Genomic DNA, 56,145 nt, shown 5'->3' with positions numbered 1-56,145 from the left:
CTCGTCACCGTCCCCGTCGTCGCCGGACGAAGGAGAGAAACCGAAAGGCAAGTCATTCATACCTCTACGGTACCGGCGCATGCGCCCGGATCCTCCTGCGAATCCATCCGCTCTCGGCGAACGGTCACCCTCTACGCTGGGCCTGGTGAAAATGCAGTCCCTCAGAGTTGCCCCGGAATACCGGCGGGTCACCACGTTGCTGGTGGCGTTGGCGTTCCTGGTTGCGTTCGTCTTGCTGGGAACGCTGGTGAAGGTGCCCTACGTGGCACTGGGACCGGGTCCGACGGTCAACACGCTGGGCCAGCTGAAAGACGGATCGAACGGCGAGATGATCGATGTCGTCGCGATCGGTGGGACGCAGACCGACCCGACGACAGGCAACCTCAATTTGACCACCGTCTCGGTGACCGACAACCTGACGCTGTTCCAGGCGATGGGATTCTGGTTCTCCGGTGACGATGAGCTGCAGCCGCGCGACCGGGTCTACCCGCCGGGCAAGTCCAACGACGAGGTGGACGCAGAGAACAAGCAGCAGATGACCGGCTCGGAGAACTCCGCGACGCTTGCCGCACTGAACTATCTGGGGCGGCCGGTGGAACAGGTGGTCGGTGGTGTCGACGACAACGGACCGTCGGCGGGCAAGCTCGAACCCGGCGACGACATCGTCGCGGTCGACGGCGTGGCCGTCGACGACCCGAACGCCCTGCGGGCCGAGCTCGGCCGGTTCGCCCCCGGCACCGAGGTGACGCTCGACGTCCTACGCGATGGGAATCCGGTCACGGTGCGGGTGACCCTGGGTGCCAATCCCGACGACAAGTCGAAGGGAATCCTCGGCATCACGCTCGCCGAGGAGAACGGCGACCCCGGGCTCGACGTGGATTTCAACGTCGGTGACATCGGCGGACCGTCGGCCGGGTTGATGCTGACGTTGGCCGTGATCGACAAGTTGAGCCCCGGAGAACTCACCGGCGGCGACTTCATCGCCGGCACCGGGACGATCACCCCGGATGGGGACGTGGGCGAGATCGGCGGCATCACGCACAAGATGCGGGCTGCGAAAGATGCGGGGGCCGAAGCGTTTCTGGTTCCGTCCGGCAATTGTGCCGAAGCGAAATCGGACACACCGGACGGTCTGACCCTGGTCAAGGTCGACACATTGCAGAACGCCGTGGACGGCTTGAAGGATCTCGAAGCGGGTCGCACGCCACCGGGCTGCTGACCGACGCGCCAGCTCCGACGACTGCTCCTCCGACTATTCCTCCGGCGGGGTGTTCTCCAGTGTCCCGGCGAGCGCGGCCAGGAGACTGGGCGCCAACTCGGGATGTTGCAGCAATTCGATCGGGGCGTCGGGATCATCTTCTGTGCCCGGAGCAAGCTGCAGGAGGCTCAATGCCCGTCCGTCACGCAGTACCGCTGCGGCCAGACGCGCCCCGCGACTCTCCGGATGCGCTTCGGCGGCGCTGCGCGCAGCGTGGTCGGCAGCGTCGGGATCGGAGAGCAGCGGGCCCAGCGCCTCGTCCAGATCGCTCTCGGCCTCCGGTGGCAACACGATGATCTCTTGGACCAGGGCGCACCCTTCGACTTCCGGTGGCCAGCTGGTGGTGGCCAGCACATGCTCGAGTTCGGCCATGCCACTGTCGGGCGACACGGGCAGCGGGGCCTGTTCGATGAGCGTGAGCTCGGACGTGTCGTGGTCGTCGACCCAGTCCGGTTGGGTGTCTGCCAGCAACGCGGTGGGCACGAGCGCGAACAGCTGCGGCGGCTGACCCCACCCCGCGGCGTCGACAAACTCCACGACTTCTCGGATCGCGCTTCCCAGTGCGTCGGGGGAGAGGACGGGCGGCTGCGGATCGGTCACCGGACAATAGTGACATCTACGGCTCCGTATGCGGCGAATGATCCGGTCGAACACACCTGTCAGCGGCCCCCGGACCCACGTTTCCACCCGCCGGTGAGCAACGCCATACACGCACAAGACGGTTCACAGCTGCGATCGGTACTGTTCTAAGTAATGCGGAGTAGAGGGGCCGATACCGGCCGCTCTCTCGGCTTTCAACGCTCAGCGAGGCAGCGGGGCGCCGCAAAGTAAAGTGTTGGTCAAGACCGGGTGCGGTGCCCCCGGCATAAAAGTTGGAGTAGAACACGTGGGAATCCGGGGTCCGGCAGCAATGCCGACGTTGTCGCGGCGAAGCAAGGCGCTCATAGCCACTGCCGTCATCGTTCTGGTGGTGTTGCTGGTGGGGCCGAGGCTCATCACCATCTACACCGACTGGTTGTGGTTCAAGGACATCGGCTACAGCTCGGTCTTCAGCAAGATCATCTGGACGCGCATCGCGCTGTTCGGTATCTGCGGCGCCCTCGCCGGGCTGATCATCTTCGGTGCGTTGTGGCTCGCCTATCGCAGCCGGCCGGTGTTCGTTCCGACGAGTGGGCCAGGCGATCCGATCGCGCGCTACCGCACCGTGGTGATGAGCCGGATCCGGTGGTTCGCCATCATCCCGACGTTGCTGGTCGGCCTTCTCGCAGGCCTGGTTGCGCAAGGCTCGTGGTCCACCGTGCAGATGTTCCTCAACGGTGAGAGTTTCGGTACCAAGGATCCGGAGTTCGGCCTCGATGTCGGCTTCTACGCCTTCGACCTGCCGTTCTACCGCTTTGTGCTGAACTACCTGTTCGTCGTTGTGGTGATCGCGTTTGTCGTCAGCTTGGTGACCCACTACATCTTCGGCGGGATCCGTCTCGCCGGGCGCGGCGGAACGCTGACCAACGCGGCGCGTATCCAGCTGGCGGTCATCGCCGGTACGTTCTTGTTGCTCAAGGCCGTTGCGTATTGGCTCGACCGGTACACGCTGCTGAGCAGCACCCGTAAGCAGGAGATCTTCAACGGCGCCAGCTACACCGACATCAACGCGGTGCTGCCGTCGAAGTTGATCCTCATGGCGATCGCCATCATCTGTGCGTTGGCGTTCTTCGCCGGCGTGGTTCTTCGCGACCTTCGTATCCCTGCCCTCGCCACCGCCATGATGTTGTTGTCTGCGTTGGTGATCGGCGTGGGCTGGCCCGCAGCCATGGAGCAGTTCTCGGTGAAGCCCAACGCGGCCGAGAAGGAAGCCGAGTTCATCAACCGGAACATCGAGGCCACCAAGGCGGCCTACGGAATCGGTGACGACAGGGTGAAAACCCAGGCGAACTGGACCGGCGAACCGGCCAATGCCAACCAGGTCGACGCCGACGCACCGACCCTGTCGAACATCCGGCTCCTCGATCCCAACATCGTCTCGCCGGCCTTCGCTCAGCTCAAGAGGCAGCAGAACTTCTACGGGTTCCCCTCCCAACTTGCCCTCGACCGTTACACGGTCGACGGCGAAATGCGTGACTTCGTGGTCGCAGCAAGGGAACTCGACCCCACCAGGTTCGAGGCGAACCAGCAGAACTGGCTGAACAAGCACACCGTCTACACCCACGGCAACGGTTTCATCGCCGCTCCCGCGAACACGGTGAACGAAGCCGTCTCCAGTGAGAGCGACGTCAACGGTGGCGGTGAGCCCGTCTTCAACGTCAGTGATCTGAGTAATTATCAGACCGACGACTACAAGGCGAACGCGCCCATCAAGGTGACGCAGCCGCGTATCTACTTCGGTGAACTGATCTCCAAAGTGAATCCCGACTACGCGATCGTCGGCAACACCGGTGAGCCGCGGGAGTTCGACACCGCGGACACACCCAAGTACACCTACCAGGGCGACGCCGGCGTGCCGTTGTCCAACTGGTTCAACCGATTTGCCTACGCGGTGAAGTACACCGAGCGCAACCTGCTGCTCTCGGGGGCCATCAACGAAGAGTCGAAAATCATCTACAACCGTGATCCTCGTGACCGAGTCAAGAAGGCCGCACCCTGGCTGACCGTCGACTCGAAGACCTATCCGGCCGTGATGTCCGACGGCTCGGTCAAGTGGATCGTCGACGGGTACACCACTCTCGACGCATTCCCTTACGCGCAGAAGACGTCGCTCGAAGATGCGACCACCGATGCGCAGCAGCTCAATCAGGGCCAGACCGGACGCACTCAGGTCAACCGGCAGGTCTCGTACGTCCGCAACTCGGTGAAGGCCACCGTGGACGCCTACTCGGGCGAGGTCACGCTCTACCAGTTCGACGACAAGGACCCCGTCCTGAAGACCTGGATGAAGGTGTTCCCTGATTCGGTGAAGTCGCGCGCGGAGTTCGACAACGCGGAGAACGCAGACCTGCGTGACCACGTGCGCTACCCGGAGGATCTGTTCAAGATCCAGCGTCAGCTGCTGACTAAGTACCACGTGACCAACCCGCAGACGTTCTTCCAGGGAGACGCCTTCTGGTCGGTGCCTGCCGATCCGACGGACAGCGCTGCGGTCACCCGGGGGCTCGATCAGCCGCCGTACTACTTCGTCGCCTCCGATCCTGAGACCAAGAGGTCCTCGTTCCAGTTGACGTCGGTGTTCAACGTCCTGAAGCAGGAGTTCTTGGCGGCGTACGTGACCGTGTCCTCCGACCCGGAGAACTACGGTCAGATCACCATCAAGAATCTCCCACCGAACACGCAGCGTGAAGGTCCCAAACAGGTCTTCAGTGCGATGGAGACCGACACCCGCGTGGCAGAGAGCCGCAAGAACCTCGAGAACACCGCGGACGTCACCTTCGGCAACCTGCTGACGTTGCCGGTCGGTGACAACGGGGTGCTGAACGTGGTGCCGATGTACGCGCAGGCGAAGTCGACAGCGGGTACGTTCCCGCGTCTGGTCCGTGTGATCGTGCGGTACGACGACAGCAGCGGCCAGCCGCCTCGGGTGGGTTATGCGCCCACCGTCGCGGCAGCGCTCGCGGGTGTCGGGATCGATCCGTCGTCCGTGACGCAGATCCCGGGGGCTGAGAGCGCGCCGGTGGTTCAGCCGGGTACTCCACCGCAGCAGGGGCAGACCCCGACGCCGCCGCCGGCCGACGGTCAGGCCGCGGTACCGCCGTCACCCCAGCGAGACGCGATCGTCAAGCGGATGGACGATGCGCTGACCGCCATGCAGCAGGCCCTCTCGGCGGGTAACTTCACCGCCTACGGTCAGGCACAGACGGATCTGCAGGCTGCGGTGCGCGATTACGAGAATCTGCCGACGGGCTAGCATTTGCCCAGTTCAGAAGCGTGACCGGCGTTACAGGCGGGCGATTTGCACTTCGCAGGTGCCCGCCTGTAACGTTGTGTTCACCGCCGCGGGGTGGAGCAGCTCGGTAGCTCGCTGGGCTCATAACCCAGAGGTCGCAGGTTCAAATCCTGTCCCCGCTACGAAGACAAGAACCCGCGTTCTGCATCACGCAGAACGCGGGTTCTTGCTATGTCAGGGGTGGTGTTCCAGTCGGTGGCGAAGGGCCCTCGATCAGGATGGGTCTTCGTGGGTGACCGCCTTGTAGCCACGCGCACCGGCCCGATCGACCGCAGCTTTGACGAGGCCGAAGATCAGGCCCTGCAGTGCAGCGGCGACCAGGACTTCGGTGTTGCTCCTCTGGAGGTCTTTGGGATCAGGTGCCTTGGCATCATTGCCCAGACGCTTCCAGACCTGACCGAATGCGGCTGACGCCGCAACACCACCAAGCACGCTTGTAGCTATCGACAGCGGCTTGTAGGCGGCTTTGGACACGGCGCTCATACGATCTCCCTCTTCTTCGAACGGCGACGACGCACAACAACGAGCAGGACGAGCAGCACTGCCCCGATCGCGCCGGAGGTCGCCAGGACCTGCTGGTTGTCTTTGGCTTTGATCTGCGCGGTGTGGGCGGTGTCTGCGGCAGCCGTTTTGACGCGGGTGGGGACATCGAACTTCTGCGCCAACGCGTCCACAGTCTGGGCCAGTTCGGCGCGCTGTTCCTCGACCGGAGGCACATCGGTGGGCGCAGTGGTTCCGGGTTCGGGTGTTGCGCCCGATGACGTCGGTTCGCTCATCAGAGATGCTCCCTCACGGTGTTGATGTCTCTCTGGATGCTGTGCACGGTTGCCTGCGGCGCCGGCGGCACGGCCTTCTTGGCACGAGACGCGCCGATTGCGGCAGCGATGGCTCCGATGACGACCAGCACGGCCGCGACGATGAGTGCGGCGAGCCATGGGTCCACCGCGGTGGCCAACCCCAGGACGGCCGCTGCGATGAGTGTTCCGAATCCGAACAGCAGTAACAGGGCACCTGCTCCGGAGATGCCGACGCCGATGCCGAGCTTTGTACCTTTTGTCTTCACCTCATCGAGTGCGTTCCGGACTTCTGTTTTGACGAGGGTGGAGGTCTGCTCGGAGAGGCGTTCGATCAACTGGACGGTCGAGAGATCTGTCGGTGGGGGCTGATTCATCGTTCCTCCTTTGACTGCGGGCTGCGACGCAGTGATCAGCTCAGCCGACCTACCGAGCCGCGAGTCACGGACAGGCGGTGATTACCCAGCGCAACATGTGAGCAAACCGGACAACAAAAGACGATGTGACCCTTCAGAGTGCCGCGGCGGCGGGCTTTTTCATCTTGCGCACCGTTTTTCCGTCGGCGTATTCGCCCAGCGCGGTCATCACCCAGCCGGATGGTTCACGAACCATCTTGCACATCAGGACCCCGGTGGTGGGTCCTGAGTCGGAGAGTTCGAATCGGACCATCTCCTGGCCGCTCCCGTGGTCGACGAGCCGGCAGAAGGCCCGTCCGACGTCGGTGAATCGCTGGCCCGAGAAGGAGTTCACGGTGAACACCAGGCCGGTGACCGAATGGGGCAAGCGCCCCAGGTCCACGGAGATCACCTCGTCGTCGCCCTCACCTGCGCCGGTCAGGTTGTCACCCGAATGTGCCACCGCGCCATCGAGAATCGACAATTTCAAGAACCAGCAGGTCGCCACGACCTTGCGGTTCGCATCGAACGCGATGCACGACGCGTCGAGATCGATCCGGCCCTTGCCCGCGACCGGATCCCACCCGAGTCCCATCCGGACCTTGCTCAGCAGGGGCTTGCCGAACTTCGTCAGCACCACCGACTGGCGTTTTTCGAGGACCACGTGACCTTTGTCGAGGTTCGGCCGATGGTTCGCCGAGTCGGTGGGGGTAGTCGTCTGGACGGCGGGAACCGCTACCGGCTCCACCGTCGGCGCAGTCTCGGCCGGGTCGTCCACGCTGATGCCGAAATCTGTTGCGATCCCGGCCAATCCGTCTGCGTAGCCTTGCCCGACCGCACGCAGCTTCCATCCGCCGCCGCGTCGATAGACCTCGAAGACGATCAGGGCGGTCTCGCGGGAGAGGTTTGGCGGGTCGAACGTGGCGAGCACGTCACCGTTCGCCGCATCGATGACGCGTGCATGTGGATTCGTCCCGGCGAACGTGGTGGCCGGGGGATCGAGACTGGCCGTGATGACCACCTTGTCGATGGCCGACGGGATGGCGGCCAGGGTGATGCAGACGGCATCGGGACCATGGGCGGTACCGGGCATGTGACGTAGCCCCGGCCCGACGGGCGCGTTGAAGAAGATCAGGTCGGCGTCGCTGCGCACCTTGCCCGACGGGGTCACCAACAGCGCCGACACGTCCAGTTGCCGCCCGCTCACGCCTACCTCGACGCGGACTTCGGCGGCCTGCAACGCGGTGTTCGCGCCCGTAGTCATCGGGATGCTCATGTCGCGGTCCGCCCTTGTTCGACGCGTGGCCTGTGGGCCCGGGAAAGGACTGTCGCCACGAAGCTACCGAAGTCCGGCGATCGGTGTGGGTGTGTTGTCGATTCGATACCTCCGGCCAGATACGCCACGGCCCGTCGGGGCGGATCGGGTGCCGGTTATTGTCCTTCGAGCACAACCACTCACCTCTTCACAGAACACGGAGGGCTCCTGTGCCCGAGCTCGATGGTGCTGCCACTGCACTGGTGCTTATCTCGACCGCGATGGTTCTTCTGATGACTCCGGCGCTGGCGCTGTTCTACGGCGGCATGGTGCGCAGCTTCAGCGTGCTGAACATGATGATGATGAGCTTCATCGCCATCCCGCTGGTCGCGGTCGCGTGGCTGGTCGCCGGCTACAGCCTTGCGTTTTCCGACGACGCGGGGTTCGGCCTCATCGGTGGCGTGGATTCGTTCGGGCTGGCCGGGATCGGGCCGGAGTCGTTGCACGGGTCCATCCCGACCCTGTTGTTCGTGACGTTTCAGCTGACGTTCGCTGTGATCACCGCGGCATTGATCAGTGGGGCCATCGCCGACCGTGCCCGCTTCGTCGCCTGGATCGTGTTCGTACCGATCTGGACACTGCTGGTCTATGCGCCTGTGGCGCACTGGGTCTGGGGTCCGGGCGGCTGGATCGCCGAGCTCGGGGCGCTCGACTTCGCGGGCGGTCTGGTGGTGGAGGTGACCTCGGGTGCCTCGGCGCTGGCACTCGCCCTCGTCCTGGGGCCCCGCCTCGGATTCCGCCACGACACGATGCGCCCGCACAATCTGCCCTTTGTGCTGCTCGGCGCGGGACTGTTGTGGTTCGGATGGTTCGGCTTCAATGCAGGCTCTGCGCTCGCGGCCGACGGCATGGCGGCAGCAGTCCTGCTCAACACCTTGATCGCGGGCGGCCTGGGAATGGTCGGCTGGCTTGTGGTCGAGACCAATCGTGATGGGCACCCGACCAGTTTTGGCGCCGCGTCGGGCATTGTCGCCGGGCTGGTGGCGATCACACCGTCGTGTGGATCGGTGGGGCCGCTCGGCGCGGCCGTTGTCGGCCTCGCAGCCGGAATCGTGTGTGCCTACGTCGTGTTGTGGAAGTTCAAGTTCGGCTACGACGATTCACTGGATGTCGTCGGCGTGCACTTCACCGGTGGTGTGGTCGGCACCTTCCTCATCGGACTCTTCGCGACTTCGATGATGACGTCCGATGCCGAAGGACTTTTCTACGGCGGCGGACTGGCTCTGCTGGGTAAACAAGTGATCGCCATCTTTGCAGTAGCTCTTTACACATTCCTGATGTCATTCGGAATCGGGAAGGTCATCGATTGGACCATCGGGTTCAGGGTGTCGGCGAAAGATGAACGAGAAGGGGTCGACTTCTCCGAGCACGCCGAGACTGCCTACGCCGACCTCGAACGCTGATCGCCACCTCTGGGGATGGGATCAACACAAATGGCTAATCGGCCAATGTCAATCAGCCGAATCGGGTATTCCGTAATTCGGTCGATATGATCGTCACGTTCAGAAATTGCCGTTCGACGTTGCTGCGATGAACCTTCGGGCGAACGGTCGCCGCCTTTATGTCTGGGCGAGTGCGCATGGGCGGTCCACGTCCCGCCATTGTTAGTCTGAGTTGTGCGTCTGACTCCATTCGCGCTCATCAAAGTGTACGTCAGCCGCAGTTGCGTTGGTCTAATTGACGCCTTGCCTATTATTGGAATCAGGCACTATTCAATTGATGTGGTCGGGTAATGCCGTGGAAAGAATGCGCTGACTGCTTTCAAGAAATTGAAGATAAAAATCGCATTCCGCGAAACTTTCTGGTTCCTTACTTTCATACTCGGGGCAAGCGGGTCGGACTGGCTGGCCCTTTTGTGTAGGCGAGGTTCAATTATGAGTTTGACGGTCACAAAACGTAATCGCCGCAAGATCCGAGCGATTCTTGCGGCGGGTTTGGTGCTCGGTGTGGGAGCAGCGGTGACACTTGCGGCCTGGAGTGATTCCGTCTGGGGCCAGAGCGAGTTCGCCACCGACAAATGGAACGTTCAGGGCAGTTTCAACGGTGGCACCAGCTGGGGTGAGTTCGCAACGGGGCCGACGGCCGGCACGTTTACATTCCCGCTGGCCGATGCCACGAGCCTCACGCCCGGTGAATCGGTCAAAGCCCCGGTGTCGCTGCGGGTCGGGCCGGCGGTATCGGCACTGAATGCGTCGGTGACCCTCGCTCCGTCGGGCAACACATCTGCGTTGGCCGGCGAACTCGAACTCACCGTCACCGAGGCCGCCAGCTGCAGCGTCGCGGGTACCACGCCCTCAGGCTGGCCCGCAGGTGGAAGCGTCGCAACGGCGGGCGGAAGCACCCCGATCATCCTCAACGGCGACATGACCCCGCGGCACTTCTGTTTCACTGTGACGTTGCCGGCTGACGCGGCGCTGCTCGATACGTCGACAACAGGGCAGGTTCTCTGGGAGTTCAAGGCAACCAGCGTCGAACCATAGGCATCTGCCGGCCGCCGGGCCAGTGGTTCATTGCAGAGCCCCGGCGGTCCGGTAGCCCTGATGTCGTGCGCGTCCGCGTCGTGAAGTCCGGAAATCTATAGGAGTCATTGATGTTTCATGCTGATCCGGTCGACCACGCCGAACCATCGTCAGCGCCGAGACGGCGATCCGCGCTGTCGGTCGTCAGCAGTGTGATCATGAACCTGCTCGCGGTGGGCGGGCTCGCGTGCATCGTGATGGTTGTTCTGGCCGTGGTGTTCAACGTCTCGCTCATCATGTTCAAGACCGGGTCGATGGCGCCGTCCATCCCGGCGGGATCGCTGGCCGTCGTGCAGACGGTGCCGGCGGCGTCTGTGGAAGTGGGCGACGTGGTCACCGTCAAACGGCCGGGTCAGTTGCCGATCACGCACCGGGTGATCAAGACCTCGCCGGGCGCCGACGGCACAACGATGCTCGAAATGCGTGGTGATGCCAATTCATTCGACGACCCGGGTGGCTATCAGGTGAAGGAGGTACGCAAGGTCCTATGGTCGGTACCGGGTCTTGCCAAGGGCGTCATCTGGCTGTCGAATCCGTTTGTCTTACTGGCGATCACCATTGGCGCTGCGTTGCTGGTGCTGTGGGCCTTCTGGCCGCGAAAGAACGAGGACGACGTCGATCCCGATGATGGCGTTTCCGGCGCCCGGATCTCAGTGCCCGAACGTGGTGCGGGCGCCCAGTCGCGGATCGAGGCCTGAACAGTGGGTGGCCATCACGGCAAGGCGCTCACCGACAGAGGTGCTGGGCAGCGGCACCGCCGACGTCTCATCGGGGTGGCGGCACTGGCAATCCTGGCCGTCGTCGGCGCGTCCGCACTGACCGGGGCGTTCGCCGACCGGACTCTGGCCGCCTGGGGAGACAAAGTCTGGGGGGCAAGCACATTCGGTGTCGACCCGGCATACGTACCCACAGGGTGGGCACGGGCATCAGCGGGAGCGGGCACCATCGAGCGCCCCAGCCGTTCACCGCTGAGCACGGTTGCTACATTGTCGGGTGGCTCGGTGACCCGTGCTGCTCCCCAACAGGGGAGTTCGACGTCGTCGAGCACATCGAACGGTGGATTGCCGTGGCCGGGCAGTGTGGACTTCAGCCTGACCTCCTCGCAGTGTGCGCGCCACGCTGCCGGGGCACAGTGTGGATCTCCGCCGGCCGACGCCATTTCGAGCGCAGCCACCAGGACATCGAATCTGAACTTCAAATACGAAGGCGACGGTTTACTTGGGGTGAGCTTGTTGGGGGTCAGCAGTCCCGTTGGATTGTCGACTTCTTGTCGACCGGGTCAGCTACTGGCTCCGACCCCCAGCGGGCGGGTGACATTTCTTTACAACGGATTGTTCGTGCGCGAAGTTTCCGTTCCGACTGTCGCCAACGGGCCGCCCAGCTACGGGGTAGGAACGGTACGGGAGATGTGGATCTGGTGGAAGGTCGACCAGACTGCGACCTCCATCCGGTCTGAGCTGATCATGACGTGGACCCAGCCACGCGTGCTCGCGACGCTGACTCCGGAAGTGAATCTGCGCAACGTTGTCCTCGCCCGCGCCGAATGCGGCACCGCAGGTCAGCCCCCGCCGCTGAGCGCCCCGTCGGCGCTGAGTTCGCGCCAGGCGGCGCAGGCCACGTGTCCGGCCGTTGTGCCTGCCGGGGGCGAGGAAATAGCCGCTCCCACCACGACGACAGGCACCCCGACCACCACGCCGGCCCCGCCCGCTGTGGACGCTGACCAGGACGCGCCAGTAGATGACGCGCCAGTAGATGACGGGACAGCCGACTGCGGTGGTACTGACCCCGCAACTTCTACTGCTGATCCGAGCCCGGCCGGTACGCCGATCAACACGCCATCACCTGACGAAACAGGCTCGACCACAACCACGTCCGACACTGCTGAGGCCATGCCGGTGAGACCGCCGCCGGAAGGTCCGGTCGATACCGCAGAACCCTCACCACCGCTGATGGTCCCGGTCGGGCCCACCACACCCTCACCCGGGGAAGAGTTCGCCCTTGTCGGCACGGATGGTGCTGACTTGGGCGCAGCGCGTATCGACGAGGTGCTTGTTGACCAGAGCTGCAACACTTCTCCCGCGGTGACCGTGGCGGTGCGCATGACGGTGACCCCGTCAACGCAAACCGGTGACTACGCGCTGGATGGTATGGAGTCGTCTCAGTTCAGTCAGGGCAACGGTTCTGGCACGTCGGTTTCGAGCTGGGGTCAGCCGTGTGGATCTCTCGGGCAAACGCTTTCCTCTTTGACTCCAGGCCAAACCTCCGCCGGCTGGGTGATCTTCGCGGTCCCCGATCCTGTCGCGCCCGTGCTGTGGCGACCGAACGGCACAGCTGGATGGGTGATATCGCTGCCGGTCCTGGCGGCGTCGCCGTCCGAGGCCCCGTCCCCGCCACCCACATCAGAGTTGCCTACCTCACCGTCGGCCTCGCCGCCGTCGGCGTCTCCGGACTCTGAGCAGAGCGAGGGGAGCGACAAGGAGATACCGGGATCAACCGAGCCGGATGAGTGACTCGAGACGTGAATCGTCTGTGACGCAAGCTAATCGAACAGCGACACTCACGGCAGTTCGGCGAGCATTCGATCTACCGCTCGCGTTGTGCCGTCGCCGGAGGCAAGACGGTCACCGATCGCCTGCGCCGATGTGGAATAGCCGGGCTCGTCGAGGATCCGCGACAACGCCGAGGCGATACGAGCGGCCGACGCCTTTTTCCGCAGGACGATTCCCGCACCCGCTCTGGCCACCGATCGACCCACCATCGGCTGGTCCAACAGTGGGTGCATCGGCATCACGATGAGTGGAAGTCCGTGGGCAAGGGCCTGGAACGTTGTCGAGTGTCCACCGTGACCGATGACCGCGACGCACTCCGGCAGGACGTCGGCATGCGGGACGAACTCATGGAGCTCGGCGTTGGCGGGCACGCGCAACCGGGACGGGTCGATGGCGGGCCCGGTGGTGGCAATCAGCCGGATGGGCAGGGTGGCCGAAGCGTCAAGGATGTTCTGCATGGTCTGCTGCTGGGCCGGGAAATAGGTGGTGCTCAAGCTGGCCAACACCGTTGGGGGAGTGCGCGGGGTGAGGGGTCTGGCGGCCGGTTCGGCGGGCCCGGCCCAGAAGATGTTGCCTGCTGCGCCGTGTCGGCGGCCGGCAGGATCGAGTGCCTGGTCGGAGATCACCACCTGCAGATCCGTGGAACCCCAGATCCGACGTGAACTCAAGCCGCGCAGCCGGGCGACCACTCCGATGGGGCCGCGGCGCCACGGCCCGTCGAGATAGGCGTAGTAGGCGTGGAACAGGGCGATGGTCGGCTGCGGCTGAGCGTTCAGCGCGGACATCACCGGCAACAGCATGCAATCGACAACCACCAGGTCGGCCGCACGTGAGGCAGTGACGGCGTCATCAACCAGAGTCCGGGCGGTGAAGAGCGCGAGGTAGCCCCACAGCGTGGACGCGGTGCTCTTGTGTCGGCTGGACGACCACGACGGCGCGTTCGAGTACGCAATGAACTCGAACTCGGCGGCCTCGACCTTGCGCCTCTGCTGTGCGTGGCCGAGAACGGTCACGTGGTGACCCCGCCGGGCGAACTCCCGCCCGAGCGTGATGACCGGCGGAAAGTTCCCTCCCGCGTCGAAGGTGACAAACAGAATCCGGGCGGGCTGGGTCGGCGTCGGCACGGCCTGAGCTTATGCAGCCGCGAGTATCGCCGACACCATTCGCGATACCCGGCGCTGCGCTGTGCTCCTCGACAACGTGCGGTCACGGCACAGCAGCTTCCAGGTGTACACATCGGTCGCCACCACCAGCATGTCGATGAGCTCGGTCCGTGCCGCAGCGGACCGGTCGGCCAGCTGTGGGGCGAAGACGGTACTCACCCACGCGCGGTGGGCCTGACGTTCGGATTCGGTGAGCTGGGCGGCGCGGCGGTCCCACCCCTCCTGACCCAGGAGCATGATCACCGCGTCCCCATGGGCGTCGAAGTGGTCGAACAGCACCTCCAGAGCGGCCCGGACGTCGCCCGGGGGACTGGATCGATGTGATCGGAGTTGTTCGGCGACGAACTCTGTGACGGCATCGAGCAGACCATCACGGCTACCGAATTGGCGCAGGACGGTCTGCACACTCACGCCCGCCCGCGCGGCGACCTCAGGGAGCACAATCGTTGCGAACGGCTTCTCACCGGCGAGTGCGACGGTGGCCTCCAGTGCCCGCCGCCGGGTCAGACCGGCGGACTCGGCACGCGAACGCATGACGTAGTTTCGCGTCGTTTTCATCGGATCCGACGCTAACCGTCGAGTCATTTCGTGTCAACGTGCGCTACCTCGAAATGAGGTCCTCACATGAATCTCGCCCGGACCGCGGGTGCGGTCCGGGCGAGATCGGTTCAAGCTGGGGTCAGCTGTAGAGGTACTGCCCGCAAACGGGCCAAGCGCCGACACCCTGCGAGGCGAGCACGTTCTCGGCCACTCGGATCTGCTCCTCACGGCTTGCGTCCGACGCAACGCCGACGCCGCCATTGGCCTCCCAGGTCGACTGGCTGAACTGGAGTCCGCCGTAGTAGCCGTTGCCGGTGTTGATGGCCCAGTTCCCGCCGCTCTCGCATTGTGCGACGGCGTCCCAGTTGTGGGCACCTTCGGCCGAGGCAGTTGCTGCGAACGCACCCATCGGTGCGAGCGTCAGGGCTCCGGCGATCGCCGTGCGGGCGGCAAGCTTGCGCATGTTGGTCATGGTTCCTCCTCTGCCGCTTGCCCAGACTTCAGGCGAGCGGGATCGTTGTTTCCAGGACTTTCGTGTTGCCGTCTTCTACGACACGTTCAGCGACGCTACGTACTCGAAGGGTTGAGGTCACGTCGGGGTGTTGGGTACAAACGTACGGTTCGGGCACTTGATGTTTCGTCGTCAATGCTGGTCAGATCGGTGTTCTCGAGGCGTTGCAGGCCGGGGATGCAATCGAGAAAATGTGATCGTCGCCACGGGTCAAATGTGATGTGGCACATGCTCCGGGCGGGCGGATCACGCCTCAAACCGCGCCCGAGGCAACAAAAAACCCCGTCCGTACCCCTCGATGCGGACGGGGTCCTTCGTCCATCAGATCACTTGAGTTCTGCGCTCGTCTTCCCGAGAACTCGACGTGCGATGATCAGGTTCTGGATCTGCTGGGTTCCCTCGAAGATATCGAGGATCTTCGAATCGCGGGCCCATTTCTCCAAAAGGGAGCGTTCCGAATAACCAAGGCTGCCCGCCAGTTCGACGGCCTTGGTGGTCACGTCGGTGACCGTGCGCCCAGCCTTCGCCTTCGACATCGAAGCCTCTTTGGAGTTCGGCTCCTTGTTGTCGGCCATCCACGCTGCCCGCAGTGAATGCAGGTATGCGGCTTCGAAATCCGATTCCATCCGGATGAACTCTGCTGCAGCGGCGTGCTGGTTGTTGGCCGGCTTGTCGTAGTCGATGTCCACGCCTGCTTCTTCGAGCAGTGCTCGGAGCTCCTCGAGCGCCGCCCGCGTCAGACCGACCGCCATTCCCGCAACCATCGGGCGGGTGTTGTCGAAGGTCTGCATGACCCCGCCGAAACCCTTCTTGGTGTCGACTTCTGGTGAGCCCAAGAGGTTTTCGGCCGGGACGCGGCAGTTCTCGAAACGGATCGCGGCAGTGTCGGAAGCCTTGATGCCGAGCTTGTGCTCGAGACGTTCGATCGTCACACCTTCGTGTTCACGGGGAACGACAAAGCTCTTGATCGCCGCACGGCCGGCGCTCTTGTCCACGGTGGCCCAGACGACAATGTGGTCGGCGCGGGATCCGGCTGTCACATAGATCTTTTCGCCGTTGATGATGTAGTCGTCGCCGTCCCGGGTCGCGGTGGTCGAGACCGCGGCAGAGTCGGAGCCGAAGCTGGGTTCGGTGATGGCCATCGCTGCCCATACCTTGCCGAACTTCTGGAGCTGCTCTTCGGAGGCGACGGCCGCGATGGCGGCGTTGCCCAACCCCTGATAGGGGATCGACAGCATCAGACCGACGTCGCCCCACGAGGTTTCCATCGTGTTGAGCACCGACTGCATGTTGCCGCCGTTGACGATTGCGCCAGCGGGGAGTTCTTTCTTGTTCTTCTGCTGGCTACGTCCGCCGTCGGCGCCGGCTCCGGCGGCTCCCGCTTCATTGAGCCCGTCGTACAGACTCGCCAGGGTGTCGAGCTCGACCGGGTAGTCGTGTTCGCGGAGGTCGTACTTACGTGAGATGGGCCGGAAGATCTGCGCCGCAGCCTGATGGGCCTGGTCGACCGTCTGATGCAGCTTCCGGGGAAGTTCGAGATTGATTGCCATGGCTTGATGTCTTTCTGTGCAAGTGTGTCGGGTCGGATGGGGGAGCGGTCGTCAGATGACGACGATGCCCTCGCCGATGGCCGCACCGCGCAGATCGCGGAACCAGCGCTCGACCGGATGTTCCTTGGTGAAGCCGTGTCCGCCGAGCAATTGCACTCCGTCCGAACCGATCTGCATACCCTTGTCCGCGGTGAGCTTGCGGGCCAGCGCCGCTTCTCGGGCGAAAGACAGTCCCTGCTCGGCGCGAGCAGCTCCACGCAGGGTGACAAGCCGGATCGAATCGAGCTCGGTCGCCATGTTAGCGACCATGAATGCCACGGCCTGACGGTTGGAGATCGGCTCCCCGAACGCCTCTCGCTCGTTGACATACGGGATGACGTAGTCGAGGACGGCATGGGCTGTACCGACTGCCAGCGAAGACCAACCGAGCCGGGCCAGCCGGACCACGTCGCGGTAGTCGGCGAAGGCGCTGTCGCCTTCTTCTTCACCGAGCAATGCGGTGGCCGGCACGGTCACGTCGGTGAGCAGCAGTCGGCCGATGCCGGCGGCGCGCACACCCATACCGGGATCTGCCTCCACGACAAGACCTTTGGAGTTCGACTCGACGATGAACAGAGCGGGGCGGCCATCGAGCTGTGCGCCGATGATGAACAGTTCCGAAGACGCCGCAGCAGGCACAAACGACTTCACGCCGTTGAGGCGGTAGCCGCTGGGTACCCGGGTTGCCTTGGTCTGCAGCGACATTGCGTCGAACAGCGGCCGTGGCTCGGCGATGACGACGGCGGCCTGGGGCACGTTCTCGCCCGCGAAGTCCGGCAGGTAGGTCTTCTGCTGCGCGTCGCTGCCGAACTGGGTGAGCGTGGTGGCGACACCGCTGGGTGCCAGCAGCGGCAGTGCCAAGCCCATGTCGCCATACGCCATCGCCTCGGCGACGAGCGAGTTGGTCACCACGCCACGCTCGGTGGCGGCGCCCTCGAACTCTTCGGGCACGTTGATCATCGTGATGCCGAGTTCGGCACTGCGAGCGAGGATCTCGGGTGGGGCAGCGGCTGCGGCGTCGGCGTCGTGGGCTGCGGGGCGCAAGATCTCGCCCGCGAATTCCTTGACGGTGTCCGCGATCATCTTCTGTTCGTCGTCGGGGAACAGGTTGAAGTAGTCCTTGGGTGTGGTGGACAGGCGCTTCGCCTTGTCGCCACCCTGGGCGCGGGAAAAGGCGCGGGTTGCGGCGCCGATCGTCTTGAACCCGGTCTTGGTTCCCTCGTACGCGATGCGATTCAGTGGTTCGCGGATCTTGTACTTGTCGGCGAAATCGGAGCCGGTCACCGTGGTCAGGACTCGCATCGCTGCTCCGATGGCGCTGCGGCGGTGGGGGTTCTTGCCCACAGCGGAGGTGTCGCGGGGCTCGGTATGAGTGCTCATTCTCACCAGCTTGTCTTCTACGTGTTGGGCGTGAGGTGTCGGTCGGAAGACCGCGTCTCACCGATCTTACCGGTCGGTAAGAAAGCGGACAGCACGGACCTTACTACTCAGTAAGGTCGGTTGTCACGCGCCCGTTCGGGCCGGCCGCCGCAGAAGGGTGCAACTACCAACCGATTAGCAATGCGAACTATTGTTTGCGCAGCTCACGAGGATTTTGACCGGCCGTCATTCAAATGTTCAGAAAATGGTCCAGGACCAGCGCAAGCCCGGTCCCGTGCCATATCCTGCTCCTCATGACACAACCTCCTCCCGGGTATCCGGCACCGCCACCCCAGCCGCAGGGCGGCCCGTACAACGACACCTTCTACGCTTCGATCTTCGGCCAGGAGCAGGGCCCGATGGGGTACCAGGACCTCGCCGGGCTTGTCCGCTCCGGACAGGTCAAGCCCGAGACGCAGGTGCGCACCCAGTCGAGCAACTGGTTCCCTGTTTCTCAGGTGCCCGGCCTGTTCTCTGACAAGGAATGGCTCACTACATTATTAATCTCCCTGTTTGTGGGCGGTTTCGGCGTCGACCGCTTCTACCTCGGTTACACGGGGTTGGGAGTCGCCAAATTGCTCACCTGTGGCGGTCTCGGAATCTGGAGTCTCATCGACCTCATCCTGATCGCCATGCGCAAGCTCCCAGACTCCAACGGTCTGCCCCTTAAGTGAATACTGCTGCGACTAATGTCAACGTCGTTCACCTACAAGTGGAGGCCTAATCACCATAGGTGATTAGGCCGCTGTAACTGTCTTGTGCGCAGCGCTTTTCGCTTATGGTGTGTGATATGACGCAACCTCCTGTACCGCCTTATCTACCGCCGCCCCCAGGCGGCATGCCAAATGACATCTACAGCCAGACGTACTACGTGTCTGTTCTCGGGCAGGAACAGCGCCCGTGTAGTTATCGGGACCTACAGGGTCTCGCTCGCTCGGGTCAACTTGCACCGAATGCTCAGGTCCGAACCGAACAGAGCAACTGGTTTCCAGTCAGCCAGGTGCCAGGCATATTCTCTGACAAGGATTGGTTGACGACCCTTCTCTTGTCGATTTTTCTCGGGTGGCTGGGCGTCGACCGCTTCTACGTCGGGCAGACTGGACTCGGAATTCTCAAGCTGCTGACTTGCGGGGGCCTCTACATCTGGTGGCTTATCGACATCATCTTGATTGCGGTCCGGAAGTTTCCGGACTCGAATGGTCTACCGCTGAAGTGACGGCCAAGCCCACAACCTACCGGCGGCAGTCCGAACGAAATGTTCGGGTTGCCGCCGGTCTCGGTCTGGGTGCGGTCGCCACGGCGTTCCTGATCAGCCCCGCTCTCAGCACATCGGGGCCCACGCTGTGCCCGGTACGGCTGGTCACCGGGCTGCCTTGCCCCGGTTGCGGGCTCACCCGCAGCTGGACGGCTGCCGCCCACGGCCAGTTCTCTGATGCATTCGCCTACAACTTCTTCGGCCCGATCAGCCTTGCCGCGACCATCGTGTTCGTAGCGCTCGCCGGCGTTCTGCTCGCACGGCGACGATCGGTGGCCGGTCTCGCGCGAGCCGTCAAGCATCCCGTTCTCTGGGCGGTGATCGCACTGTGGATCGGGTACGGAATCGCGCGCGTCGTCGACCAGGTCGTCGGTGGTGGTCTGTTCCCCGACGTCTCGTGATCGGCTGAAGCCGTCACGTCAGGTCGAGCGCGTCCTCCCCGGGCAGGACAACGAAGTCGGTTGCAGGATCACTCATCTCGGACAGCCGGCTGTAGTGCATCTTGAGGCCCGCATTGCCGAGTAGTCCTTGGTGGATGGGGAAGGCCACCCTCGGCGAGACTGCGCGCAGATAGTCGATCGCTTCGCTGATCTTCATCCACGGCGCCATGGTCGGCATGGCCAGCACGTCCACCTCCACGTCCGGCACGAACAGCGAGTCCCCGGGGTGCATCAGTTGTGCCCGACCGACGTCGTCGCCCAGCAGATAGGCCACGTTGTCGATGGTGGGAATGTCGGGGTGGATCACCGCGTGGGTGCCGCCGGTGATGCGAGCCGTGAGGCCGCCGACGGCGAACTCGTCGCCCGGGTGCGCTGCGGTCCACGAGCCTGCGACGTCGTCGTCGTTGAGCTGACGGGTGGTCTGCGGATCCGCGTACAACACCGCGTCGGGATTGCCTGCGACCAGGTCTGGCAACGCCGCGACATCAACGTGGTCGGGGTGCTGGTGCGTGATCAGGATGGCGTCGAGCCCGGTCAGTCCGGTGAACCCGTGTGAGAAGTTGCCGGGATCGAAAAGGATTGTGGTGCCGTCGTGTTCGACCAGGATGCAGGAATGCCCGAAGTGTGTGATCTGCATGGTGTCAGTATGCGCCGTCGCCCTGCCGTAGCGCGGAGAGAACGGCAGCATGCAACGTGCCGTTTGTGGCGATCGCACTTCCGCCGTGGGGGCCGGCCGTTCCGTCGAGCGAGGTGAACGTCCCGCCCGCCTCACGCACCAGGATGTCCAGCGGCGCGAGGTCCCACAAAGACACTTCCGGCTCCGCGGTGATGTCCACCGCGCCTTCGGCAACGAGGCAGTAGTTGTAGAAGTCGCCGTAACCGCGAACCCGCCAGACAGCATCGGTCAAGGCGATGAATTGATCCCGGATCCCGCGGTCGCGCCACCCCGACAGGCTCGAGAACGCGAGGCTCGCCGCGTCGAGTTCGGTCACCTGCGACACCGTGATCGGCCGCGCCGAGCCGTCCGGACGCTGCGCGAACGCGCCCTCGCCCGCTGAAGCCCACCACCGGCGCGCGAGAGCGGGCGCGCTGATCACACCCACCTGCGGCACCCCGTCGACGAGGAGCGCGACCAGGGTGGCCCAGACCGGCACCCCGCGCACGAAATTCTTTGTGCCGTCGATCGGATCGATCACCCATTGGCGACCGCTGATCTGCGCCTCGCCGCCGAACTCTTCGCCGAGAACCGCGTCGTCCGGGCGCAGGTCCGCGAGCCTCTCCCGCAGCATCGTCTCGACGGCGAGGTCGGCGTCGGACACCGGGGTCAGATCGGGTTTGGAGTCGACGCGCAGATCCACCGCGCCGAAACGGTCGATGGTGATGGCGTCGGCGGCGTCGGCCAGTGTCAGCGCCACGTCGAGGTCGGACTGCGTCGGCGAGGTCATGGACGCTAAAACTACAGAACACCCGCTTACCGGCCGATGTCGCCAGGTCGTCCGGCTAACCTGAACTCAACCGACAGGCGTGCCGCGAACGACCCGACCGGCGACCGCTTCCGACCCCAGGAGTGCGATTTCATGTGGTTCTCGATCATCATCACGCTGATGCTCGCCGGGTTGCTCGCGGTGCTGTTGATCCAGTGGCAACGCGGACGGTCCGGTGGCGCCGCTGCCCCTCGCGAGGGCAGCGCCGCGTTCACCGATCGGGTGCCCGGCACCCTCACGCTGACCGGCGTGGCAGACAAACCCGTCGAAGGTGACAAGAACCACCAAGCCTTCTGCACTGTCTCGGGCACGATCACCGGGCCGGACACCGCCCCGACCGATGTCTACGGCCGCTTCGTGATGCCGATGTCGTCGGCGTGGCCGCAGATCGGCGACCAGGTCCCGGTCACCTACAAACCGGGTAAGGCCGAATCGACCTGGCAGATCGCCGGGCCGATCGGCGGTGGTCCGGGCACGTCGGGTCCAGACCTGCACAAGCACTGATCCTCGAGAGTCCCGCTGCGGCGGTCGCCGCCATGGTCTGCAAGGACCGGTAGCCTGGGTGACCGTGCATCCAGACGTTTCAGCAGACCTCGACGCCCTCGACTCGACCCTCACCACAGTGGAGAAGGTGCTCGACCTCGAGGAGCTCCGGCGACGGATCGACGAACTCGAACACCAGGCCGCCGATCCGGAGCTGTGGAACAACCAGGAACACGCCCAGCAGGTCACCAGCGAGCTGTCCCACGCCCAGGGTGAGCTGCGGCGCGTCTCCGAGCTGAGGCAGCGACTGGAAGACGTGCCACTCCTCTACGAATTGGCCGAATCCGAGGAAGGCGCGTCCCAGACCGAGGCGATGGCCGACGCCGACGCCGAGCGCATCGCACTGCGGGCCGACATCGAGGCGATGGAGGTCAAGACGATGCTGGCGGGTGAATACGACCATCGTGACGCGCTGGTCAACATCCGATCCGGCGCCGGGGGCGTGGACGCCGCGGACTGGGCCGAGATGTTGATGCGCATGTACATCCGCTGGGCGGAGAAGCACAACTACAAGGTCGAGGTGTACGACACCTCCTACGCCGAAGAAGCCGGACTCAAGTCGGCCACCTTCGCGGTCAAGGGGCCGTACATGTACGGCACGTTGTCCATCGAGATGGGCACCCATCGGTTGGTGCGGATCAGTCCGTTCGACAACCAGGGGCGCAGGCAGACGTCGTTCGCAGAGGTCGAGGTGCTTCCTGTGGTGGAAACCACAGATCATATCGAGATCCCGGAAACCGAACTGCGCGTTGACGTTTACCGTTCATCCGGACCTGGTGGACAGTCGGTGAACACCACGGACTCCGCTGTGCGTCTGACACACATTCCCACCGGTATCGTGGTGACCTGTCAGAACGAGAAGAGTCAGTTGCAGAACAAGGTAGCCGCCATGCGCGTGCTGCAGGCCAAGCTGCTCGAGCGCAAACGCAAGGAAGAACGCGCCGAGATGGACGCCCTCAAGGGAGACGGCGGATCCAGCTGGGGCAACCAGATGCGGTCATACGTGCTGCATCCCTATCAGATGGTCAAAGACCTACGGACCGAGTTCGAGGTGAACAACCCCACCGCGGTCCTCGACGGCGACATCGACGGCTTCATAGAATCCGGCATCCGGTGGCGGATGGCGCAGAACGCCTGAGGCCGCACAACGCCTGACCGCACCACCCGCCTGAACCGGTGTCCACCGGCCGCGTGCTTCGAGTAGGCGCCCGGACGGTATTGGCTCGATCCCGAACACGACCCGGAGGAGCAACCCGATTTGATGCAAGACCTCGTCGCGCTTGTGACCGCAGCGCCGGAAACCCCGGCCGGAACCAGTCGCTTCGTCCGATGGCTGTCCCTACAGGGACTGAGCATCGTTCTCTGGGTGCTCGGCGCCCTGCTCGCGACCCGATTCATCCAGTGGGTGGTCGGACGGATCACCGCGCGCATCGACTCGCAGTTCACCGAATCCGATGCCCTCGTGCGCTCGGAGGCGATCAAGCATCGCCACTCGGTGGCGCAGATCCTCGCCTGGGCGGCGATCGCGATCGTGTACATCATCGCCGGCTTCAACATCGTGCGGCAGTTCAACGTCCCCATCACCGGATTCGTCGCGCCCGCGACAGTGCTCGGTGCGGCCCTCGGTTTCGGTGCGCAGCGCATCGTGCAGGACCTGCTGTCCGGCTTCTTCATCATCACCGAGAAGCAGTACGGATTCGGTGACGTGGTCAGCCTGGCCATCGTCGGCGCGACCGAACCCGCCGAGGGGACGGTGGAGGACGTCACACTGCGCATCACCAAACTGCGCTCCGCCGATGGCGAGATGATCACCATCCCCAACGGCCAGATCGTCAAGGCCATCAACCTGTCGAAGGACTGGGCACGGTCGGTGGTCGACATTCCGTTGCCGATCGGTGCCGACATGAGCAAGGTGAACGACCTCATCGCCCAGATCGGACACCAGGCGTTCACCGACTCGCGCACCCGCAACCTTCTGCTCGATGAGCCGACCGCGATGGGCGTGATCGACATCGAGGTGGACACCATGACGGTCCGCATCGTCGCCCGCACCCTGCCAGGCAAACAGTTCGAGGTGAGCCGCGACCTCCGCTCGCGCATCGTCCGGGCATTCGGTCGCGCCGGTATCGCGCTGGCCCCGGGCAGCGCCATCGAAACCGATTCCGTGTCACCCGTCGCCGCCGAGGAGGGAAGCCGATGACCGACAACCAGCAGAACCCGGACAACGAGCCGTTGAACTCGGCGAACATCCCCGCCGGCGGTGCGCCCACGCCTGCCGCCCCAGAGGCCGAGGACCGCCCAGCGTGGTGGCATCGGATCCCGCGCACGCTCTTCGGCGGGAGGGTTCGGACCACCACAGCCGCGCTGGTGTTGCTGTTCATCGGCGCGATGCTCCTCTACGGCCAGCGGTCGGAGTACTACAGCAATCTCGACGACGAGAAGGCGCAGGCGACGACCAGCCGGCAGCAGCAGGTCCCCACCACCACACCGCCGCCTCCGGAGACCACCGAGGAGACGACAACCACCGCGACGACAACCACACCCGAGACCACCGAGTCGTCCGTGGAGGTCGAGCCACCCTCGAGCTCGTCGACCATCGAGACCACGGTCCCCACGCAGACCGAGCGGCCCCGGGGCGGGCTGATTCCGGGATTGGAGATCCCCACCCCCAGCATCGCGCGGTGATCCCGGCCCCCGGGCCCGGGCAAGTCTGAGCCGGATGGCCAGGATCCGTGGTTACACTGGCAGACCGTGATCAGCGTCAAGAATGTGACGATGCAATACAAGGCATCGACCAGGCCCGCCTTGCGAGATCTTTCTCTCGAGGTGGACAAGGGCGATTTCGCGTTTCTCATCGGCCCCTCCGGATCAGGCAAATCCACCTTCTTCCGGCTCCTGTTGAAGGAAGACAAACCCACCTCGGGTGATGTTTATGTGGGCGATTTTCACGTGAACAAACTGCCGGGCAGACGCGTGCCGAAGCTTCGCCAGTCCATCGGATGTGTTTTCCAGGACTTCCGGTTGCTGCAGCAGAAGTCGGTGGCCGAGAATGTCGCGTTTGCCCTCGAGGTGATCGGGAAGCCGAAGAGCACCGTGTCGAAGGTGGTTCCGGAAGTCCTCGAGTACGTCGGGCTGTCCGGCAAGGCGGACCGCATGCCTTACGAGCTGTCGGGCGGTGAGATGCAGCGCGTTGCCATCGCTCGCGCTATCGCCAACCGGCCGCTGCTGCTGCTCGCCGACGAGCCCACCGGCAACCTGGATCCCGACACCAGCCGGGAGATCGTCGAGGTGCTCGATCGGGTGAACCGACGCGGGACCACGGTGGTGATGGCAACACACGACCGCCAGATCGTCGATGCGATGCGGCGCCGTGTGCTCGAGTTCAGCAACGGCCGTCTCACCCGTGACGACGCCCATGGCGTCTACGGGCTCGGCGGCTGAGCCGGCTCCGACCCTTCGACTTTCACCTACTTCTGTAGTCCCGACCGGGAGGACACCCGAACTCACATGCGCGCGAGTTTCATATTGAGCGAGGTCCTGAACGGACTGCGCCGCAACGTCACGATGACCATGGCGATGACCATCACCACCGCGATCACGCTGGGCATGTTCGGCGCGGGGTTGCTGGTGGTGCAGATGGCCGACAAGACCCAGGACATCTTCCTCGACCGGGTGGAGATGCAGATCTTCATCTCCGATCCTGTGACCGACGCCGACCCCGACTGCAAGGCCGCGCCATGTGCGCCGTTGCGGGAGCAGATCGAAGCTGCCCGTGGCGTGGAGTCGGTGCAGTACATCGACCGCGCCGAGGCGTTCAAAGACGCCAAGACCAAGACATTTGCGAACAACCCGGACATCGCCGCGTTGGTGCGAGAGAACACTCTTCCCGCATCGTTCAAGGTCAGGATGGCGGACCCGAATCAGTTCGGTGCTGTCCTCGATCAGTTCAAGGACGCCGACGGAGTGGACGGCGTCCTCGATCAACGCGAGCTGGTCAAACGGATCTTCAGCGTCCTCGACGGGGCACGAAATGCTGCCTTCGCCATCGCGCTGGTGCAGGCGATCGCCGCGATCTTGTTGATCGCCAACACTGTTCAGGTGGCTGCCTACACCCGACGCACGGAAGTGGGCATCATGCGCCTGGTGGGTGCGACACGCTGGTACACCCAGCTGCCGTTCCTCCTCGAAGCGGTGGTCGCGACCGTGGTGGGTTCACTGCTGGCCATCGCGGGACTATTCGGAGCCAAGGCGTTGTTCTTCGACCGGGCACTGCAAGACCTCTACGGGGTGAACATCCTGGCCAAGATCCAGACGGCCGACGTGTTGTTCGTGGCCCCGTGGCTGATCATCATCGGCGTGGTGCTCTCGAGCGTGACGGCATACGGCACGCTGCGGTACTACGTCCGCGAGTGACACCGCCGATCTCGGCCGGTAGACAAATCACGCGACGTCCAGACGCAGCGTGTGTAGTGTTGCGTGGCTCGGTGAAATGAACAGCTCGGCGCACCACAAGCGCAAGAAGACGGGACGAAGGTAGGTGAATCGATGAAGGAAAAAGGTCGCAAGGCGATTGCGACGAACCGTAAGGCGCGGCACAACTACGCCATTCTCGACACCTACGAGGCGGGCGTCGCGTTGCTGGGCACCGAGGTGAAGAGCCTGCGCGACGGCAAGGCGTCGCTGGTCGATGCCTTCGCCACCGTCGACAACGGCGAGGTGTGGTTGCGAGGCCTTCACATCCCGGAGTACGGCAACGGTTCGTGGACAAACCATGCGCCACGCCGCAATCGCAAACTGCTTCTGCACCGCCGCGAGATCGATGGCCTGATCGGGAAGATCCGTGACGGCAACCTGACCCTGGTACCGCTGTCGATGTATTTCAGCGATGGCAAGGTCAAAGTGGAATTGGCACTGGCGCGCGGTAAACAGGCTCACGATAAACGGCACGATCTGGCCCGTCGCGACGCCGAACGCGAGGTCACTCGTGAATTGGGCAGGCGCGTCAAGGGAATGCGTTAAAAACACCCACTGCATATTCGGCGTTGCCGCAAAAATTGGCCGTAGCCGATTCGTCGAATTGTTCACCGTGATTTTTCTTCGACTGCTCGCGGAATTGCGCGCACCGGGTTTCTTCTAAATCGCCGATCGGGCACCGTGCCGGACTTTTGAGTCGAGAATCATGGTTCGTCGCCCGGCGGGTGATCGGATGCCGGCCGAGAGTCGCTCGGCCACAAGCGGACACGAACTACCTCATCGCACGGTCGGCCGTGTCCGTGGACTTCATTGAGCGATGAAGATCACATTCATGGGTCTCGGTGGCCCAAACCTCAAGTGCTGCGCCGACGTGAACCATTGCGTTCACCTGTCGCGCCCAGCAATTTGTGTGCGCGTGCCTTTCTCGCCGCGCGCCGTTCAATCGGATGACAGATGATCGCCATGTGTCATTTCTGGAAAGCCCTCGTTGATGCGGGTGGCCAATCGGCCGTTTTCGGGCACGTCGTAAAGAACATGTCGCCCTTTGTGGTGCGTGTCAAAACAGGAGCAACCGAGCATGAATCGAACGCGAGGCCACACCGGGGGCCTCACCTCTTCACCGGCCAGACGCCGTTTACGGGGTTCTGTGCTGGGCGTTGCCGCGGTCGCGGCAGCGGCGATCTCGCTGACCGCCACACCGCAGGTCGCATCGGCCCGGCCGATCAGTGACTGTCCGGACCTGCACGTGGTGGTGGTACCGGGCACGCTCGATTCGAGCGTCAACCGGGACCCGCACCAGCAGGCCGGAGTTCTGGCCCCCACGATCGAAGAAGCTGGGCGTGGGGTGCCACCAGGGGAAATGCAAACCACCTATGTCCCGTATCCGGCAGACTTCGGCTACACCGCCGACGGGACCACATACGCCGACTCCTCGGCGCGAGGAGTCGAGGCCACCAACGCCCAGATCCGCCAGATCGGGGCGCAGTGTGGACCGGGCACCGACATCGCGATCGTCGGATACAGCCAGGGCGCCGACATCGCACACAAGGTCGCCGCGGACATCGGCGAGAACCGGGGGCCCGTGGCGCCCGACCGGGTACGCGGTGTGTACCTGATCTCCGATCCCAACCGCGCCGCCGGTACGGGTCTCGTACCAGGGGCGCCGGGCCTTCGGGCACCGCTCAACGGTGCTCGCACGTTGTCCGGTACCACTGAGGTCGCGGTCGGCGGCGGCATCGGGTCGGCCGGATCGGCCGGATTCGGTGCGCTCACCGGTCGGGTCGTATCTCTCTGTGAGACAGGTGACTTCGCGTGCTCTATTCCCGAGGATGCGCAGGTGGTCCGGACGGGCGCAAACATCGCCGAACAGATGCACATCGACACCACCGACCCGTCGGGCATTGCATCTGATCTCGGGAACGCACTTGTTCGGACGGCACTGCGGACCGGTGCGTACGTACTCGCCACGCCGGACTGGCTGTCGGGTTCGGAATCGCTCGGCCGGGCAGTGGAGAAGAACAGTTCGCCATCAGTTGCCGTGCCCACCCCGGACGATCTGTCTGTCTCCGGAGTGCTCGGTTTCGTGGTGGATCTGCCCGTCTCCTGGGAGGCGAGACTCCAGTACGAGAGGGAGGCCGGCCTCCGCGACAATCTCGGGCTCGTGACGATGGCAACCGAACCCAGCTACTGGTACCCGGGGCCGAGTCACGTCAGCTATTTCGACCAGCCTGCCGATTCGTCGGGGCGTACGGGCTCGGAATACGTGAGCACGTGGTTGCGGGAGTCGGCGGTGAACGACTCGCCGGCGGGCGACACTCCGGTGGCGTCCATCGATTCGACGGTCGATGAAGCCTCGGCTTCGTTGGCCGATCAGGCACCGGACGCAGTCGAGATCGCAACCGCCGTCGTCGAGAGTGTTGGCGTGGTGGCACCGCAGCTTCCCGAGGTGGTCGACGTGGTGCTGGACTCGGCAGAGAAGGTGCTCACCTCGCGCGACCCGCTCGCCGAGGCGCTGGCAGTGATCGGTACAGGCGTGCAGCCGGCCTGATCACAGCGCCCGAGAGGGTGACAACACTGCGGCCCGAATCGAAATGGGAATGATTCGGGCCGCAGTGCTTGTTACGATGTATGTCTGCCGTACTTCGGTGCGGTGGAACCTATCGAGGGGCTGAACGGTTTCGACTGCGTGCGTCAAGGTAGGGGAAGCGTGTCGGTGCAGGCTAGAGACCACCGTAAGCGTCATAGCAACCAATTAAGCGCCGATAAGAATCAGCGCGACTACGCCCTCGCTGCCTAAGCGACGGCTGGTCTGTCGGCCCGGGTGAGCTCTCGCCCCGGGTACCGGCATCATTCAGAGAGCTAACCGTTGCGGGCGGTCGCGGACCGCAATGGGACATCAAACAGCGACTGGGATCGTCATCTCGGCTTGTTCGCGTGACCGAGAGATCCGAGTAGAGGCTTAGCGAACTGCACACGGAGAAGCCCTGCTGAAACGGCGAAGGACCCGGGTTCGATTCCCGGCAGCTCCACCGTCAGATCACGGATACGGGGGGAGAACCAAACAATGGTTCTCTCCCCGTTTTCGTGTCCAGGGCACAACCAATGAGGAGAGTACGACGATGACTCAGGTTCCGAACATCACTCTCAACGACGGGAACACCATTCCGCAGCTGGGCTTCGGTGTCTTCCAGATCAAACCCGAGGACACCGCCGATGCGGTCAAGACGGCACTCGACATCGGCTACCGGCACATCGACACCGCAGAGATGTACGGCAACGAAAAAGAGGTGGGCGAAGGCATTCGCGCCTCGGGTATCCCGCGCGACGAGATCTTCGTGACGAGCAAATTGAACAACTCGTTCCACGAGCCCGATGCTGCGCGTAAAGCGTTCGACACCACCCTGTCCGATCTCGGGTTCGACTACATCGACCTGTTCCTCATCCACTGGCCGCTGCCCACCCAGTACGGCGGCGATTACGTCTCCACCTGGAACACGATGATCGAGTTCGCGAAGTCGGGCCGTTCGAAGTCCGTGGGTGTGTCGAACTTCCAGGTGGAGCACCTCGAGCGGCTCGCGAGGGAGACCGAACTGGTGCCGGCGGTCAATCAGATCGAGGTTCACCCGTACCTGGCCAACGACACCGTGCGCAAGTACGGCAGCGACCACGGCATCGCGACCGAGGCCTGGTCACCAATCGCGCAGGGCAAGGTTCTCGACGATCCGGTGATCACCGACCTGGCTGCCGAGGTGAGCAAGAGCCCGGCACAGGTTGTGTTGCGCTGGCACATTCAGCGCGGCGACATCATCTTCCCGAAGTCGGTGACCCCCAAGCGGGTGCAGGAGAACTTCGCGCTGTTCGACTTCGAGCTCGATAGCGACGCAGTCTCCAAGATCGACGCGCTCGACAAGGGCGAGGACGGCCGGGTCGGCCCCAATCCCGACACGTTCGATTACGTCGGCTGACCGCTCAGGCTCGCCCCTCAGGCTGACCACTCAGGCCGAAATTCGCGCCGCACACTTCGAAACGCTCCGGTTGCAACCGGGGCGTTTCGTCGTAGGTGGCGCGAACTTCGACTACAGGAAGCTGCGGACGAAGGTCAGCGAAGTCGATTGCCACGTCCAGACGTGGTCGAGCATGGCGTGGCCGCCGCCCTCGATCGGCACGAACTCGGCGTCGACCCCACGCTCGCGGAGTTGCGTGATGCCCTTTTCCGTCCGGGCCGAATACGTTCGCTGGTCGGCGGTCCCGTGTAGCGCCAAGACCCGTGCCTCGCCATGGATGTACTCCCAATCCGCGTGCTGCCACCACGGCGCCAAGGCGAGAACGCCGGCCACCCGCTTGTCGGCGGCGAGATGCGCGGCGACCCTGCCGCCCATCGAATGCCCGACCAGGATCACCGGGGAATCCGGATGCGCGTCGATAAGGCGGTCCAAGGCGGCCTGGGCGGGAGCGAGGGGACTGTTGTGCTCGCCGTTCCACCCGTGGACGTCGTAGACGGCCTGGTGCACCACCACTCGCGGAAGCGCACGCAGCGACAACGTGAACGGGTACATCCGCATCGGTGCAGGTTGGCGTCGGCTGAACGGCGTTGTCGAGTTGTCGGTGCCACCGGGCAACACCAAGACCGATGCCGCCACCGGCAAACCGGGTATCAGCATGTGCTGGGTGCCGGCGCCCCTGCCAGGCGGTCGTTGAGGTAGCTCAATGCGATCGGGACACCGGCCGCGATGGTGGAGCCGTGGTCACCGGGGACGATCACTGTCTGTACCCGCGTTCCCTGTCGGCACCAGTGTGCAGCGGTGGCCAGCACCCGGGACGTGGGAGTGAGCTGGTCATCGGCACCCTGGTAGAGCAGCACCGGCATCCGCGGCGCGCCCGGGAACATCTGGACGCTGTTGCGGTTGAGGGCATCGACACCGGCCTGGGTGTTGGCCAAGGTCCCTGAGTCGACCACGTCGGCGATCTTCATGTTGGCGCCGGCATCGATGATCGGGTCGGTGCACGCGTTGCGGATCTGGTTGGCCAGCGCGACACCCCGACCATTCAGCTGCTCAGACAACGACACCTCGTTCGGGTACTCGCGCTCGAGGCCGAGGGAGGCTGCAAAGCCCAGGCCGAACAGCGGGTTCGGGGCCACACCCAGCGTGCGGGCGATTGCCTCGAGATTGACCGGTGTGCCCCCCGCGGACAAACCGACAAGATCGAGTTCCGGGGCGTACGTCGGTGCCAACACGCCTGCGAAGGCAGTGGCCATGGCGCCACCCGAGTACCCGGCGAGTACCGTGCGTGAATCGCCGACCCGGAATCCGGGGCTCGACTGGACGGCCCTGACGGAGTCCAGGGTGATGGTGCCGCCGAGTCGGGCAGCCCCGTAGGCGCTGGTCGGTCCCAGGTGATCGGGGATGTTCACCGCGACGCCACGCGCCAGCGCCACACCGATGAGTTGCTGCTCCTGCAGACCGCCACGGAAGATCTGATGCGAGGGCGCGCACTGCGGCCCGAGAGAGTTGGTGAACGGCTGATACGACAGCAGGTCGTGGCGAGCCCCGCCGTCGGGAACGATGACCGTCGTGACCGCGGCGATGGGTTCACCCTGCGAATTGGTACTGCGGAACAACACCTTCTGGGCACTGGATCCGGGGAACGGACTCGGCAGCGCTTGCACGCGGAGCACGTCGCCGTTGGCTGCATTCTCGATGCCCGCCGGTTCTGCATAGAACGGATCCGAGTCGGTGGCCGGCATGAACGGGGCAGCGCTTGCGGGCGCAGCGGTGAACCCGATGGCAGCGGCGGTTGCGAAGACGGCGGCCGCGATCTTCACTCCCAGCCCACGCCGAAACAACGTGTGAACGCGCATTGATGTGCCTCCGTCACCCCGACCGAGGTCGTCCGCCCAGACGTTTGGAGCGGTGTTCGGGAGGAGTGTAACCCGCGCCAACCCCATGGCGACCGCGATCGGTGGCAGAATTCGGGGGGTCCAGTCAAAGACGCCGAGGATTGTGACCGCCGCCCGCCGGCCGGTCGCAGACAACCGGAAGGATTTTCAATGGCTCACCCGCGTGCGGGGACCCTGGCACTACCGGAAGATCTGATTGATGTGTCGGCGGTGATCGACGCCTACTACTCGGAAAAGCCTGACCCGGAAAACCCGGCCCAGCAAGTCGTTTTCGGCACGTCGGGCCATCGCGGTTCCAGTCTCGACGGTGCGTTCAACGAGGACCACATCATTGCGACCACCCAGGCGATCGTCGAGTACCGCACCGTCGCCGGCATCACCGGACCGCTCTTCATCGCACGCGACACCCACGCGTTGTCGCTGCCCGCATGGCAGACGGCCATCGAAGTCCTCGTGGCCAACGACGTCCATGTGCTGGTGGACAACAAAGACCGATTCACTCCCACACCGGCGCTGAGTCATGCGATCCTGACGCACAACAGCGGCGGGGGACCGAGTGCCGATGGAATCGTCGTGACGCCGTCCCACAACCCGCCTCGAGACGGTGGCTTCAAGTACAACCCGCCCAATGGTGGACCCGCCGACACCGACATCACCTCGCAGGTCGCCGCTCGCGCCAACGAGTTGTTGCAGAGCGGTGTGGGCAGCGTCAGGCGAATCCCGTTCGAGCGGGCCAAGGAGTCCGAGTTTTACGGCACCTATGACTTCGGCGCCAATTATGTGGACGACCTCAATTCCGTGGTCGACATGGACATCATCAGGAACTCCGGGGTGCGTATCGGTGCCGATCCGATGGGCGGCGCGTCAGTTGGGTACTGGGCCGAGCTGGGTGCCCGCTACACACTGGAACGACTGACTGTCGTCAATCCCATTGTGGATCCCACGTTTTCGTTCATGACTCTCGACACCGACGGCAAGATCCGGATGGATTGCAGTTCCGCGAATGCGATGGCATCGCTGATCGACGCTCGGGATTCCTTCCAGATCGCCACCGGCAACGATGCCGACTCCGACAGGCATGGCATCGTCACGCCCGACGGCGGCCTGATGAATCCGAACCACTTCCTGGCGGTTGCCGTCGACTACCTGTTCACCCACCGGCCCGACTGGCCCAAGGGCGCGGCAGTGGGGAAGACCCTCGTGTCCTCGTCGATGATCGATCGGGTGGTCGCGGGGATCGGCCGGCAGCTCGTCGAGGTGCCGGTGGGCTTCAAGTGGTTTGTGCCCGGACTGCTCGACGGTTCGGTCGGTTTCGGTGGTGAGGAGAGTGCGGGCGCGTCATTCCTGCGCAAGAATTGGCAGGTGTGGACCACCGACAAGGACGGCATCATCATGGCGCTGTTGGCCTCGGAAATCCTTGCCGTCACCGGCATTTCGCCGTCCGAACGGTATGCGCAGCTGGCCGAGCAATACGGCGGGTCGCCCGCGTATGCGCGTCGCGACGCCCCTGCCACCCGCGAGCAGAAAGCGGTACTCGGGAAGCTGTCGGCCGAGCAGGTCAAGGCAACCGAGCTGGCCGGCGAGGAGATCACCGCAGTACTCACCGAGGCGCCGGGTAACGGCGCGAAGATCGGTGGTCTGAAGGTGACCACCAAGAACGCCTGGTTTGCGGCTCGGCCTTCGGGCACCGAAGACGTGTACAAGATCTACGCCGAATCCTTCAATGGCGCAGACCATCTGGCCCAGGTTCAGAACGAGGCCCAGGAATTGGTGGACGGCGTGCTCGGATCGAGCTGAAAGCTCAGACGCCGCACGGTCTTGTGCGTCCCGCTCCGGTTCGAACCGAAGCGCGACACGCAAGGCCGTGCGTGGGCGGTGTCAGCCGCCCGCGGGCACCCCGATCGCGAATCCGACGAGATAGGTGGCACCGGCCGCGATGACACCGAAAAGGAGTTGTCGCAGCGCGCCTTTCCAGATCGGTCGGCCGGTGATCCGGGCAGCCAGTCCACCGACCAGGATCAGGCCGGCGGCACCCACGAGCAATCCAGCCGTGAGCGATTCGAACCCGAGCAGGTAGGGGATCAGCGGGAGTACCGCGCCGATCGAGAACATCACGAACGACGAGACCGCTGCCACCTTCGGTGACGGCTTCTCATCGGGATCGACGCCGAGCTCCTGCGTCAGGTGCAGGCTCACGGCCTTGTCGGTGTCCTGGTGGATCTCGGCGGCCGCCGCCGTCGCGGTCTGTTCCGACATCCCCATCTCGATGAACGCTTCGACCAGCTCGTGCAGTTCTTCTCGGGGGTGCTTGCGCATCTCACGACGCTCGACAGCTACCTCCGCGTCCACCTGCTCGTTCTGGGTGGAGACCGAGGCGAACTCACCGAGGGCCATGGAGAACGCTCCGGCCACCAGCCCGGCAACTCCGCTGAGGACGATGGTGTGCCCGCTGGCGCCTGACGCGCCGACACCGGCGACGAGGCTGATGTTGGTGACCAGGCCGTCCATCGCGCCGAATGTCGCGGCACGGAGTCGACCGCCTGCCACGTTGGCGTGGGTGTGCCCGACCTCTTCCACACCCACGTCGGCAGGATGCGGTGTCTGGTCCGAGGAACCTGGAATGGCCACCACGAGATGGTATCGGCCGACACCTGTCGACCTCTGCTTCGCACGTGTTCGAAGCTGCGTGCTTTTGCTAAGCGACCTCTCAGGCGGTGGTCGTTAGGCTGGTGCGTGTGTGGAGATACGTCGTGAGCGTGCCGGTTCGTATCGGCTTGGCGGCGGTATGGCTGGTAGCCGGTGGCATCAAGGCGGTTGATCCCGACCAGTCCGAGATCGCGGTGAAGGCGTATCACCTGTTTCCGGATTCGACCGCGTACGCGGTGTCGCTGGTGCTACCCATGGCTGAGATCGCGTTGGGACTGCTTCTGTTGATCGGGTTGGCCGTACGTCCGGCGGCCATCGCCTCGGCGGTGTTGCTGGTACTGCTGATCGCGGCCATCGTGTCGGTGTGGGCACGGGGCTACACGATCGACTGCGGTTGTTTCGGAGGCGGTGGGGAAGCCGATGTGTCGTGGCGGAACTACCTCACCGAGATCCTTCGGGATGTCGGGTTCCTGGCACTCGCAGCGTGGCTGATCGTTTTCCCGCGAAGCCCCCTGGCGCTCGGCCCGGGCTCTCGACCACGGGTGGCCCGCGACGACCACGACGATGACTCCAACGACCCCGCGACGGCCGCGGGTGTAGATGATGAAATGGCAACCGAGGAAAAGCATTGAGTAGCAACAGCAAACGGCCCGCTCCGAAGACGGCGAAGTCGAAGTACCAGCCCCAGGCGCAGTCGAGCACCACCACGTATGTGCTCGCCGGCCTCGCGGTGTTGGTGATCGCGGCGGTGGTCATCGGCGGCATCATCTGGAACAGCCAGCGCAACAAGGGCGGCGCCGACAGCGCCGTGTTGTCCAACTCCGCGACGTTCGTGGTGGGCAGCCCGACGGCTCCGCACACCATCGACATGTTCGAGGACTTCCAATGCCCGGCGTGCGCCAGCGTGGAGCAACAGTCCGGCCAGACCATCACCGACGCAGTCAACAGCGGGCAGCTGCAGGTGCGGTTCCACATGCTGACCTTCCTCAACGAGCAGTCGGGGTCGGGTGACTACAGCTCTCGGGCAGCGGGCGCGATGAAGTGCGTGGCTGACGCCGAGAATCAGGACGTGAAACTTGCGTTCCACTCCAAGCTCTTCGCGGTGCAGCCGAAGGAGGGCGGCGACGACCACGACAATCAGACGCTGGCCGGGTTCGCCAAGGACGTCGGCGCTTCGGATGCCACCCAGCAGTGCATCGCCGACGGCACTCAGGTCCAGGCTGCCGAGTCCATCGCCGACGAGTCGCAGACGCAGCTTGCCAAGGCGCTCGACGGTCAGGTCGGAACTCCCAGTGTGTTGCAGGACGGCAAGAAGGTCACCATCACCAACGGAACCGGCTGGGTTGATCAGATCCTCGGCGGCGCAAACAACTGACAACATCGCACCCCCGGTGAATGCGGGGGAGAACCCGGCCGAAGTCGCCGCTACAGCGGATTTGGCCGGGTTCGCGCCGATGGTGTAATTTCGATCGAGCACGCAGCACCAGGGCAAACAACCTGGCGCGGGTGCAAAAACCGAATACGGGGCTATGGCGCAGCTGGTAGCGCACCACACTGGCAGTGTGGGGGTCAGGGGTTCGAGTCCCCTTAGCTCCACTTCACAAAGGGCAGATCAGGGACTACTCCGATCTGCCCTTTGTCGTATGAACCCCCGCGGTGGGTCAGGAGTGGTGGGGATCAACCACCGAGTCAGGCAACGTCCGTCAGTGACTGATCTTTAGCCGTCAACCTCATCACCCGTGATTGGCCTCGATCTGAGTTCAGCGTTGACGACGGCGGCCTCAACGATCTGTCCGACGGGTATCAGCTACTTCTTGTACGGTCCGCACGGTCGTAAAAAGGCACTCGCGCCCGCCGCGCTATTTGGTCCAGAATGGGTTCTGGATAAAATAGATAGCCTGAAGCAGGCAGCTATTCAGTGTGCGGCGCGGGGAGGACCAGATGGCGTACAGGACGTTGAGGTCGATCTTTCATCAGCGAGATCGTGTTGGTACTGACGCCGAGGAACGAGCTCGACGAGATTCGCCTGCCGCCCTCCACTGGGACCTGATGATCGGCGAACACTCGATGTTCGCACTGATGACACCCCAAGTCGCAGCCCTGATCGAACGGATCATGAGCTTCGAGCCGACGATTCGAGCCGAGTGGGAAGGGCTGCCGGGCGCCGCGCGCCGCCACTATCTGGATCGCATGGTGATCGACGAAATCCAGGCGACGAACGAGATCGAACATGTCCGCTCAACCCGGAAGGAGATCAGCAAGGCAATCGAGGCCGTGCGGGCGGAACGACTCATCACGGATAGGCGGTTCGCGGAGATGGTGCGGCTCTACCTCGCCATCGGCGACGACGAGGCCGAAAGTCCGCAGACGCTCGACGACATCCGGGCTGTCTACGACGCGGTGACTCGGGGCGAAATTCGTGACGAAGACGCCCCCGATGGACAGCGGTTCCGGCAAGGACCGGTATCGATCGAATCAGGAACCAAGGTCGTGCACACCGGTGTGCTGCCCGAGTCGGCGATCGACGACGCGCTGACTCTCATGCTGAGCCAGGGGCGCGACGACTCGATCCCGCGTCTGATCAGAGCGGTGGTCTCGCACTTCATCTTCGAGTACACGCACCCCTTCTACGACGGGAACGGCCGAACCGGGCGCTACCTTCTCGCACTGGACCTTCGGCAGGTGCTGGCACCGTATGCGAGCCTGGCGCTGTCGGCGACTGTCGCCGACAACAAGGATCGCTACTACCGAGCATTCGCCGACGCGGAGAATTCGCTGAACCGCGGGGATCTCACGCCCTATCTGATCGACATGCTGGAGATCATCGCCGAGGCGCAACATCGTTTGCTGCTCGACCTCTCCGAGCGTCGACGGAAGATTGACTCAATCGCGGCGAGTATCCGGGTTCTGCTTGAAGATGAGCAATTCCCCCTGAGCGTAGGACTCGATCGCGAGTCGGCGCCGCCGGTTGATCGCGATGACGTCGGTGCAGTCCTGTACACCCTGGGACAGGCTCACCATTTTGATGCGAACCGCACCGTCAAATTGCAAACCTTGGCCGACGCGGCTAAACGGTCGAGTCAGTTCATCCGCCCGCGACTCCAGCTGCTGGACGATGCCGGGATCATAGAAACGGTGACGAAGAAACCGCTGCGCTTCGGACTCACCGCGCGGGGCATATCGCTCCTCGAGCTGGATGGTGAGTGATTCTTGCCCATCGAAGCCCACCGGTAACAACTTTGCGATCATGAACGAGGAATCAAAGAAGACGTTCATTCGTGAAAGGACCCCGCTGCCGTGAACCTGCCGAAGAGATCTGGGCAACCGGGTCGGGTGTTCCTCATCGCGGCGGCGATACTGCTCGTCGTGGCTGCGGCGTTCGCGTTCTGGCCGGTCGACAACTCGCAGGGCACGGGCTGCGGGAGCTGGGCGCTGAAAGACGATTCGTCGGCAGTGGCGAAGGACGCCGAGTTCAACCTGGGCGACACCACCAAGGATTTGACCCGAGCGCTGGCCGATCGCTACCTCGGTGACAACTCCGCCAACAGTCTCGGGCTCGGCGACAACACCAGCCAAGTGCAGGCATGCGAGTCCGCCCGCGGAGACCAGACCAGCGAGGTCGTGATCTTCGGATTGGCCGGTGCGGCTGCACTCGTGGTGGGCTTGATCCGCAGGTATCAGCCGACGCGGGCCACCTGACACGGGTGGACGGTTCGCGCCCGAAAGTCGGAGGTTTGTGACTTCACCCAAATGAACATCGTGCCCGGTCATACTGGGCCGATGAGCGATCTGGGGCGATGACCGGCCTCTCCGACGCCAAGGCGGCCATGGCGCGCGACGAATGGACCGCCGCGCTGGCTCTGCTCGCCCACGAGACTTCCTCCAAGGCCGATGAGGTCCGCGCAATGGCGCACTACGGGAACGGCGAGTTCGAAGTTGCTGTCGGTGTGTGGGAGTCGTTGTACGAGCGTCGACGCGATGCAGGCGAGCATGCGGGTGCGGGCTGGGCTGCAGCACATGTGGCACTCCACCTTCTGGTCGACACCGGCTTGATGGCACCGGTTCGCGGCTGGGTCGCGCGAGCCGAACGCGAGCTCGCGGGGCTCGGTGAGGTGCCGGCTCACGCGTTGCTCGCGATGGTGAGAACGTACGAACGTTTCATGTGCGGTGACCCGGACGGAGCACGTCGGCAAGCTCAGCGATCAATGGAACTCGGTGCACAGCTGGACGTCTCGTCTGCCGTACTCCTGGGGCAGGTGGCGACCGCACGTCTGCTCATCGCTGACGGCGAGGTGGAACCGGGCCTCGCAATTCTCGACGATGCTGCACTGCAGCTCATGTCGGGCGCCGTGGATCCGTTCACCACGGGGATGCTCTATTGCGAACTCATCTGCGCCGCGCAGGGGTTGCTCGCCTACGACCGGGCTCGCGAATGGACCGACGTCATGGACCACTGGCGCCACGGTCACGCGTACGGGGGCTTACATGGGCGGTGCCGCGTGCACCGCGCCGAACTACTGCGAGTCAGCGGCCCCGGCGCCGCGGCCGAACACGAGGCGCTCGCGGCCTGTGACGAACTCCGTCCCTGGATGCGTCGCGAATTCGGTTGGCCGCTGGTCGAACTCGGCAACATCAGGCTCCGCCTCGGTGATCTGGATGGCGCGGAGGGTGCGTTCTTGGAGGCGCATCGACGGGCGTGGCCGTCACTGCGGGGGCTTGCGCTGCTGCGGCTGGAGCAGGGTGAGATCGGTGCGGCGACAGAACTCATCGCTGACGCCGTGACCAACCCGCCGGATCTGCCGTGGAAGGAACGGCCGCCGTTCGGAGACCTGCGGCTCGTACCGTTACTCGACGCCCAGTCCGAGATCGCCTACGCCGGTGGCGACGCCGCTACGGCAACACGGGCAGCCGCGCGCCTGCGCAGCATCAGCGAACGGTTCGTCGGTCAGGGTCTGGCCGCCTGCGCGGCGCTGGCCACAGCGCGGGCACACCTGTTGGCCGACGTCCCCGAGCTCGCCGTCGATGAAGCCGGCATCGCCGTGGTGCAGTGGTGTGAGCTGGACGCACCCTATGAGGCAGCCGTGGCCCGCGTGGTGCTGGGGATTGCCTGTGCAGCTGCGGGCGACTCGGTGCGAAGTCGTCTCGACTGGCAGGCTGCTCACGCGGAGTTCGAGTCATTCGGAGCGGTCAGGCGGGCGGCCGAGGTGGCCGCGCTGCTGGCCGGGGATTCCTCGGCGACGACCGCCGAGCCCATGGCGGCGACGATGACGTGGACCGGTGACCGGTGGCGACTCGCGTTCCGCCACACCGAGACGGTTCTCTCCGACCTCAGAGGCCTCCGATACCTGGCGACGTTGCTGTCGCGGCCCGGTCACGAGTTCCGGGCGATGGACCTGTGTGGAGGCCACGAGGTGGCCGACCCGGTCCCGATCATCGATGAACAGGCCCGTGCCGCGTATCGCCGGCGATTGGACGACGTCGATCAGGACATCGCGGAGGCGGAGCACAACAACGACATCGCGCGGGTCGAATTGGCGCAACGCGACCGCGAGTTCCTGCTCGCCGAATTGAGTGGCGCGGTCGGTCTCGGCGGACGACTGCGCCACACCGGTGGGGCCGCCGAACGAGCCCGGACCAGCGTCACCAGATCATTGCGCTATGCGCTCGACCGTCTCGCCGAGCACGATCCCGTGTTGGGAGACCACCTCAAGAAGACCGTTCGGACCGGAAGCTGCTGCAGCTATTCACCCGACACCGTTGCGCCGATCATGTGGACGGTGCTTCGTTGAGTGGTTCGTGGCACGGCCTCTCCTAGGGCGTCGCGGCGGCCAGCTTGGTGAGCATGTGATCCATCACGGCGCCGTGCTCGACCTGCGGGCTGAACATGACAACCTCTGTGTCACGGACAACGCGTACCGAGTGTCCCGGTGGCCAGTAGTACACATCGCCGCCGACGCACGTCTCGGCAGCGCCGTCGGTGAAGCTGACGACCACCTCGCCGGAGATCAGGTAACCCCAGTGGGGTGAGTGGCAAGCGTCGTCGGCCAAACCTTCGAGTAGCGGCGCGATGTCGGTCCCCGCGCCCAGGCTGAAATACTCCGCGCCCACGGGCCCGGCGGACGCCGACCCGAAATCGGGCAACTGACGTGCCTTGGCCCCCGGTACGTCGATCTTGACCGGGATCTCACTCTTGGTGATGTGCATGGCGACTCCTGACGAAGTGGTGGATTGCCTTTCATCAAGTGAGGCGTGACAAGTGGTTGTCACAATGCGACAACCACAAACTCCTTGACCTCGGCGATAGTGTCCGACGTATGGACAGCAATGCGGGAAAGCCCCGACGTATCGACTCGTTCAAGCTCTTGTCGTTTGCTTCGCACATCGACGACAACACGATCGAGCAGGCGAAAGAGACCGCGTCGATGCCCTTTGTGCACCCACATGTCGCCCTCATGCCAGATGCCCACTCAGGCAAGGGTTCTGCCGTGGGAACGGTCATCCCCACCATCGACGCGGTGATCCCCGCAGCGGTCGGCGTCGACATCGGCTGCGGAATGATTGCACTGCGAACCCGATACAGCGAGCACGACCTCGCCGGCCGCGATCTGTCGGTGCTGCGGGCATCGATCGAATCTGCCATCCCGCTGTCGCCGGGCAACTACAACCGCTCGCTCGACCGGTTCCCGTTCACCGCGGAACGGGTGGCGTCGCTGGCCGCGGACGCTGCGACGGATCGGGTGGACCTGTCCCACTCACCCAAGTGGCGTGAGCAACTCGGCTCGCTTGGAGGCGGCAACCACTTCATCGAGTTGTGCATCGACAACGTCGGCGGCGTCTGGCTGTTTCTCCACTCGGGTTCGCGGGGCGTTGGCAACAAGATCGCGCAGAAGCACATCAAGATCGCTCAGAAGTTGTGCAAGCAGTGGCATATCGGGTTACCCAACGCCGATCTCGCTTACCTGCCGGCGCAGACACCGCAGTTCGACGCATACCTGACCGAACTGTCGTGGGCCCAGCGGTTCGCGTTCGAGAACCGCGCGGAGATGATGGATCGGTTCAGGCAGGTGTTCGCGCAGTGGATCGGCCACGACGGCGATCCTGCCGACATCGCGACGGACTCGGTGAACTGCCACCACAACTACACCGTTCAGGAACGCCACGCGGGTAAGGACGTGTGGCTGACCCGCAAGGGAGCCATCGATGCACACGATGGTGTGCGTGGTGTGATCCCCGGTTCCATGGGCACCCGCTCATATGTCGTGCGCGGCAAGGGAAATTCGGCGGGCTTGTGCTCGGCTCCGCACGGGGCCGGTCGCCGGTTCTCCCGCACCGAAGCCAAGCGCCGGTTCACCGAGGCAGATCTGGACAAGGCGATGGTCGGCATCGAATACCGGCACGGACCCGACTGGATCGACGAGATCCCGGCGGCCTACAAAGACATCGACGTTGTCATGCGCGACGCGCGAGAGCTCGTGGACATCGAGTTCGAACTGCGTCAGGTACTCAACGTCAAGGGAACCTGAGGTCGCGAGGGTGGTTCACTGCTTTGGATCCCGGTCCGGGGCGGCAGCGTCATCGCGTTCGCCCTCAAGGAGACGCATCACCCTCGCGGCGCTCACACCGTGCACCACCACCGAAAGCACGATCGTGAAAGACAGTGTCGCCCAGAGCATGTTCGCCTGTGGGAGGTCGGTTTCGGCGACCGCGTAGGCGAGGTAGTAGATCGAGCCGATGCCTCGGACCCCGAAGAACGCGGTGGCCCTGCGTTCTTTGGGCCCGAGGTCGGCGCAACCCTGCAGCGACAGCCAGCCGACCACGGGTCGGATGACAAACACCAGGGCCACACCCACCAAGACGCCGCCCCAGGTCAATTCGGCCAGCAGTCCGGAGGTGAGGGCAGCGCCCACGAGAAGCAGCACAACCAGGGTCAGGACGTGCTCGAGTTGTTCGATGAGACTGTGCATCTCCTCGTGGTAACCGCTGGACCGTTCGACGTTGCGGATGGCCAGGGCGCAGGCGAACACCGCGAGAAAGCCGTAACCGCCGACGAGTTCGGTGAGGCCGTACACCGCGAAAGTCGCGGCCAGTGCGACGATCGGCTCGCCGCGATCGGCCAACCGCGCGTGTTTGATCGGGAAACGAAAGAACCCGCGGCCGAGCAGGTCCCCGGCGAACCAGCCGACCAGACCACCGATCACGATCTTGCCGACCAGCTCCCACGCCAGCCACGGCACGATCCAGTCCTCGATCGGCCCTTTGGTCGCCAGGAATATCGCCAGATACACGAACGGGAATGCGAGTGCGTCGTTCAGGCCGGCTTCGGACGTCAGCGCGAATCGGACCTCATCGTCCTCCTGGTGGGAGCCCTCGCCCGATGTCGGTCCCTCGACTTGGACGTCAGAGGCCAGCACCGGGTCGGTCGGCGCCAGGGCAGCTCCGAGCAGGACCGCAGCGGCGGGGGTGAGCGCAGCGGCCCACCAACCGAGTACTGCGACCCCCGCGATGCACAGCGGCATCGCGATGAGCAAGAGGCGCCAGGTGGAACTCCAGGTGCGCCAGTTGAGCGGTCGATCGATGGCCAGTCCCACGCCCATCAACGCCACGATGACGCAGGCTTCGGTGAGGTACTCGGTCACGGCCGGATGGGAGAGAGGGGAGACCGGGTCGGTGCCGGTGTCCCCGACGATGAGTCCGGTGATCGCTCCGATCGCAAGGACGATCATCGGGGCCGACAAGGCGCGGTCTCGGAAAAGTCGGGGAACAGTCGCAGCGAGTAGCAGTGCGACGCCGGCCGACACGTAGACGATTTCGACGTTCAGCGCGGGCGCTCCGGGATGTGTGGTCTGACCATGACCACTCCGTACCCCGAAGGGCCGGTACCGAACCTCAGCACCGGACCTCCGCCACGGATCAGGTGGCCGAGATCACGCCTCGGCGTGGATTTGCGACCTCAGTCGCAGGATCCCGTCGCGGAGCCGGGTCTTGAGGGTCGGCACCAGAATTCCGAGACGTTTTGCGGTCTCACCGTGCGTCAGGTTGGCGAAATAAACCATGTCGATGCTCTGACGCTGACGGCTCGACAGCTTGCTGAGGTGCCGCCGGATCTGAAGGTGCTCCTCGCGCAGCAGGAGGGGCTCATCGGCTCCGCCCTGCGGGATGTCGACCGAGAACATCGCGAGGACCGCGGTCTTCTTGCGCAGCCGTTCTTCTGCCCGCACCCGGTCTATCGCCCGCCGGTGACAGATCATCATGAGCCACGACAGCGGCCTGCCCATCTCTGGCTGGTACTGACCGGCCTTTTGCCATACCTCGATGTAAACCTCTTGGAGGGTTTCCTCGGCGTACCCGAGGTCTCGAACGGTCTTGTAGATCAACCCGAACAGACGTGCCCGGGTGGCGTCGTGCAATCGCCGAAACGCGGCTTCGTCTCCTGTGGAGACACGCTGGAGAAGTCGACCGAGGTCGACCTCTGACTCCGTCTCGGGTGCGTCGGTCATATTTCCGTATAGGAACATGTTCTCAGTCCGTTACAGTTGCAGCTGTCCATCGCCCGGCCCCGAGACGGGTTTGAATTGTGAGTGGAGAAGTCGAGCAAGGGCTTTCGCGTACCGCTGGTACTCGCGCAGCCCGGTAAAGCCGGTACTACTCGTCAGTAGAAGTGGATTCGACCGTCCGTAACGTCGCTCTCAATGCTGTTTGGCGACGCAATTCGGATTGATGCAGTGCGGCTCGGTCTTGGTCTTGTGGATGTCGCCCCCGAAAGTCCGGAACTCTTTCACCTCGACCTCCATCTGCTGGCCGCAGGCTGGACAATGGTGAATCACTGGTTTGCTATAGGTCTTGGTTGCCATGCCCCACCGTAAGACTGTGATGTAGCTCACGTCTAGGCCCAACCGGCAGAGAGTTCCCCATTGTTCACCTGTTTGTTGGCGAGGTGCGCCGGGTATCCGGATCGGCGAGTGCAGAACGCGCCAAAAGTACACGTGCACAACACTTCGACCGGAGGTTTCAATGGCAAACGAACTGAGTGGTCAGAAGATCGCATTCTTGGTGGCGCCGGAAGGTGTCGAACAGGTCGAACTCACCGAGCCCTGGGAGGCGGTCAAGAAAGCCGGCGGAACACCGTCCCTGGTCTCTCTTGAATCAGGGCAGATCCAGGCTTTCAACCATCTCGACAAAGCTGACCAATTCCCCGTCGACAAGGTGGTGGCCGAGGTCCCCTCTGCGGACTTCGACGCGTTGGTCCTGCCGGGCGGTGTCGCCAATCCCGACAATCTGCGAATGAACGACGAAGCCGTCAAGTTCATCTCCGGCTTCTTCACCGAGGGCAAACCGGTCGCCGCGATCTGCCATGCCCCGTGGACGCTCATCGAGGCCGGTGTGGTGTCTGACCGCAAGCTGACATCGTGGCCCAGCCTGCGCACCGACATCACCAACGCCGGTGGGCAGTGGGCCGATGAGGAAGTGGTTGTCGACAACGCCGGTTCGAACACGCTGATCACCAGCCGTAAGCCAGACGATCTACCCGCATTCTGTGAGGCGTTGATCCGGGAGTTCGCCGCCGACAACAGGTGACATCGGGCATCATCACCCTGAAGTAAGGGGAACCGTGCGAACACCCACGAAGACCGCGGATTTGCTGACCCTCATGGGGAGCGCGAACAACACGGCGAACGTCATCATGCAATTGGCGATGGCGCCTGTGGGCCACGGGGTTCGGGAAAGTCGGGTCGATTCCGGGAATGTCTTCATCCATCCGGTGAAGCGGGCACGGACAACTTTTTCCTTTCTCGCCGTCGCGTTGATGGGCGACGACGAGGACAAGGAGTTCGTGCGGGAGCAGCTTCGATCCGTTCATCATCAAGTGGTGTCCACGGCCGCCAGTCCCGTGAAATACAGCGCCAATGACCCACGCCTGCAACTCTGGGTTGCGGCGTGCCTGTACCGCTGGTTCGTCGACCAATACGAGTTCCTGTACGGACAGATACCTCCTGGCCAGGCTGATGCCATCTACCAAGATGCCGCCACATTGGCGACCACTCTCAATGTGCGACCACACATGTGGCCGGCCGACCGAGAACAGTTCGAGCTCTATTGGGATGAGCAGCTCGGGTCGATCCGCATCGACCCGGCGGTGCGCAAACATCTGATGGCCATCGCGGACCTCAGTTTCCTTCGCGGTCACGTGGGTCCGGTGGGCACCTTGCTTCACCTGACTCTCGGAAAGCCCTACCTGTTCATGACCACAGGTAGCCTGCCGCAGCCGTTCCGTGACGAGATGGGCCTTCGGTGGTCGCCCGCGCAGCAACGTGCCTTCGACGACATCCGGCGGATGGTGGCAGTGGTCGATCGTGCCGCGCCCGTGCTGAAGCTGATGATGCGCGCGCAAGTGTTGGACGTGCGGCTGCGGCGACGAGCCGGGATCCGGGTGTTCTGAGGTGCCGGCAGCCAGGCATGCTGGGTGACATGAGCGAACACCCGATGTTTCCGCTGGGGATGACGCTGCTGCCCGGCGAACCGTTGAGCTTGCAGGTGTTCGAACCTCGCTACCTGACGATGGTCGCCGACTGCACTTCCGCGGACGGCGACAACACCTTTGGCGTCGTCCTGATCGCTCGAGGCCACGAGGTGGGCGGCGGCGAAGAACGCGTGGACGTCGGCACACTTGCCTTCATCGAGGAATGCAGTCCACGGCCCGACGGCCGCTATCACCTGTCGTGCGTGGGTACCGAACGATTCCGGGTGAGGTCGTGGCTGCCCGACGACCCGTATCCGAAGGCAGACATCGAGCTGTGGCCGACGCCGCAGACCGATGAGCTGAACCTCGATCTCCAGCCGGTGGTCCACCGACTCGACTCTTTGGCAGAAGCCCTGATGAGGATCCGGGGAATCGCGGTCGGCGATCGCCTCATCGAACCGCTCGACAACGACGAGACAGTGGAGACGAAGGTCTACGGCACCGCGGTGCGGCTGGGCCTCGGCCCGGCCGATCGACTGCGCATCCTGTCGGCCCCGACGACTGCAGAGCGTATCGATGCACTCTGCCAGGCCCTCGACGACCTGATCGCGGTCATCGAGTTCTCAGGACTGCCGAGCAATTGACGCCGCAGTAACGGTGGTCAGCTCGATCCGGAGCCTGCCGCGACCAGGATGACAAAGCCGATGATGCCTATCACCGAGATCGCGATTCCGATCCAGCCGAGGATCTGTCCGGCCTGGGCCATGCCCTTGCCGCTCTGCGTTCCCTGAGATTGGTCGATCTCTTTGATCGCCTTGTTGCCGAAGATCACCGCCGGAATGCTGACCAGGCCGCACACGAGCACAAATGCACCGATGCCCAGCACCAGCGAGATGACCGCACTGGTGTTGGTCTGGGCGACGGGGGTGTAGGGATACCCCGCTGGGTTGAACCCGGGCACCTGACCGTAACCCGGCTGGCCGTAGCCCTGTTGCCCGTAACCCTGTTGCCCATAGTTCGGCTGGCCGTAGCCCTGCTGGCCGTAGTCGGGCTGGCCATAGTTGGGCTGGCCGTAGTCGGGCTGCTGGTAGCCGAATCCGGGGTCCGCGGGCGGCGGGTTGTCGCCGGCGCCCGGATCTTGTTTGCGCAGCGGATCGTTGGAGGGCGGCTCGTACGGCGGGGGATAGGTCATGGCCGTCACCTTTCAGGCTCGACTGGAGCGCTCGGCCCAGCTGGAGTTGGTCAGGCAGCGGCCCGATTCGTGTGCCGAGTGTATCCGGCTGACGCCCGGGTGTGGCGGTGGATTCCTAGCCGCCCTCGGTCAGCGCGGCCGGAGCCGGGTCGGCGCCGGACAAGGCGCGGTACTCACCGTCGCGCAGGGCAAACCCGTTGAGTGATCGGGTGTTCAGGCAGTACAGGCCGGAATCATCGTTCAGACATTGGAAGGTGCCGACGGAGATGGTGGAGCCGGTGGGCAACACCGAGCCGCGAACCCATACCCACGGTGTGTCGGCACAGGTCCCCTGGGTGGGGGTGTCGGTGAGGACCACGTAGTCGGCCTCCCAGTTGCAGTAGTCGCGGCTGGTCGTGGAGCCGCCGGCGGGGTTGGTGGGCTCGCACGCAAGGGTCGGCCGGTCACGCTGCACGGTGGAGCAGTTGACCGCACCGTCGGCTGTCGCGAAATGAAACTGCGACGTGTCCTCGATCGGACCGTCCTCTGTCTGCGCGGCCTGGTGATACATGCTGTTGTCCACGCGGGGGGCGGTGCTGATCGCGGTGGCAACGGTGAAGCCCTGCGACCGCCCGGCCGTCGTGCTCCGCGTGGTCGTGGTGGTGGAGGTCGCCGATTGCTCGGTGGACAATTCGTCGGTGGGCGGCAGTTCCGTGCGGGTGGGGCCGTCCTCCGGAAAGCAGCCGCCGAGCACCACCGCGGTCGCGACGGCTGCGATGGCCACGGCGATCGATCTGTTCCACATGTCCGTACCCTTACCCGTGTGTCGACACCCAAGATCGTGCTGTTCTACGTCTTCACGCCGCTGGCCGATCCAGAGGCAATCCGCCTATGGCAGCAAACTTTATGCGAGTCGGCGGGCGTGACGGGCCGGATCATCATCTCCGAGCACGGCATCAACAGCACCGTCGGCGGCGACATCACCGCGGTGAAGCGCTACGTCCGCGGCACCCGGGCATATCCCGCGTTCAAAAATGCAGACATCAAGTGGTCCGACGGCGTCGGGGACGATTTTCCTCGCCTCAGCGTCAAGGTGCGTCCGGAGATCGTCACGTTCGGAGCGCCGGACGAAGTGCAGGTCGATGTCGGTGGCGTCGTCGGCGGGGGTGCGCACCTCACGCCCGAAGCTCTCCATCAGCTGGTCGCGGACCGCGGAGACGACGTCGTGTTCTTCGATGGCCGAAACGCGATCGAGGCGCAGATCGGTCGTTTCCGCGACGCGGTGGTGCCACCGACGCAGACCACCCGCGACTTCCTGGAGGTCATCGAGCGCGGTGACTACGACCACCTGAAGGACAAGCCCGTGGTCACCTACTGCACCGGCGGTGTTCGGTGCGAGGTGCTGTCGGTTCTGATGCGCAACCGCGGGTTCGGTGAGGTCTATCAGCTGGACGGCGGAATCGTCCGGTACGGCGAACAATTCGGCGACGACGGCTTGTGGGAGGGCTCGCTCTACGTCTTCGACAAACGGATGAGCGTCGACTTCTCTGACCACGCGAAGGTCGTCGGACACTGCACACAATGTGGCGCAGCCACCAAGAACGTCGCCAACTACCCCGACGCCGACGGCAGAGACCTTGTTGTCGTCTGCCCCGACTGCCTCGCCGGACCGGAGCGATGACAACCGTTCCTGTTCTGATAGTCGCGGGGTTCCTGGGTGCCGGCAAGACAACACTGCTCAATCACCTTCTGCGCAACCGGGCCGGTCTGCGAATCGGTGTGGTGGTCAACGACTTCGGAGCGGTGAACATCGACGCGATGTTGGTGGCGGGTCAGGTCGACGGCACGGTGGCGCTCGGTAACGGCTGCATGTGCTGCACGGTCGACGACGAGGGACTCGAGGCCACCTTCGCCGCGCTGACCACTCCGCGCGCCGCTCTGGACCTGATCGTGGTGGAGGCGAGCGGCCTGGCCGAGCCGCGCAATCTGGTGCGGATGGTCGCGGCGAGCACTCATCCACGAATCGAGTACGGCGGTCTTGTGTACCTCGTCGACGCGGCGAACTATCCGGCCACACGGGAGCGTCACCCGCAGATCGATCAGCACGTGGCGCTTGCCGACATGATCGTGATGAACAAGGTCGACCTGGCCGAGCAATCGTCTGTCGACGCCGTGCGCGACCGGCTCCGCGAGCGAAATGCCACGGCGCCGATCGTCGCAACCAGCGACTCCGCGATCGACGTCGGACTGCTGTTGGATGCCGACGAGAAACAGGTGGATGACAAGGCTCCGCGGCAACTGGGTCTCGACGAGCTGCTGCTGGCCGAGGATCTGGGCGGTGAAGACGGCAGCGAGGAGCACTGCGGTCATCTGCACCACGACTACCAGTCGGTCTCCGTGACCGAGAGCGCCCCGATGAACCCGCGGGCGCTGGCGGCCTTTCTCGAACAACCGCCTGCGGGTGTGTTCCGTATCAAAGGATTCGTCTGGTTCGACGTGGCGGGGCATCGGCAGAAGTACGTCCTGCACACCGTGGGGAACTACGTGACGGTCCACGCCCAGCGCTGGGAGAAAGACGAGCCACGGCGTACCGAACTCGTGGTGATCGGGGTGGGCATCGACGAGGACCAGGTGCGCCGGGTCTTGCTGGAGGCTCGCGCCGACGGTGACGTGGACAAGCAGGCCATGCTCAGCCTCACCCGCTACCTGCGGTAGCGCAGGGTACCTGCGGATCTGCTTGTCCCGACCTGTGCCGCCGCACAGTTACGCATCGACCAGATCACAAGCCAACAACGGTTTCTCAGGTGCAGGTCGGCAATTTCCCAAAAGTCTCGACTACTGCTTGACTGTTACTGAAGTGAATATTGTGACTGATGTTGCGCCCATCGGGTGGAACTCGGACTCGATTTCAGGCGTACTCGAAAGGAACACCGTGACCAAGAAGAACCTCCGCGTCGCCGGGCTCACCTCCCTGGCGGTTGCGGCCTCCCTGATCGCGATGCCCACTGCGGCCAATGCCGAACCTGCACCGCCACAAGGGAACACGCTGGCAGGCAAGACTGTTTTCCTCGATCCCGGACATCAGGGATCGGCTGCGGGCAACGATCTGAACAAGCCGGTTCCCGACGGGCGTGGAGGCACCAAGCCGTGCCAGACCACCGGCGCCACCAGCCCCGACGGGGTGCCTGAGCACAAGGTCAACTGGGACATCACCCAGCTGGTCAAGGCCGGACTCGAGAGCCAGGGCGCCAAAGTTGTCCTGAGCCGCCAGGATGACACCGGGTGGGGAGGGTGCATCGATGAGCGGGCCAACGCGGCCAACGCCTCGAATGCCGATCTTGCCGTGAACATCCACGCGGACTCCACCTCGCCCGGTACCGACGCGGGTAAGAGTGGCTTCCACATCATCGTCCCCGAACTGCCCATTCCTGACGCGGCCGTGAACGAGGTGCAGTCGGGCAAGGGGCGCAAGGCCGCCGAGCAGATGCGTGACGCATTCAAGAGCGCAGGGTTTGCACCCGCGAACTACGCCGGCGCGCAGGACGGACTGCAGACCCGCGCGGACGTCGCGGCCGTCAACCTGACGAAGGTGCCGGACGTCTTCGCCGAACTGGGCAACCTGTCGAACCCGGCTGATGCCGCTACGTTGTCGGGTGCCGAGGGCCAGCTCAAGTACGCCATCGCCATCGTCGACGGTGCCATCAGGTACTTGCTGACGGGTGCCACCGCGGCTGCGCCAACGACGGGAGCCGCGCCAACCACGGGAACCGCGCCGACCACGGGAACCGCTCCGACCACGCCGGCGGCATCCACGGTCGCACCGACCGCACCTTCCGCGGCCGCGCCATCAACCACAGCGCCCTCAGCGACGACTCCGACGACAGCGGCTCGATCGACCACGACCCCTTCTACGACGCCGTCGACGAGCACCCCGAAGGCTGCCACGCCGTCGACAACGCCCTCGACAACACCGAAGACGACCACCACGACTCCCTCGCCGGGTATCGCGTTCCCGCAGTTGCCTCTGGCCGGTCAGCAGTCCACAACACCCACCACGGAGCAGAGTGAGGGAATCGATCTGAGTGGTCTGCAGGCAATCCTGCCGCTGCTCGGACAGCTGACGCAGACCGACGATCCGGAGGCGATCGAGGGTCTGCTGTCGAGCGAGGGAAGTGACGCCGCATCGCAGGTTCTGCAGGCGATGTTGTCGGTCGTCTACGAGATGTTTGGCGGCAAACTCCCTATCTGAGTGCGGACGTGACCCGTAGGGTTGGGTCATGAGTGTTCGAGATCTGTTGGTGATGAAGGCTCCTGTGCCCACCCTGCAAGGCAAGCGGGTCCTGATTACCGGTGCCGGGAGCGGGATCGGCAAGGCCACTGCCGTGGCGGCCGCGCGTGAGGGTGCAGCGCTCGTGCTCACCGACATCGCCGCGGACAATCTCGACGAGACCGTCGCCGAGATCAAGCGCGCCGACGGCAAGATCCTGTTCCATCGTCCAGGTGACGTCTCGGATTACGAGTGGGTACGCCGGTTCGCCCAGCAGGTGGACGCCGAGGTCGGTGTGATGGACGTGGTGATGAACATCGCCGGTGTATCTGCTTGGGGCACAGTGGAAAACCTGGAGCACCGTCACTGGAAGAAGATGGTCGACGTCAACTTGATGGGCCCGATCCATATCATCGAGTGTTTCGTTCCCCAGATCGTGCGCCGTGGCCGTGGGGGCCATCTCGTCAACGTGTCGTCGGCGGCGGGCTTGCTCGCCCTGCCTTGGCACGCGGCATACAGCGCCAGCAAGTTCGGGGTGCGCGGCGTGTCAGAGGTGCTACGAATGGACCTGCGCCGCCACAAGATCGGGGTCTCGCTGGTGTGCCCGGGCGGTGTGGACACGCCACTGGTCAACACCGTCGACATCGCCGGCATCGACCGGGACAACCCGAAGGTTCAGCGGCAGATCGAACACTTCCACAAAGTGGCCGTCTCTCCCGAGCGTGCCGCCCAGGCCATTTTGCGTGGGGTGCGTAAAAACCAGTTCATGGTGTACACCTCGCTGGACATCCGGTTCGGCTACTGGGTGGCCCGCAAGTTCGCCTTGCCGTACGAGGTGGTCATGCGTATTGCCAACAACCGATTCGACCAGCTGGCAAGAGTGAGCGGGCGCAACCTCGAAGCTCTTGCCGTGCAGTCGGATTCGAATACTAGCTCGTCCACCAGTCGTCAAAAGGGCTGACCGGCACCGTTCGCTTGTGGCGGGTACGCAGGAACAGTGATTCGATCCGCTTGGCCACCTGACCGTCCACCTCATGGCCCTCGAGGTAGTCGTCGATCTGGCTGTAGGTGACACCCAGCACCTCTTCGTCCGGCAACGCCGGCCGATCATCTTCGAGGTCGGCGGTGGGAACCTTCGAGGTCACCGAGTCGGGTGCACCGAGATGCCGGAGGATCTGTGCGCCTTGCCGTTTGGTCAATCCGGTGAGGGGAGTGATGTCCACGCCCCCGTCGCCGTACTTGGTGAAGAATCCGGTGACGGCCTCCGCCGCGTGATCGGTACCGACGACCAGGAGGTTGTCGTGGGCAGCGATGGCGTACTGCAGCACCATGCGTTCGCGGGCCTTGATGTTGCCGCGCACCAGGTCTTCGAGCGGTTCGCCGATCGTCTGGACGACTTCCTCGGCAGTGGCGTCCGATCCCGGCTTGACGTTGCACACCACCGACCGGTCGGGTGCGATGAACGTCAGTGCGATCTGGGCGTCGTCTTCATCGGCTTGTTCGCCGTAGGGAAGTCGTACCGCGACGAAGGTGGCTTCGGTTCCTTCTGATCGCAGACCTTCGACCGCCAGCTGGCACAGTTTGCCGGTGAGGCAGGAGTCCTGACCGCCGCTGATTCCGAGGATGAATCCTGCCGAGCCCGCAGCCTTCAGATACTGCTTGAGGAAGGCCACTCGCCGTTCCACCTCTGCTTCGGGGTCGATGGTGTCCGACACCTCGAGCTCGGTGATGATGCGCTTTTGCAGGCTGGTCATGAGGCGATGGTAGTGCGCCCTACGGTGATCCGGCACGCTGGACGGGTGAGCGCAGACGAGTACCGCAAGCATCAGCCCGGAGTGCACCCCGATTTCTTCATGGCCGAGGCGGCTGGTCTCCGGTGGCTCGCTGCCGCTGGAGCTCCTGTCGTGCGGGTAGTGGATGTCGGAGCTGAGCACATCACCTTGGCCAGGGTGGCGACGTCGGCGCCCGGCAAGGCCGCCGCACGCGACTTCGGGTCCGCTCTGGCGATGATGCATGATGCGGGGGCCGATGAGTTCGGGAGCGGGCCACCTGATTTCGACGGCCAGATGTTCATCGGCCGGCGTCCGATGCCGTCAGACCCGACCGCCACGTGGGGCGCCTTCTACGCCCGCCAGCGAGTGCTCCCATTTCTCGACGATGCGGTGTCCGCGGGAAATCTTGGTGCGGTCGACGAATCGGACACCAGGGCGGCGTGTGAGTTGATCGGCGCGGGGGTGTTCGACGACGGTGAGCGCCCGGCACGAATCCATGGTGATCTGTGGAACGGAAACGTGATGTGGACATCGAAAGGGGTGGTGATGATCGATCCTGCCGCGCACGGCGGACACCGTGAGACAGATCTGGCGATGCTTGCGTTGTTCGGCTGCCCGGAACTGGGGTCGGTGATCGAGGGGTACCAGGACACCCACCCGCTGGAACCCGGTTGGCGCGAGCGGATTGCGTTGCATCAGTTACATCCGCTGGCCGTGCACGCGGCCGGCCATGGTCCGCACTACGGGGTCGAACTGGGCCGGGCTGCCCGCCGCACACTGGAGATGGCGCGGTGAGCAACATCCTGGTGGTGTCGGCCACCCGATCAGAGGCAGCCCACGTACCTGCCGAACTGCCGCTGCTCATCTGTGGGATCGGCAAGGTCGCCGCGTCGATTGCGGTGACCCGGTCGTTGGCGGCCCACCCCGATCCCGCGTCGGTGACCGTGATCAACGTGGGCACCGCCGGAGCGCTCCGGCCTTCGATGGCCGGCCTGTACGTGCCATCGGTGGTGCATCAGCACGACATCAGCAGCGCCGCTCTCACCGCGATGGGTTACCCGGTGGTGGACCGGATCGAATTGCCTGACGGGGACGGCAGCGAACTGGCCACCGGAGACACCTTTGTGGCCGACCCAGCTCACCGCGATGCGCTGGCGCATCGGGCGGCGCTGGTCGACATGGAGGGTTTCGCGATCGCCCGGGCAGCCGGAGAATTCGGGGCGCGCTGCCGGTTGGTCAAGGTCGTCAGCGACCAGGCAGATGCGCAGGCCATGGACTGGCCCGCCAGAGTGGATACGGTGGCCGGACTCCTCGGCGACTGGCTCAGAACCCACGTCGCGGAGGCGTACTGACCCGGAGGACGTTAGCTGGGTTCGCGGTATCGGAGCCGGGGGGCGTTGGTCAGATCATCGGGTGCCCGGTAGGCCCGTGCGCCCGGCGGCGGTGGGTCGTCGTACGACGATGCACGCCTGCGACGCGGCTCGGGGGCTTCCGGAACAGCCCGGCGGCGGCGAGGGGCCGCAGCCGGATCCGATGCCCGGTTGGCAGCGCGTTCGCGCGGCTCGGTGGATCGGGCGGTGCCCGCCCGAGGCGCTTGGCCACTTCGCGACCGCGAAGTGGTCGCCGCGGGTGGCGTCGACTCGTCGGACCGGTTCGCACGGGTTCGCGCCGGAGCGTCTGCGGATGCAGCAGGGCGTCGTCCCGTTGCCGGGCGACGATCGCTCTTGGTCAGGACCACTGTCTTCTTGGGATGTGTCAGCCACACCCGGGCCGCTGCGATCGCGAGCACCGCGACAAAGGTCCAGCCCATCAGAGGGAAGAGCTTCGCAACCGGAAGAGCCACGTTGAAGATCAGCCGCTTCACGCCGGAGTCACTGTCCGACACCAGGAAGTAGAGGGTTACCACCGCGACGACGAACAGGATTAGCGGGGGTTGTGTGACGGCGGTGAACAGCGCGCGTCGGCGTACCGCGAGTACCGCGGCGATGCAGCCGATCACATAGAGCGCCCGGAATCCGAACCCGAGACTGGTTTCGTCACCGGCGAGCGCGAGCACAGCACCCAACACCGTCAGGCCACCGGCGAGCAACACCGCGCCCCACCACGGAACCCCGGGTGCGGTGGGAAGTGCGGATTGCTCATCGAGGGGAACCCCCGAGCGAGAGCGCGGGCCAGAAATCACATGTCGACCGTACCGGTAAACCCTGAGAAACCCGGTAACGAACCCGTTGGATCGAACTGTGGCGAGTATCGCTAACGGGGGCCGTCGAGCGAGGCCCGGCCCGGCAGTCCCGACCCGGGAACGCTCCCCACGCGGGTTCCCGTGAACGTCGCGGTGATGGCATTCGGGCACGTGAAGTCCGCCGCCCGCGCCAGCGTCCGTGGTCCGCGCCGGTTGGATGACTGCACGGCTCGTTCCCGAATCAGCAGGCTGCGCACGTGGTCGGCCGATCCGACTCTGGTGCAGCCGGGCTGTTGCCCGGTGGTCCGAGTCGCGTTCACTACGGCCGCGGTGACCTTCGCGTGTGTGAGAACACTGCCGAGCGAGCCGGTGTTCGTAGGTTCGACATTGGCGGCCACGGTGGCCGCAGGCGTGATCACCTCACCGGTCAGCTCGCGGTCGGCGTTGTCTCCGACCGCGAATGCAAATGCACCCACGGCTGCGGTGGTGAGGAGCCAGCCACTGATCACGCCGGCGCTGCGAAGAGTTCCGGATGACGGTGTCTGAGGAACGCGGCTGACATACATGTGACT

Annotated in this window: 58 protein-coding genes, 2 tRNA genes, 1 other RNA gene and 2 pseudogenes (1 of these 63 cut by a window edge); 38 read left to right on the top strand and 25 right to left on the bottom strand. The window is 64.3% G+C overall.

The features are described from left to right. A protein-coding gene (locus KXR83_RS12245; protein ID WP_033335711.1) for a zinc-dependent metalloprotease crosses the window boundary here: on the bottom strand, positions 1–60 show its start. The gene continues 1,311 nt to the left of window position 1, outside the view; 60 of the gene's 1,371 nt are visible here — the first part of the coding sequence; it begins with the start codon at positions 58–60; the stop codon falls past the left edge of the window. 91 nt (positions 61–151) lie between these two features. Here KXR83_RS12245 and KXR83_RS12240 point away from each other — a divergent pair, with 91 nt between their 5' ends. Further along, positions 152–1,219, top strand: coding sequence for a YlbL family protein (locus KXR83_RS12240; protein ID WP_437425364.1), 1,068 nt, complete (start codon positions 152–154; stop codon positions 1,217–1,219). Positions 1,220–1,252: 33 nt separating this feature from the next. On the opposite strand, the gene KXR83_RS12235 is transcribed toward KXR83_RS12240, so the two are convergent. After that, positions 1,253–1,858 carry a PPA1309 family protein gene (locus KXR83_RS12235; RefSeq protein WP_437425083.1) on the bottom strand — a complete coding sequence of 202 codons (606 nt, stop codon included), beginning with the start codon at positions 1,856–1,858 and terminating at the stop codon, positions 1,253–1,255. 286 nt (positions 1,859–2,144) lie between these two features. On the opposite strand from KXR83_RS12235, the gene KXR83_RS12230 reads away from it, so the two are divergent. Beyond that, positions 2,145–5,150 carry a UPF0182 family protein gene (locus tag KXR83_RS12230; protein ID WP_437425082.1) on the top strand — a complete coding sequence of 1,002 codons (3,006 nt, stop codon included), beginning with the start codon at positions 2,145–2,147 and terminating at the stop codon, positions 5,148–5,150. 87 nt (positions 5,151–5,237) lie between these two features. After that, positions 5,238–5,311, top strand: a tRNA-Met gene (locus KXR83_RS12225). 91 nt (positions 5,312–5,402) lie between these two features. Here the strand turns inward: KXR83_RS12225 and KXR83_RS12220 are convergent. From KXR83_RS12220 to KXR83_RS12205, 4 genes are all read right to left on the bottom strand, one after another. Next, the gene (locus KXR83_RS12220) at positions 5,403–5,672 is read right to left on the bottom strand and encodes a DUF4235 domain-containing protein (RefSeq protein WP_437425081.1); all 270 of its coding nucleotides are present in this window, start codon (positions 5,670–5,672) and stop codon (positions 5,403–5,405) included. After that, the gene (locus tag KXR83_RS12215) at positions 5,669–5,965 is read right to left on the bottom strand and encodes a DUF3618 domain-containing protein (RefSeq protein ID WP_030164424.1); all 297 of its coding nucleotides are present in this window, start codon (positions 5,963–5,965) and stop codon (positions 5,669–5,671) included. Before KXR83_RS12215 ends, KXR83_RS12220 begins: the two co-directional genes overlap by 4 nt. Then, positions 5,965–6,360 (bottom strand): phage holin family protein, encoded by a 396-nt coding sequence (locus KXR83_RS12210; protein ID WP_030164422.1) that lies wholly within the window; start codon positions 6,358–6,360, stop codon positions 5,965–5,967. Before KXR83_RS12210 ends, KXR83_RS12215 begins: the two co-directional genes overlap by 1 nt. Before the next feature lie 133 nt (positions 6,361–6,493). Further along, positions 6,494–7,654: a TerD family protein gene (locus KXR83_RS12205; protein ID WP_437425080.1), complete on the bottom strand. Its 1,161-nt coding sequence runs from the start codon at positions 7,652–7,654 to the stop codon at positions 6,494–6,496. Between the two features lie 209 nt (positions 7,655–7,863). Between KXR83_RS12205 and KXR83_RS12200 the strand changes: the two genes are divergently transcribed. From KXR83_RS12200 to KXR83_RS12185, 4 genes are all read left to right on the top strand, one after another. Next, positions 7,864–9,096, top strand: a complete 1,233-nt coding sequence (locus tag KXR83_RS12200) for an ammonium transporter (protein WP_437425079.1) — start codon at positions 7,864–7,866, stop codon at positions 9,094–9,096. Positions 9,097–9,567: 471 nt separating this feature from the next. Beyond that, the gene (locus tag KXR83_RS12195) at positions 9,568–10,173 is read left to right on the top strand and encodes a SipW-dependent-type signal peptide-containing protein (RefSeq protein ID WP_437425078.1); all 606 of its coding nucleotides are present in this window, start codon (positions 9,568–9,570) and stop codon (positions 10,171–10,173) included. A gap of 110 nt (positions 10,174–10,283) precedes the next feature. Continuing rightward, positions 10,284–10,910: a signal peptidase I gene (locus KXR83_RS12190; protein ID WP_437425077.1), complete on the top strand. Its 627-nt coding sequence runs from the start codon at positions 10,284–10,286 to the stop codon at positions 10,908–10,910. Positions 10,911–10,913: 3 nt separating this feature from the next. After that, a complete protein-coding gene (locus KXR83_RS12185; RefSeq protein ID WP_437425076.1) occupies positions 10,914–12,722 on the top strand; it encodes a hypothetical protein in 1,809 nt (602 codons plus the stop codon). 47 nt (positions 12,723–12,769) lie between these two features. On the opposite strand, the gene KXR83_RS12180 is transcribed toward KXR83_RS12185, so the two are convergent. The 5 genes from KXR83_RS12180 to KXR83_RS12160 all read right to left on the bottom strand — a co-directional run bounded on the left by KXR83_RS12180 (position 12,770) and on the right by KXR83_RS12160 (position 17,944). After that, the gene (locus KXR83_RS12180; RefSeq protein WP_437425075.1) at positions 12,770–13,885 is read right to left on the bottom strand and encodes a glycosyltransferase; all 1,116 of its coding nucleotides are present in this window, start codon (positions 13,883–13,885) and stop codon (positions 12,770–12,772) included. 9 nt (positions 13,886–13,894) lie between these two features. Continuing rightward, a complete protein-coding gene (locus KXR83_RS12175; RefSeq protein ID WP_437425074.1) occupies positions 13,895–14,482 on the bottom strand; it encodes a TetR/AcrR family transcriptional regulator in 588 nt (195 codons plus the stop codon). A 121-nt stretch (positions 14,483–14,603) separates the two neighbouring features. Continuing rightward, positions 14,604–14,936, bottom strand: a complete 333-nt coding sequence (locus KXR83_RS12170; RefSeq protein WP_062798752.1) for a transglycosylase family protein — start codon at positions 14,934–14,936, stop codon at positions 14,604–14,606. 365 nt (positions 14,937–15,301) lie between these two features. Next, a complete protein-coding gene (locus tag KXR83_RS12165) occupies positions 15,302–16,525 on the bottom strand; it encodes an acyl-CoA dehydrogenase family protein (RefSeq protein ID WP_437425073.1) in 1,224 nt (407 codons plus the stop codon). A gap of 51 nt (positions 16,526–16,576) precedes the next feature. Next, entirely contained in the window at positions 16,577–17,944 is a 1,368-nt protein-coding gene (locus tag KXR83_RS12160; protein ID WP_437425072.1) for an acyl-CoA dehydrogenase family protein, read from the bottom strand. A gap of 293 nt (positions 17,945–18,237) precedes the next feature. Between KXR83_RS12160 and KXR83_RS12155 the strand changes: the two genes are divergently transcribed. From KXR83_RS12155 to KXR83_RS12140, 4 genes and pseudogenes are all read left to right on the top strand, one after another. Continuing rightward, entirely contained in the window at positions 18,238–18,657 is a 420-nt protein-coding gene (locus KXR83_RS12155; protein WP_437425071.1) for an NINE protein, read from the top strand. Between the two features lie 104 nt (positions 18,658–18,761). Then, positions 18,762–18,980: pseudogene (locus KXR83_RS12150) on the top strand (hypothetical protein); the annotation flags it as partial. Positions 18,981–19,013: 33 nt separating this feature from the next. Then, positions 19,014–19,199: a TM2 domain-containing protein gene (locus KXR83_RS12145; RefSeq protein ID WP_437425363.1), complete on the top strand. Its 186-nt coding sequence runs from the start codon at positions 19,014–19,016 to the stop codon at positions 19,197–19,199. After that, on the top strand, positions 19,196–19,639 hold the full coding sequence (locus KXR83_RS12140; protein ID WP_437425070.1) for a DUF2752 domain-containing protein: 444 nt from the start codon (positions 19,196–19,198) through the stop codon (positions 19,637–19,639). Before KXR83_RS12145 ends, KXR83_RS12140 begins: the two co-directional genes overlap by 4 nt. A 13-nt stretch (positions 19,640–19,652) precedes the next feature. Here KXR83_RS12140 and KXR83_RS12135 read toward each other — a convergent pair whose 3' ends face one another. After that, a complete protein-coding gene (locus tag KXR83_RS12135; RefSeq protein ID WP_437425069.1) occupies positions 19,653–20,315 on the bottom strand; it encodes an MBL fold metallo-hydrolase in 663 nt (220 codons plus the stop codon). A gap of 4 nt (positions 20,316–20,319) precedes the next feature. Beyond that, positions 20,320–21,123, bottom strand: a complete 804-nt coding sequence (hisN, locus tag KXR83_RS12130) for a histidinol-phosphatase (RefSeq protein WP_437425068.1) — start codon at positions 21,121–21,123, stop codon at positions 20,320–20,322. 132 nt (positions 21,124–21,255) lie between these two features. On the opposite strand from hisN, the gene KXR83_RS12125 reads away from it, so the two are divergent. From KXR83_RS12125 to KXR83_RS12080, 10 genes are all read left to right on the top strand, one after another. Further along, on the top strand, positions 21,256–21,666 hold the full coding sequence (locus KXR83_RS12125) for a hypothetical protein (protein ID WP_437425067.1): 411 nt from the start codon (positions 21,256–21,258) through the stop codon (positions 21,664–21,666). 64 nt (positions 21,667–21,730) lie between these two features. Then, positions 21,731–22,843: a peptide chain release factor 2 gene (gene prfB / locus KXR83_RS12120; RefSeq protein ID WP_062799180.1), complete on the top strand. Its 1,113-nt coding sequence runs from the start codon at positions 21,731–21,733 to the stop codon at positions 22,841–22,843. A gap of 123 nt (positions 22,844–22,966) precedes the next feature. Next, positions 22,967–23,905 (top strand): mechanosensitive ion channel family protein, encoded by a 939-nt coding sequence (locus KXR83_RS12115; RefSeq protein ID WP_437425066.1) that lies wholly within the window; start codon positions 22,967–22,969, stop codon positions 23,903–23,905. Next, complete coding sequence (locus KXR83_RS12110) at positions 23,902–24,390, top strand: hypothetical protein (RefSeq protein WP_437425065.1); 489 nt, start codon at positions 23,902–23,904, stop codon at positions 24,388–24,390. The genes KXR83_RS12115 and KXR83_RS12110 overlap by 4 nt, the downstream gene beginning before the upstream one ends. Before the next feature lie 66 nt (positions 24,391–24,456). Then, the gene (gene ftsE / locus KXR83_RS12105) at positions 24,457–25,146 is read left to right on the top strand and encodes a cell division ATP-binding protein FtsE (protein WP_023963123.1); all 690 of its coding nucleotides are present in this window, start codon (positions 24,457–24,459) and stop codon (positions 25,144–25,146) included. 66 nt (positions 25,147–25,212) lie between these two features. After that, complete coding sequence (gene ftsX, locus KXR83_RS12100; RefSeq protein ID WP_023963125.1) at positions 25,213–26,118, top strand: permease-like cell division protein FtsX; 906 nt, start codon at positions 25,213–25,215, stop codon at positions 26,116–26,118. Between the two features lie 132 nt (positions 26,119–26,250). Continuing rightward, a complete protein-coding gene (gene smpB / locus KXR83_RS12095) occupies positions 26,251–26,724 on the top strand; it encodes an SsrA-binding protein SmpB (RefSeq protein WP_023963127.1) in 474 nt (157 codons plus the stop codon). A gap of 532 nt (positions 26,725–27,256) precedes the next feature. Further along, positions 27,257–28,726: a cutinase family protein gene (locus KXR83_RS12090; RefSeq protein WP_437425064.1), complete on the top strand. Its 1,470-nt coding sequence runs from the start codon at positions 27,257–27,259 to the stop codon at positions 28,724–28,726. A gap of 116 nt (positions 28,727–28,842) precedes the next feature. Next, positions 28,843–29,210: a transfer-messenger RNA gene (ssrA, locus tag KXR83_RS12085) on the top strand. Positions 29,211–29,297: 87 nt separating this feature from the next. Beyond that, positions 29,298–30,143, top strand: coding sequence for an aldo/keto reductase (locus KXR83_RS12080; RefSeq protein WP_437425063.1), 846 nt, complete (start codon positions 29,298–29,300; stop codon positions 30,141–30,143). Positions 30,144–30,254: 111 nt separating this feature from the next. On the opposite strand, the gene KXR83_RS12075 is transcribed toward KXR83_RS12080, so the two are convergent. Then, complete coding sequence (locus KXR83_RS12075; protein ID WP_437425062.1) at positions 30,255–30,839, bottom strand: alpha/beta hydrolase; 585 nt, start codon at positions 30,837–30,839, stop codon at positions 30,255–30,257. Then, on the bottom strand, positions 30,833–32,038 hold the full coding sequence (locus KXR83_RS12070) for a lipase family protein (protein WP_437425061.1): 1,206 nt from the start codon (positions 32,036–32,038) through the stop codon (positions 30,833–30,835). Before KXR83_RS12070 ends, KXR83_RS12075 begins: the two co-directional genes overlap by 7 nt. 189 nt (positions 32,039–32,227) lie before the next feature. Here KXR83_RS12070 and pgm point away from each other — a divergent pair, with 189 nt between their 5' ends. Continuing rightward, positions 32,228–33,874 carry a phosphoglucomutase (alpha-D-glucose-1,6-bisphosphate-dependent) gene (gene pgm / locus KXR83_RS12065; protein WP_437425060.1) on the top strand — a complete coding sequence of 549 codons (1,647 nt, stop codon included), beginning with the start codon at positions 32,228–32,230 and terminating at the stop codon, positions 33,872–33,874. An 81-nt stretch (positions 33,875–33,955) separates the two neighbouring features. Here the strand turns inward: pgm and KXR83_RS12060 are convergent, their stop codons facing one another. After that, positions 33,956–34,705 carry a VIT1/CCC1 transporter family protein gene (locus tag KXR83_RS12060; RefSeq protein WP_437425059.1) on the bottom strand — a complete coding sequence of 250 codons (750 nt, stop codon included), beginning with the start codon at positions 34,703–34,705 and terminating at the stop codon, positions 33,956–33,958. Positions 34,706–34,812: 107 nt separating this feature from the next. On the opposite strand from KXR83_RS12060, the gene KXR83_RS12055 reads away from it, so the two are divergent. The 6 genes from KXR83_RS12055 to KXR83_RS12030 all read left to right on the top strand — a co-directional run bounded on the left by KXR83_RS12055 (position 34,813) and on the right by KXR83_RS12030 (position 40,512). Continuing rightward, positions 34,813–35,355 carry a MauE/DoxX family redox-associated membrane protein gene (locus tag KXR83_RS12055; protein WP_437425058.1) on the top strand — a complete coding sequence of 181 codons (543 nt, stop codon included), beginning with the start codon at positions 34,813–34,815 and terminating at the stop codon, positions 35,353–35,355. Next, the gene (locus KXR83_RS12050) at positions 35,352–36,098 is read left to right on the top strand and encodes a DsbA family protein (protein WP_437425057.1); all 747 of its coding nucleotides are present in this window, start codon (positions 35,352–35,354) and stop codon (positions 36,096–36,098) included. The genes KXR83_RS12055 and KXR83_RS12050 overlap by 4 nt, the downstream gene beginning before the upstream one ends. Positions 36,099–36,246: 148 nt before the next feature. Next, positions 36,247–36,319 (top strand) — tRNA-Ala (locus KXR83_RS12045). Positions 36,320–36,664: 345 nt separating this feature from the next. Continuing rightward, positions 36,665–37,930: a Fic family protein gene (locus tag KXR83_RS12040; RefSeq protein WP_437425056.1), complete on the top strand. Its 1,266-nt coding sequence runs from the start codon at positions 36,665–36,667 to the stop codon at positions 37,928–37,930. A 90-nt stretch (positions 37,931–38,020) separates the two neighbouring features. Beyond that, entirely contained in the window at positions 38,021–38,422 is a 402-nt protein-coding gene (locus KXR83_RS12035; RefSeq protein ID WP_133248591.1) for a hypothetical protein, read from the top strand. 98 nt (positions 38,423–38,520) lie between these two features. Next, positions 38,521–40,512, top strand: a complete 1,992-nt coding sequence (locus KXR83_RS12030) for a hypothetical protein (RefSeq protein WP_437425055.1) — start codon at positions 38,521–38,523, stop codon at positions 40,510–40,512. Positions 40,513–40,534: 22 nt separating this feature from the next. Here KXR83_RS12030 and KXR83_RS12025 read toward each other — a convergent pair whose 3' ends face one another. Then, a complete protein-coding gene (locus KXR83_RS12025) occupies positions 40,535–40,927 on the bottom strand; it encodes a cupin domain-containing protein (protein ID WP_116914980.1) in 393 nt (130 codons plus the stop codon). A 110-nt stretch (positions 40,928–41,037) separates the two neighbouring features. Between KXR83_RS12025 and KXR83_RS12020 the strand changes: the two genes are divergently transcribed. Beyond that, positions 41,038–42,246 carry an RtcB family protein gene (locus tag KXR83_RS12020; RefSeq protein ID WP_437425054.1) on the top strand — a complete coding sequence of 403 codons (1,209 nt, stop codon included), beginning with the start codon at positions 41,038–41,040 and terminating at the stop codon, positions 42,244–42,246. 15 nt (positions 42,247–42,261) lie between these two features. On the opposite strand, the gene KXR83_RS12015 is transcribed toward KXR83_RS12020, so the two are convergent. The 3 genes from KXR83_RS12015 to KXR83_RS12005 form a co-directional block, all read right to left on the bottom strand. Next, positions 42,262–43,530 (bottom strand): cation:proton antiporter, encoded by a 1,269-nt coding sequence (locus tag KXR83_RS12015; protein WP_437425362.1) that lies wholly within the window; start codon positions 43,528–43,530, stop codon positions 42,262–42,264. A 117-nt stretch (positions 43,531–43,647) separates the two neighbouring features. Next, positions 43,648–44,220 (bottom strand): sigma-70 family RNA polymerase sigma factor, encoded by a 573-nt coding sequence (locus KXR83_RS12010; RefSeq protein ID WP_165842418.1) that lies wholly within the window; start codon positions 44,218–44,220, stop codon positions 43,648–43,650. A gap of 189 nt (positions 44,221–44,409) precedes the next feature. Beyond that, on the bottom strand, positions 44,410–44,574 hold the full coding sequence (locus KXR83_RS12005; protein ID WP_157366796.1) for a hypothetical protein: 165 nt from the start codon (positions 44,572–44,574) through the stop codon (positions 44,410–44,412). 160 nt (positions 44,575–44,734) lie between these two features. Between KXR83_RS12005 and KXR83_RS12000 the strand changes: the two genes are divergently transcribed. From KXR83_RS12000 to KXR83_RS11990, 3 genes are read left to right on the top strand one after another with little or no spacing between them, the layout of a single operon-like run. After that, the gene (locus tag KXR83_RS12000) at positions 44,735–45,298 is read left to right on the top strand and encodes a type 1 glutamine amidotransferase domain-containing protein (RefSeq protein WP_437425053.1); all 564 of its coding nucleotides are present in this window, start codon (positions 44,735–44,737) and stop codon (positions 45,296–45,298) included. A 34-nt stretch (positions 45,299–45,332) separates the two neighbouring features. Then, on the top strand, positions 45,333–46,160 hold the full coding sequence (locus KXR83_RS11995) for an oxygenase MpaB family protein (RefSeq protein ID WP_437425052.1): 828 nt from the start codon (positions 45,333–45,335) through the stop codon (positions 46,158–46,160). Between the two features lie 29 nt (positions 46,161–46,189). Next, positions 46,190–46,825: an LON peptidase substrate-binding domain-containing protein gene (locus tag KXR83_RS11990; protein WP_437425051.1), complete on the top strand. Its 636-nt coding sequence runs from the start codon at positions 46,190–46,192 to the stop codon at positions 46,823–46,825. Positions 46,826–46,842: 17 nt separating this feature from the next. Here KXR83_RS11990 and KXR83_RS11985 read toward each other — a convergent pair whose 3' ends face one another. Beyond that, positions 46,843–47,373 (bottom strand): DUF4190 domain-containing protein, encoded by a 531-nt coding sequence (locus tag KXR83_RS11985; RefSeq protein WP_437425050.1) that lies wholly within the window; start codon positions 47,371–47,373, stop codon positions 46,843–46,845. A gap of 115 nt (positions 47,374–47,488) precedes the next feature. Continuing rightward, entirely contained in the window at positions 47,489–48,157 is a 669-nt protein-coding gene (locus KXR83_RS11980; protein ID WP_437425049.1) for a hypothetical protein, read from the bottom strand. 18 nt (positions 48,158–48,175) lie between these two features. On the opposite strand from KXR83_RS11980, the gene trhO reads away from it, so the two are divergent. The 4 genes and pseudogenes from trhO to KXR83_RS11960 all read left to right on the top strand — a co-directional run bounded on the left by trhO (position 48,176) and on the right by KXR83_RS11960 (position 52,580). Then, the gene (gene trhO, locus KXR83_RS11975) at positions 48,176–49,033 is read left to right on the top strand and encodes an oxygen-dependent tRNA uridine(34) hydroxylase TrhO (RefSeq protein ID WP_437425048.1); all 858 of its coding nucleotides are present in this window, start codon (positions 48,176–48,178) and stop codon (positions 49,031–49,033) included. After that, positions 49,030–50,067: a CobW family GTP-binding protein gene (locus tag KXR83_RS11970; RefSeq protein ID WP_437425047.1), complete on the top strand. Its 1,038-nt coding sequence runs from the start codon at positions 49,030–49,032 to the stop codon at positions 50,065–50,067. The genes trhO and KXR83_RS11970 overlap by 4 nt, the downstream gene beginning before the upstream one ends. 190 nt (positions 50,068–50,257) lie before the next feature. Then, a pseudogene (locus KXR83_RS11965) lies at positions 50,258–51,196 on the top strand (N-acetylmuramoyl-L-alanine amidase); the annotation flags it as partial. A gap of 433 nt (positions 51,197–51,629) precedes the next feature. Continuing rightward, the gene (locus KXR83_RS11960; protein WP_116914971.1) at positions 51,630–52,580 is read left to right on the top strand and encodes an SDR family oxidoreductase; all 951 of its coding nucleotides are present in this window, start codon (positions 51,630–51,632) and stop codon (positions 52,578–52,580) included. On the opposite strand, the gene nadE is transcribed toward KXR83_RS11960, so the two are convergent. After that, positions 52,549–53,373, bottom strand: a complete 825-nt coding sequence (nadE, locus tag KXR83_RS11955) for an ammonia-dependent NAD(+) synthetase (protein WP_437425046.1) — start codon at positions 53,371–53,373, stop codon at positions 52,549–52,551. The genes KXR83_RS11960 and nadE overlap by 32 nt on opposite strands. A gap of 6 nt (positions 53,374–53,379) precedes the next feature. On the opposite strand from nadE, the gene KXR83_RS11950 reads away from it, so the two are divergent. Together KXR83_RS11950 and KXR83_RS11945 are read left to right on the top strand one after the other, a co-directional pair. Continuing rightward, positions 53,380–54,186, top strand: coding sequence for a fructosamine kinase family protein (locus tag KXR83_RS11950; protein WP_437425045.1), 807 nt, complete (start codon positions 53,380–53,382; stop codon positions 54,184–54,186). Further along, entirely contained in the window at positions 54,183–54,743 is a 561-nt protein-coding gene (locus KXR83_RS11945; protein WP_437425044.1) for a nucleosidase, read from the top strand. Before KXR83_RS11950 ends, KXR83_RS11945 begins: the two co-directional genes overlap by 4 nt. Positions 54,744–54,754: 11 nt before the next feature. On the opposite strand, the gene KXR83_RS11940 is transcribed toward KXR83_RS11945, so the two are convergent. Together KXR83_RS11940 and KXR83_RS11935 are read right to left on the bottom strand one after the other, a co-directional pair. After that, the gene (locus KXR83_RS11940) at positions 54,755–55,573 is read right to left on the bottom strand and encodes a DUF6542 domain-containing protein (protein WP_437425043.1); all 819 of its coding nucleotides are present in this window, start codon (positions 55,571–55,573) and stop codon (positions 54,755–54,757) included. Between the two features lie 71 nt (positions 55,574–55,644). Further along, positions 55,645–56,139 carry a hypothetical protein gene (locus KXR83_RS11935; protein WP_437425042.1) on the bottom strand — a complete coding sequence of 165 codons (495 nt, stop codon included), beginning with the start codon at positions 56,137–56,139 and terminating at the stop codon, positions 55,645–55,647. Positions 56,140–56,145: the final 6 nt, after the last annotated feature.

The organism is Williamsia muralis (assembly GCF_051487485.1).
GTDB lineage: Bacteria > Actinomycetota > Actinomycetes > Mycobacteriales > Mycobacteriaceae > Williamsia > Williamsia muralis_B.
Note: the sequence above shows the minus strand (reverse complement) of the source record. Positions and strands in the feature narration are given on the sequence as shown.

Excerpts from the sequence above, each read along its gene's own strand:
- KXR83_RS12240 (WP_437425364.1), top strand. The coding sequence starts at position 152 with ATGCAGTCCCTCAGAGTTGCCCCGGAATACCGGCGGGTCACCACGTTG.
- KXR83_RS12220 (WP_437425081.1), bottom strand. The coding sequence starts at position 5,672 with ATGAGCGCCGTGTCCAAAGCCGCCTACAAGCCGCTGTCGATAGCTACA.
- KXR83_RS12215 (WP_030164424.1), bottom strand. The coding sequence starts at position 5,965 with ATGAGCGAACCGACGTCATCGGGCGCAACACCCGAACCCGGAACCACT.
- KXR83_RS12210 (WP_030164422.1), bottom strand. The coding sequence starts at position 6,360 with ATGAATCAGCCCCCACCGACAGATCTCTCGACCGTCCAGTTGATCGAA.
- KXR83_RS12205 (WP_437425080.1), bottom strand. The coding sequence starts at position 7,654 with ATGAGCATCCCGATGACTACGGGCGCGAACACCGCGTTGCAGGCCGCC.
- KXR83_RS12195 (WP_437425078.1), top strand. The coding sequence starts at position 9,568 with ATGAGTTTGACGGTCACAAAACGTAATCGCCGCAAGATCCGAGCGATT.
- KXR83_RS12190 (WP_437425077.1), top strand. The coding sequence starts at position 10,284 with ATGTTTCATGCTGATCCGGTCGACCACGCCGAACCATCGTCAGCGCCG.
- KXR83_RS12175 (WP_437425074.1), bottom strand. The coding sequence starts at position 14,482 with ATGAAAACGACGCGAAACTACGTCATGCGTTCGCGTGCCGAGTCCGCC.
- KXR83_RS12170 (WP_062798752.1), bottom strand. The coding sequence starts at position 14,936 with ATGACCAACATGCGCAAGCTTGCCGCCCGCACGGCGATCGCCGGAGCC.
- KXR83_RS12165 (WP_437425073.1), bottom strand. The coding sequence starts at position 16,525 with ATGGCAATCAATCTCGAACTTCCCCGGAAGCTGCATCAGACGGTCGAC.
- KXR83_RS12160 (WP_437425072.1), bottom strand. The coding sequence starts at position 17,944 with ATGAGCACTCATACCGAGCCCCGCGACACCTCCGCTGTGGGCAAGAAC.
- KXR83_RS12155 (WP_437425071.1), top strand. The coding sequence starts at position 18,238 with ATGACACAACCTCCTCCCGGGTATCCGGCACCGCCACCCCAGCCGCAG.
- KXR83_RS12135 (WP_437425069.1), bottom strand. The coding sequence starts at position 20,315 with ATGCAGATCACACACTTCGGGCATTCCTGCATCCTGGTCGAACACGAC.
- hisN (WP_437425068.1), bottom strand. The coding sequence starts at position 21,123 with ATGACCTCGCCGACGCAGTCCGACCTCGACGTGGCGCTGACACTGGCC.
- KXR83_RS12125 (WP_437425067.1), top strand. The coding sequence starts at position 21,256 with ATGTGGTTCTCGATCATCATCACGCTGATGCTCGCCGGGTTGCTCGCG.
- KXR83_RS12115 (WP_437425066.1), top strand. The coding sequence starts at position 22,967 with ATGCAAGACCTCGTCGCGCTTGTGACCGCAGCGCCGGAAACCCCGGCC.
- KXR83_RS12110 (WP_437425065.1), top strand. The coding sequence starts at position 23,902 with ATGACCGACAACCAGCAGAACCCGGACAACGAGCCGTTGAACTCGGCG.
- ftsX (WP_023963125.1), top strand. The coding sequence starts at position 25,213 with ATGCGCGCGAGTTTCATATTGAGCGAGGTCCTGAACGGACTGCGCCGC.
- smpB (WP_023963127.1), top strand. The coding sequence starts at position 26,251 with ATGAAGGAAAAAGGTCGCAAGGCGATTGCGACGAACCGTAAGGCGCGG.
- KXR83_RS12090 (WP_437425064.1), top strand. The coding sequence starts at position 27,257 with ATGAATCGAACGCGAGGCCACACCGGGGGCCTCACCTCTTCACCGGCC.
- KXR83_RS12080 (WP_437425063.1), top strand. The coding sequence starts at position 29,298 with ATGACTCAGGTTCCGAACATCACTCTCAACGACGGGAACACCATTCCG.
- KXR83_RS12075 (WP_437425062.1), bottom strand. The coding sequence starts at position 30,839 with ATGCTGATACCCGGTTTGCCGGTGGCGGCATCGGTCTTGGTGTTGCCC.
- KXR83_RS12070 (WP_437425061.1), bottom strand. The coding sequence starts at position 32,038 with ATGCGCGTTCACACGTTGTTTCGGCGTGGGCTGGGAGTGAAGATCGCG.
- pgm (WP_437425060.1), top strand. The coding sequence starts at position 32,228 with ATGGCTCACCCGCGTGCGGGGACCCTGGCACTACCGGAAGATCTGATT.
- KXR83_RS12040 (WP_437425056.1), top strand. The coding sequence starts at position 36,665 with ATGGCGTACAGGACGTTGAGGTCGATCTTTCATCAGCGAGATCGTGTT.
- KXR83_RS12030 (WP_437425055.1), top strand. The coding sequence starts at position 38,521 with ATGACCGGCCTCTCCGACGCCAAGGCGGCCATGGCGCGCGACGAATGG.
- KXR83_RS12025 (WP_116914980.1), bottom strand. The coding sequence starts at position 40,927 with ATGCACATCACCAAGAGTGAGATCCCGGTCAAGATCGACGTACCGGGG.
- KXR83_RS12020 (WP_437425054.1), top strand. The coding sequence starts at position 41,038 with ATGGACAGCAATGCGGGAAAGCCCCGACGTATCGACTCGTTCAAGCTC.
- KXR83_RS12010 (WP_165842418.1), bottom strand. The coding sequence starts at position 44,220 with ATGACCGACGCACCCGAGACGGAGTCAGAGGTCGACCTCGGTCGACTT.
- KXR83_RS12005 (WP_157366796.1), bottom strand. The coding sequence starts at position 44,574 with ATGGCAACCAAGACCTATAGCAAACCAGTGATTCACCATTGTCCAGCC.
- KXR83_RS12000 (WP_437425053.1), top strand. The coding sequence starts at position 44,735 with ATGGCAAACGAACTGAGTGGTCAGAAGATCGCATTCTTGGTGGCGCCG.
- KXR83_RS11990 (WP_437425051.1), top strand. The coding sequence starts at position 46,190 with ATGAGCGAACACCCGATGTTTCCGCTGGGGATGACGCTGCTGCCCGGC.
- KXR83_RS11985 (WP_437425050.1), bottom strand. The coding sequence starts at position 47,373 with ATGACCTATCCCCCGCCGTACGAGCCGCCCTCCAACGATCCGCTGCGC.
- KXR83_RS11980 (WP_437425049.1), bottom strand. The coding sequence starts at position 48,157 with ATGTGGAACAGATCGATCGCCGTGGCCATCGCAGCCGTCGCGACCGCG.
- KXR83_RS11970 (WP_437425047.1), top strand. The coding sequence starts at position 49,030 with ATGACAACCGTTCCTGTTCTGATAGTCGCGGGGTTCCTGGGTGCCGGC.
- KXR83_RS11960 (WP_116914971.1), top strand. The coding sequence starts at position 51,630 with ATGAGTGTTCGAGATCTGTTGGTGATGAAGGCTCCTGTGCCCACCCTG.
- nadE (WP_437425046.1), bottom strand. The coding sequence starts at position 53,373 with ATGACCAGCCTGCAAAAGCGCATCATCACCGAGCTCGAGGTGTCGGAC.
- KXR83_RS11950 (WP_437425045.1), top strand. The coding sequence starts at position 53,380 with ATGGTAGTGCGCCCTACGGTGATCCGGCACGCTGGACGGGTGAGCGCA.
- KXR83_RS11935 (WP_437425042.1), bottom strand. The coding sequence starts at position 56,139 with ATGTATGTCAGCCGCGTTCCTCAGACACCGTCATCCGGAACTCTTCGC.